47 protein-coding genes (1 of these 47 running past the window's edge) are annotated in these 57,671 nt (G+C 40.0%); all 47 read left to right on the top strand.

What is annotated here, in order from left to right:
• Positions 1 to 653, top strand: the 3' portion of a protein-coding gene (locus JL57_RS23800; protein ID WP_291300492.1) for a sugar-binding protein. Its footprint begins 376 nt before the window's first position; the window shows 653 of its 1,029 coding nt (coding positions 377-1,029); its start codon lies off the left edge, out of view; its stop codon occupies positions 651 to 653.
• A 52-nt stretch (positions 654 to 705) separates the two neighbouring features.
• Positions 706 to 1,731: a substrate-binding domain-containing protein gene (locus JL57_RS23795; RefSeq protein WP_034144434.1), complete on the top strand. Its 1,026-nt coding sequence runs from the start codon at positions 706 to 708 to the stop codon at positions 1,729 to 1,731.
• A gap of 149 nt (positions 1,732 to 1,880) precedes the next feature.
• Positions 1,881 to 2,948: a zinc-binding dehydrogenase gene (locus tag JL57_RS23790; RefSeq protein WP_034144408.1), complete on the top strand. Its 1,068-nt coding sequence runs from the start codon at positions 1,881 to 1,883 to the stop codon at positions 2,946 to 2,948.
• A 708-nt stretch (positions 2,949 to 3,656) separates the two neighbouring features.
• Complete coding sequence (locus JL57_RS23785) at positions 3,657 to 4,235, top strand: Uma2 family endonuclease (RefSeq protein ID WP_034144407.1); 579 nt, start codon at positions 3,657 to 3,659, stop codon at positions 4,233 to 4,235.
• Positions 4,216 to 4,677 carry a 2-oxo acid dehydrogenase subunit E2 gene (locus JL57_RS23780; RefSeq protein ID WP_366557083.1) on the top strand — a complete coding sequence of 154 codons (462 nt, stop codon included), beginning with the start codon at positions 4,216 to 4,218 and terminating at the stop codon, positions 4,675 to 4,677. Before JL57_RS23785 ends, JL57_RS23780 begins: the two co-directional genes overlap by 20 nt.
• 363 nt (positions 4,678 to 5,040) lie before the next feature.
• Positions 5,041 to 5,838: a DeoR/GlpR family DNA-binding transcription regulator gene (locus JL57_RS23775; RefSeq protein ID WP_034144406.1), complete on the top strand. Its 798-nt coding sequence runs from the start codon at positions 5,041 to 5,043 to the stop codon at positions 5,836 to 5,838.
• A gap of 2 nt (positions 5,839 to 5,840) precedes the next feature.
• Positions 5,841 to 7,334: a sugar ABC transporter ATP-binding protein gene (locus JL57_RS23770; protein WP_034144405.1), complete on the top strand. Its 1,494-nt coding sequence runs from the start codon at positions 5,841 to 5,843 to the stop codon at positions 7,332 to 7,334.
• A 385-nt stretch (positions 7,335 to 7,719) separates the two neighbouring features.
• A complete protein-coding gene (locus tag JL57_RS23765; RefSeq protein WP_034144404.1) occupies positions 7,720 to 8,463 on the top strand; it encodes an SDR family NAD(P)-dependent oxidoreductase in 744 nt (247 codons plus the stop codon).
• A gap of 177 nt (positions 8,464 to 8,640) precedes the next feature.
• A complete protein-coding gene (locus tag JL57_RS23760) occupies positions 8,641 to 9,699 on the top strand; it encodes a sugar ABC transporter substrate-binding protein (RefSeq protein WP_034144403.1) in 1,059 nt (352 codons plus the stop codon).
• A gap of 80 nt (positions 9,700 to 9,779) precedes the next feature.
• Positions 9,780 to 11,315 (top strand): sugar ABC transporter ATP-binding protein, encoded by a 1,536-nt coding sequence (locus tag JL57_RS23755; protein ID WP_291300491.1) that lies wholly within the window; start codon positions 9,780 to 9,782, stop codon positions 11,313 to 11,315.
• Positions 11,296 to 12,291 (top strand): ABC transporter permease, encoded by a 996-nt coding sequence (locus tag JL57_RS23750; protein WP_291300490.1) that lies wholly within the window; start codon positions 11,296 to 11,298, stop codon positions 12,289 to 12,291. The genes JL57_RS23755 and JL57_RS23750 overlap by 20 nt, the downstream gene beginning before the upstream one ends.
• Positions 12,292 to 12,349: 58 nt before the next feature.
• Positions 12,350 to 14,260 carry an aldehyde ferredoxin oxidoreductase family protein gene (locus JL57_RS23745; protein ID WP_034144402.1) on the top strand — a complete coding sequence of 637 codons (1,911 nt, stop codon included), beginning with the start codon at positions 12,350 to 12,352 and terminating at the stop codon, positions 14,258 to 14,260.
• Positions 14,253 to 14,522: a hypothetical protein gene (locus JL57_RS23740; protein ID WP_034144401.1), complete on the top strand. Its 270-nt coding sequence runs from the start codon at positions 14,253 to 14,255 to the stop codon at positions 14,520 to 14,522. The genes JL57_RS23745 and JL57_RS23740 overlap by 8 nt, the downstream gene beginning before the upstream one ends.
• 568 nt (positions 14,523 to 15,090) lie before the next feature.
• Entirely contained in the window at positions 15,091 to 17,358 is a 2,268-nt protein-coding gene (locus JL57_RS23735; protein WP_034144400.1) for an extracellular solute-binding protein, read from the top strand.
• A gap of 76 nt (positions 17,359 to 17,434) precedes the next feature.
• Positions 17,435 to 18,178: an SDR family NAD(P)-dependent oxidoreductase gene (locus JL57_RS23730; RefSeq protein ID WP_034144399.1), complete on the top strand. Its 744-nt coding sequence runs from the start codon at positions 17,435 to 17,437 to the stop codon at positions 18,176 to 18,178.
• A 49-nt stretch (positions 18,179 to 18,227) separates the two neighbouring features.
• On the top strand, positions 18,228 to 19,193 hold the full coding sequence (locus JL57_RS23725; protein WP_291300489.1) for an ABC transporter permease: 966 nt from the start codon (positions 18,228 to 18,230) through the stop codon (positions 19,191 to 19,193).
• A gap of 93 nt (positions 19,194 to 19,286) precedes the next feature.
• Positions 19,287 to 20,303 carry an ABC transporter permease gene (locus JL57_RS23720; protein WP_034144398.1) on the top strand — a complete coding sequence of 339 codons (1,017 nt, stop codon included), beginning with the start codon at positions 19,287 to 19,289 and terminating at the stop codon, positions 20,301 to 20,303.
• Positions 20,293 to 21,828 (top strand): sugar ABC transporter ATP-binding protein, encoded by a 1,536-nt coding sequence (locus JL57_RS23715; RefSeq protein WP_291300488.1) that lies wholly within the window; start codon positions 20,293 to 20,295, stop codon positions 21,826 to 21,828. Before JL57_RS23720 ends, JL57_RS23715 begins: the two co-directional genes overlap by 11 nt.
• An 82-nt stretch (positions 21,829 to 21,910) precedes the next feature.
• Positions 21,911 to 22,987, top strand: a complete 1,077-nt coding sequence (locus JL57_RS23710) for a sugar ABC transporter substrate-binding protein (protein ID WP_291300487.1) — start codon at positions 21,911 to 21,913, stop codon at positions 22,985 to 22,987.
• A gap of 150 nt (positions 22,988 to 23,137) precedes the next feature.
• A complete protein-coding gene (locus JL57_RS35355; RefSeq protein WP_291300486.1) occupies positions 23,138 to 23,272 on the top strand; it encodes a hypothetical protein in 135 nt (44 codons plus the stop codon).
• A 210-nt stretch (positions 23,273 to 23,482) separates the two neighbouring features.
• Complete coding sequence (locus JL57_RS23705; protein WP_034144397.1) at positions 23,483 to 25,408, top strand: aldehyde ferredoxin oxidoreductase family protein; 1,926 nt, start codon at positions 23,483 to 23,485, stop codon at positions 25,406 to 25,408.
• A gap of 15 nt (positions 25,409 to 25,423) precedes the next feature.
• Entirely contained in the window at positions 25,424 to 25,678 is a 255-nt protein-coding gene (locus tag JL57_RS23700; protein WP_034144396.1) for a hypothetical protein, read from the top strand.
• 46 nt (positions 25,679 to 25,724) lie between these two features.
• Positions 25,725 to 26,642, top strand: coding sequence for a hypothetical protein (locus JL57_RS23695; RefSeq protein WP_034144395.1), 918 nt, complete (start codon positions 25,725 to 25,727; stop codon positions 26,640 to 26,642).
• A gap of 286 nt (positions 26,643 to 26,928) precedes the next feature.
• Positions 26,929 to 28,203 (top strand): iron-sulfur cluster-binding protein, encoded by a 1,275-nt coding sequence (locus tag JL57_RS23690; protein ID WP_034144394.1) that lies wholly within the window; start codon positions 26,929 to 26,931, stop codon positions 28,201 to 28,203.
• A gap of 465 nt (positions 28,204 to 28,668) precedes the next feature.
• On the top strand, positions 28,669 to 30,570 hold the full coding sequence (locus JL57_RS23685) for a sensor histidine kinase (protein WP_034144393.1): 1,902 nt from the start codon (positions 28,669 to 28,671) through the stop codon (positions 30,568 to 30,570).
• A 1-nt stretch (position 30,571) separates the two neighbouring features.
• A complete protein-coding gene (locus JL57_RS23680; protein ID WP_034144392.1) occupies positions 30,572 to 32,221 on the top strand; it encodes a response regulator in 1,650 nt (549 codons plus the stop codon).
• Between the two features lie 36 nt (positions 32,222 to 32,257).
• Positions 32,258 to 33,256 (top strand): substrate-binding domain-containing protein, encoded by a 999-nt coding sequence (locus JL57_RS23675; RefSeq protein ID WP_034144391.1) that lies wholly within the window; start codon positions 32,258 to 32,260, stop codon positions 33,254 to 33,256.
• 169 nt (positions 33,257 to 33,425) lie between these two features.
• On the top strand, positions 33,426 to 33,779 hold the full coding sequence (locus JL57_RS23670) for a MoaD/ThiS family protein (RefSeq protein WP_034144390.1): 354 nt from the start codon (positions 33,426 to 33,428) through the stop codon (positions 33,777 to 33,779).
• A 34-nt stretch (positions 33,780 to 33,813) separates the two neighbouring features.
• On the top strand, positions 33,814 to 34,872 hold the full coding sequence (locus tag JL57_RS23665) for an aldose 1-epimerase family protein (RefSeq protein ID WP_034144389.1): 1,059 nt from the start codon (positions 33,814 to 33,816) through the stop codon (positions 34,870 to 34,872).
• A 259-nt stretch (positions 34,873 to 35,131) separates the two neighbouring features.
• Positions 35,132 to 36,103, top strand: a complete 972-nt coding sequence (locus JL57_RS23660) for a substrate-binding domain-containing protein (RefSeq protein ID WP_291300485.1) — start codon at positions 35,132 to 35,134, stop codon at positions 36,101 to 36,103.
• A 151-nt stretch (positions 36,104 to 36,254) separates the two neighbouring features.
• Positions 36,255 to 37,751, top strand: coding sequence for a sugar ABC transporter ATP-binding protein (locus JL57_RS23655; protein ID WP_291300484.1), 1,497 nt, complete (start codon positions 36,255 to 36,257; stop codon positions 37,749 to 37,751).
• Between the two features lie 38 nt (positions 37,752 to 37,789).
• Positions 37,790 to 38,776 (top strand): ABC transporter permease, encoded by a 987-nt coding sequence (locus JL57_RS23650; RefSeq protein WP_034144388.1) that lies wholly within the window; start codon positions 37,790 to 37,792, stop codon positions 38,774 to 38,776.
• A 67-nt stretch (positions 38,777 to 38,843) separates the two neighbouring features.
• On the top strand, positions 38,844 to 40,799 hold the full coding sequence (locus JL57_RS23645; protein WP_291300483.1) for an aldehyde ferredoxin oxidoreductase family protein: 1,956 nt from the start codon (positions 38,844 to 38,846) through the stop codon (positions 40,797 to 40,799).
• Between the two features lie 62 nt (positions 40,800 to 40,861).
• On the top strand, positions 40,862 to 42,172 hold the full coding sequence (locus tag JL57_RS23640; protein WP_045690935.1) for a lactate racemase domain-containing protein: 1,311 nt from the start codon (positions 40,862 to 40,864) through the stop codon (positions 42,170 to 42,172).
• A complete protein-coding gene (locus JL57_RS23635; protein ID WP_291300482.1) occupies positions 42,169 to 43,212 on the top strand; it encodes a zinc-binding dehydrogenase in 1,044 nt (347 codons plus the stop codon). The genes JL57_RS23640 and JL57_RS23635 overlap by 4 nt, the downstream gene beginning before the upstream one ends.
• Before the next feature lie 128 nt (positions 43,213 to 43,340).
• The gene (locus tag JL57_RS23630; protein ID WP_034144387.1) at positions 43,341 to 44,036 is read left to right on the top strand and encodes a FadR/GntR family transcriptional regulator; all 696 of its coding nucleotides are present in this window, start codon (positions 43,341 to 43,343) and stop codon (positions 44,034 to 44,036) included.
• A gap of 228 nt (positions 44,037 to 44,264) precedes the next feature.
• Complete coding sequence (locus JL57_RS23625; protein ID WP_034144386.1) at positions 44,265 to 45,437, top strand: NADP-dependent malic enzyme; 1,173 nt, start codon at positions 44,265 to 44,267, stop codon at positions 45,435 to 45,437.
• Positions 45,438 to 45,470: 33 nt separating this feature from the next.
• Positions 45,471 to 46,436 carry a thiamine pyrophosphate-dependent dehydrogenase E1 component subunit alpha gene (locus tag JL57_RS23620; RefSeq protein ID WP_034144385.1) on the top strand — a complete coding sequence of 322 codons (966 nt, stop codon included), beginning with the start codon at positions 45,471 to 45,473 and terminating at the stop codon, positions 46,434 to 46,436.
• A gap of 18 nt (positions 46,437 to 46,454) precedes the next feature.
• Positions 46,455 to 47,444, top strand: a complete 990-nt coding sequence (locus JL57_RS23615) for an alpha-ketoacid dehydrogenase subunit beta (RefSeq protein WP_034144384.1) — start codon at positions 46,455 to 46,457, stop codon at positions 47,442 to 47,444.
• Positions 47,445 to 47,456: 12 nt separating this feature from the next.
• Positions 47,457 to 48,791: a 2-oxo acid dehydrogenase subunit E2 gene (locus JL57_RS23610; RefSeq protein ID WP_034144383.1), complete on the top strand. Its 1,335-nt coding sequence runs from the start codon at positions 47,457 to 47,459 to the stop codon at positions 48,789 to 48,791.
• A gap of 86 nt (positions 48,792 to 48,877) precedes the next feature.
• A complete protein-coding gene (gene lpdA / locus JL57_RS23605; protein WP_034144382.1) occupies positions 48,878 to 50,269 on the top strand; it encodes a dihydrolipoyl dehydrogenase in 1,392 nt (463 codons plus the stop codon).
• A gap of 18 nt (positions 50,270 to 50,287) precedes the next feature.
• Complete coding sequence (gene larA, locus JL57_RS23600) at positions 50,288 to 51,541, top strand: nickel-dependent lactate racemase (RefSeq protein ID WP_034144381.1); 1,254 nt, start codon at positions 50,288 to 50,290, stop codon at positions 51,539 to 51,541.
• Positions 51,542 to 51,626: 85 nt separating this feature from the next.
• On the top strand, positions 51,627 to 52,307 hold the full coding sequence (lipB, locus tag JL57_RS23595; protein ID WP_034144380.1) for a lipoyl(octanoyl) transferase LipB: 681 nt from the start codon (positions 51,627 to 51,629) through the stop codon (positions 52,305 to 52,307).
• A complete protein-coding gene (gene lipA / locus JL57_RS23590) occupies positions 52,280 to 53,128 on the top strand; it encodes a lipoyl synthase (RefSeq protein ID WP_034144379.1) in 849 nt (282 codons plus the stop codon). Before lipB ends, lipA begins: the two co-directional genes overlap by 28 nt.
• A gap of 83 nt (positions 53,129 to 53,211) precedes the next feature.
• On the top strand, positions 53,212 to 54,960 hold the full coding sequence (locus tag JL57_RS23585) for an aldehyde ferredoxin oxidoreductase family protein (protein WP_034144378.1): 1,749 nt from the start codon (positions 53,212 to 53,214) through the stop codon (positions 54,958 to 54,960).
• A gap of 250 nt (positions 54,961 to 55,210) precedes the next feature.
• Entirely contained in the window at positions 55,211 to 55,807 is a 597-nt protein-coding gene (locus JL57_RS23580; protein WP_034144377.1) for a GDSL-type esterase/lipase family protein, read from the top strand.
• 1,355 nt (positions 55,808 to 57,162) lie between these two features.
• Positions 57,163 to 57,459 carry a DUF2922 domain-containing protein gene (locus JL57_RS23575; protein WP_291300499.1) on the top strand — a complete coding sequence of 99 codons (297 nt, stop codon included), beginning with the start codon at positions 57,163 to 57,165 and terminating at the stop codon, positions 57,457 to 57,459.
• Positions 57,460 to 57,671 lie beyond the last annotated feature (212 nt).

The following is a 57,671-nucleotide window of genomic DNA, read 5'->3' as shown; positions in this document are numbered from 1 at the left end:
AGGATGTTATAAACAAGGCTACAGACCGAGGAATAAAGATTGCTACATTTGACTCTGATTCGCCTGACAGTAAAAGGTTATTCTATATAGGTACAAATAATTATAATGCGGGCAAGAAGGCTGCGGAATACATGACAAAGCTGCTTCCTAACGGCGGAAAGGTAGCAATTCTGACAGGAGTATTGGGTGCTCCCAACCTTGAGGAAAGAATCAAAGGTTTCAAGGATGCGGCCAAAGGCTCAAAGTTGCAAGTACTTCCTGTTCAGACAGGTGAGGATGATGTTGCAAAATCAGTTGAGATTGTAAACCAGTTTACTTCAGCAAATCCTGATCTTGCAGGCTGGTGGTTTGATGGAGGATGGCCTTTCTTTGCAGACGAGGATGCTCTTGCAGGACTTAAGAAGTTCCGTGACAAGGGAGGAAAGGTTGTTTCAATCGATACTTTCCATCCTATGCTCAAGTTTATGAAGCTTGGATATGCTGACCAGTTCATCGGCTCTAACTACACTGCAATGGGAGATCAGGGTGTAAAGCTTCTCTTAAAGGCAATACAGGGTGAAAAGCTCACAGAGACAAATGTTGATACAGGCTTTGAGCTCTGTGACAAAGCAAATGTTGAAGAAGTATTGAAGTCAAAAACACCTTGGAAATAAGAATTCAACGCTAATGTTGAAAATTTATAATCGAGAGGCAAGCGTGATTATAATGAAAAAATTTAAAATAATTTTATCAATATTGGTTATTTGCTTTATGTTTGCAACAATAGTTGCCTGTGGAAATATTGAAAAACCGACTTCCGCCGATACAAATAAAGTAGAAGGATCAAAAACGGAAACTGCAAAAGCTGTAAAAGATGACGCTATTTATTACACTATTGGTATGAATATTAATATTCCCTACTGGCAGGATCATAAAAAAGGTCTTGAAGCAGCAGCAGCAGAATTGGGTGTAAAGGCAGTATTTACTGGCGAGAATGGTAACGATGCTGCTAATCAAATCAATATATTTGAACAGGTATTGGCAAAGAAACCAGCGGGAATTCTTGTTAGCCCTATAGACCCAGAAGGAATGATTCCAGCTATTAATAAAGCTATAGAAGCTGGTGTACCTGTAGTTTGTATAGACTCTGACGCACCGAAAAGCAAGAGACTGACATATTTTGGTACAGGAAATTATGAGGCAGGATATGCGGCTGCAGATATTTTAGCAAAAGCTATAGGTGAGAAAGGTGAAGTAGGTTTGCTGACTATTCCTGGCATATTTTGCCTGGATGAAAGACAACGTGGCTTTGAACAGCGTATAAAGGATAAATATTCTAATATAAAGTTGGTTTCTGTGCAGAATGATGAGGGTGACCCAACAAAAGCTGCAAGTGTAACTTCTCAAATGCTTCAGGCAAAGCCCAATCTTGTAGGACTATTTGGTGATGATGCTGCAAGCGGAGTTGGCGCAGCAGCTGCTTTAAGAGAAGGAAATAAGCTTGGAAAAATAAAGGTAGTGGCATTTGACAAGGATTCTGCGGTATTGGACCTGGTAGAACAAGGCTCTATTGAAGCCACCATGGTTCAGAGAACTTTCACAATGTCATACTATGCCCTTAAATTCCTTAATGATTACAATAATAAGAGCGTAAAAATGGCAACTGATATGAAAGGTATAAATCCCCTACCACAATTAGTTGACACTGGAATCATGGTAGTTGATAAGGAAAGTGCAAAGAAATTCAAATAATTTTCAATGTAATATAGCTTGACTTAAATGTAGGAAAAAATATATAAGGTTTTGAAGAATAATGTTCGAAACTTTATATATTTATCCTGCGTTTATCAGACATATACATCGTACTCATATTTTAAAATTAATTAAAAAGAAGGTAGATTATGAAAGCCTTGATGAAGGTAGCCAAAGGTCCTGGGAATATAGAGATTCGGGATATGGAAATACCAAAAATACCACATGATGACTGGGTGCTGATAAAGGTCAAGGCGGCTGGTGTTTGTGGTACAGACCTGCATATCTGGCATGACAAGTTTCCATACTGGCCTCCTGTAGTATTAGGACATGAGTTTTCAGGTGAGATAGTCCAGGTGGGCAGCAAAGTAATAGGATTTAAGCCCGGTGACAGAGTTGTAGCAGAGCCTCATTCACTTGCCTGCGGAGTATGTGAATTGTGCAGACAGGGTAAGGTGCAAATTTGTGCGAGCAAAAGGTCTCCCGGATGGGGGATAAACGGAGCTTTTAGTGACTATCTGGTCATGCCATCAATGCTTCTTCACAAAATACCTGAAGGGGTTTCCTATGAGCTTGCTGCCCTGGCAGAACCCATGGCAATAGCGGTCCATCAGGTAGTGGAAAGAGGAAAAATTGAGTGCCAGGACTTTGTAGTTGTAACGGGGGCAGGGCCGATAGGCATACTTGCAGCCTTTGTTGCCAAGTCTGTTGGCGCGACTAAGGTTGCAATAACAGGTATGAGTGCGTGTGAGCAGGTGAGGTTTAAAGTGGCAGAAGCTCTTGGAGCGGACTACATAATCAATGTAGAAAAGGAAAACGTTGTTGAAAGGGTAATGGAATTGACGAATGGAAGGGGAGCTGACGTAGTAATTGAGACCAGTGGTGCAGGTCCGGCAATAGCTCAGAGTGTGGAAATGGTAAGAAAATGCGGAAGGATATCAGCTATAGGTATCAGCTCCAAAGGCACTGTAAACTTTCCTTGGAATGCGGCAATTTACAAGGTGCTGGACATAGCGTTCAACATGAGTTCAAGCTATACCTCATGGGGTAGGGCATTATCATTGATCGCAAACACAAACAGGGATCTAAACATGCTTATTACGCATAGGACTTCTATAAATGAGTGGGAAACGGTATTCAATGATCTTTTAGCTGAAAAGGGTATAAAGGCATTGTTTATCCCATTTGAGCAACTAGAACATGAAAAGAGGAATTAATGATTTTAGCCATTCGCACAAAGACAATACCCGCTAGTTTAGCGGTTTACATAAAGGCTTTTTCATTTCTTTTCCTCCTATTCCCCCTCCTAGTGAGGGGGCTTTTTCTAATAAAATGCTCTAGGAAGCTCAAAGCAGAACTAACAAACTAAGTTTAAGATCAAATGATAGCAGTAAGGCTTCCCTAGAGAAAGTGTTTGACCCTCTTGACTAACACAATAACTAATTGGAAGTAACTAAAGCTACGCAGTATACAAAAGTAGAAATCATTACGGTCACGTAAAAAACCAGAAGTTAAAAATAGAAGTGCTAATTTGGTTGCTATCGGACAATGCACAGCATTATAAAGATAGTTAACTTTGCCAAATCAAACAATGTTTCAACCATCAGACTAGAAAAAGTATCTGGCATACGTCAGACGGCAAGAACAAGCCGTAAACATTGACCCCGGCACAATTCCCGACGGGACGGAGGGGATTGTGGTCGAGCATTGACCGTTCCTCCGATGGCAGGGATTTAAAATGATATTGGACGAGTATGGGAAAATTGCACAACAGGATTTATTACAAATACCAGAACGATTTTATAATGGCTACCGCAACGGAACGGTCAAGACCGTTCCCTACTAGATTGATTTTATCCTTGATTATGTTATGATATTAGGAAAAAGATGGGATAAGCCATAATGAGGTATTTAGGGGGTTTATGATGGCGATTAATCAGGTTAGATCCGAAGGTTTGTATACGTATGCTGATTACTTAACTTGGCCTGAGGAAGAGCGTTGGGAACTTATTGAGGGGGTTCCCTATGATATGACTCCAGCACCTTCAACTAGGCATCAAGAAATCTTGGGGGAATTGCATCGTATATTTTCTCAATTCTTATATGGTAAGCCATGTAAAGCCTTTCTTTCACCCTTTGATGTTAGACTTCCGAAAGGAGACGACAAAGATGAGGCAGTTATATCTGTTGTTCAACCTGACCTATCCGTTATTTGTGACCGATCCAAAATCGATGAGCGTGGCTGTAAAGGAGCGCCTGACCTGATCATTGAAATACTCTCCCCCTCCACCACGAAAAAAGACCTTGGCGTTAAACTGCGTCTTTATGAAAGAGCTGGGGTTTCTGAATATTGGTTGGTTCATCCCAATGATCAAACAATTCTGGTTTTTTCCTTGAAAGAAGGAATTTATGGAACGCCTATGATTTTTAAAGCCCCGGATGAGGTTCCAGTTCAATTATTTCCTGAACTTTTTATTCCCTTAACTGAGGTGTTCTTGGTCTAAGGAGAACCCTCATTCCTTAGAACGGAGGGTAAGAACGGAGGGGACGGTTCCTTGCGTTCCAAGAGAAGAAGGGAACATAAGGAACCCTCCGTTCACGCCCTCCGTTCACGATAACGGGCTGATCGTACCTGTAATCAAGGACGTGGACCTGATGTCCCTGGAAGAGATTTCAGCTGTAGCAGCAGAGCTTATAGATAAAGCCAAAAAAGGCGGCTTGAAGCCAGATGACTATTCCGGAGGAACGTTCACCATCACCAACCTCGGGATGTTTGAGATTGACGAGTTTACGGCCATCATCAATCCCCCAGAAAGTGCAATCCTGGCTGTAGGAAAGATTGATAGGATACCTGTTGTGGAAGGGGAGAATATCGTGATCAGACCGGTCATGATGCTAAGTCTGACCTATGACCACAGGATCATCGACGGGGCACCTGCCGCCTAGTTCCTGCAAAGAGTCAAGCAAATTATGCTGAATCCATATTCATTGATTTAAGGCATAAAATGATAATGGCACAAATATCAGAGCTGAAGTATAACTTTACATCCTGAATGAAATAAGGGGTGTAAAGTTTTTTATTAGCTTTTTCTCGAAGTAGTGTAGAATAAAAAGTCCAAGCCAGACTAGTCAACTTGAAAAAATACGTAAAAAATGATAATGTTTAAATTAATATTAACAAAATTTAAATATTGTTTTAGCGATAATTTTATGAGTATTGCGTAAATATCTTAAACAAAGATTTTATTAAACAATAAAGCAAAAAATAAAAAGTGAATAATAATGATATGGGGTAGTGAGAGGAAAGTTATGTTTGGAGCTGCTAGACTAAAAAAAATTAAAGATATTATTTATGAAAAAAAACAGGTTAATGTTTCAACTTTAAGTTCAATGCTCTCTGTCACTGAAGTGACAATAAGGAGTGACATTAAGAAGCTTGAACTTGAAGGGTTTATAATAAAGACGCATGGTGGGGCTACATTAAATGAAAAACTTTACCTTGAAATTCAGGAGGAACGTCTACCTAGAGGTACTGAATATGACAGAAATAAAGAAATAATTGGAGAAATTGCAGCTCATATTGTCAAAGAACATGAAGCCATATTTTTGGGGGAAGGCTCAACTTGCTACTTTATTGCCAAGGCACTTAAAAACAAAAGAAATATAACTGTAGTAACTAATAACTTAAATATCGCAAATGTCTTGGCTGAAAACAGCTCAATAAACCTTATTTTGACTGGGGGCAATTTAGTTGGTGATACGATGTCACTGACCGGAGAAATAATACAGAGAGCATTGAAAGGAATATTTGTAGACAAGGCATTTATAAGTGTAAATGGCGTACATATCACAAACGGGTTTACTGTTTCTAATATTGAACAATTAAATGTTTTCAGGACCATTTCAAATATAGCAAAGGAACTGATTGTTGCAGCAGATTGTACAAAGTTTGGAAAGACTACATTTGCCCAGCTGGGATCATTACTAATAGCCAAAAAAATAATAACTAATGAAGACATCCCAAATGAGTATAAGGCATACTTTTTCGAAGAGGGAATCCAAATATTTACATCCTATGAGATTAATGCTTCAATTGGGGTGGAATAGATATGAATGACATAGTATTAGAAATGAAAAACATAAATAAATCGTTTCTGAGCGTTAAAGCACTTATAAACGTTGATTTCTCACTTTTTAAAGGAGAAATTCATGGTGTTATAGGTGAAAATGGTGCGGGGAAGTCTACATTAATGAAGATATTATCAGGTTTATATAAGCCTGATTCAGGAGAAATTTTTGCTGACGGACTGAAAATTGCTTTTAGAAGTCCAAAGCAGGCTTTGGATTGGGGTGTAGGAATGGTATTCCAAGAAACCATTATGGCTCCAGAGCTTTCTGTTTGCGAAAATATTTTTCTAGGAAATGAGATATTGTTTGACAAGCCTTTTCATTATTTGAATGTTAGGAAGATGTATGAAAAATCAAAGTCTTTGTTAGAGGAATTGAACATAAAAATAAACCCAAGCGAAAAAGTTGCCAATTTAAGTCTGGTACAAAAGCAGTTTATACAGTTTGCAAGGATCTTGCTTTACAATCCCAAAGTGATTATTCTGGACGAACCAACTGCTTCACTTACAGAGGTTGAAATAGACCTATTATTCAACTATGTCAGGAAACTGAAAGAAAATGGAGTTTCAATCATATATATAACTCACCGTCTTGAAGAAATAAAAAGGATTAGTGATAGAGTTACGGTATTCAAGGATGGAAAAGTTGTAAATACTGATTATATTGACAAAATGGAAACTTCATCTTTGATCCGGATGATGCTGGGTAAAGACATAAAGGATCATTTCCCCAAATTGCCTGTTGACAAAGGTAGAGAAGTGCTTAGAATATCAAATCTCACAAGCAAAATTCTAAAAGATGTCAACATTGTTCTACATGAGGGAGAAATATTAGGTATAGCAGGATTGGTGGGATCTGGACGCACTAGTCTAGCAAGGTCAATATTTGGTCTGGAAAAGCTTGAAAGTGGAAGGTTTTTTATCAATTCAAAAGAGGTGAAGATTCAGTCTCCTGTTGATGCGATAGCAAACAAGATTGGGTTTTTATCTGAGAACAGGAATGAGCAGGGGTTATTCCTCGTCTTAAATGTAGCTGTTAATATGACAATTGCAGAACTGGATAATTTAATCACATATACAGCCATATCACTAAAAAAAGAAAAAAAAGTAGTAAATTTAATGATAAAAAGGCTGGGCATTAAATCAACAGGTATTGAACAGGAAATGGTAAACTTAAGCGGAGGAAACAAACAAAAGGTTGTCCTCGCCAGGTGGCTTCTTTCAAAAGCAAAAATCTTCATATTTGATGAACCTACAGTAGGTATCGATGTAGGCGGTAAGGTAGAGATATATAATTTGATGAATGAACTGGTGAGAAATGGTGCGGCTGTTATTCTTATATCCTCAGAGCTTTCAGAGTTAGTTGGGATGAGTAACAGGATCATCCTAATGAGAGATGGATGTCTTGTGGGAGAATTAAGTAGGGAAGAAGCAACACAAGAAAAAGTTTTTTGTTTTTCAAATGACGGATATTGATTTATTCAAAACCCTTTGTGCTGAGTAGTCATTGATTTTAAAGAAGCACCAGAAAATATTTTGATATGATGAACATGTAGTTATTGGGAAGACGTCTCTAGTGATACTGTTTAGGCAGTACACGCTAAAACAGAGGCGTCTTTCTCCTTTTTCCAATAATAACGTTATGGTCATTATATTCCTCAACTTATGGACAGGCATGACTGTCTGCCTGCTTTTGGGCATTATAATTTACTATTTCATTTGGAGAAAAAAATAAATATATTAATTAAAAACAAAAAAATAAAAAATTAAAATAAAATAAAGAAGGATTATCGATAAGTTTATAGAATATATTAAATATAAAGAAAAAACAAAAAAATTTAATTGTAGGGAGGGAACAAAGGTGAATGAATTGTACGGTAAATATGCAATTGTAACAGGTGCAGGAGGAGGGATAGGAGCTGCAACTGCCGAGATATTTGCTAAGGAAGGTGCAAAAGGAATTGCAATCGCAGATATAAACATGAAGGCTGCTGAGGATGCCAGTAAAAGGATACAAGAAGAAACAGGTTGTGAATGTATTGCTATAAAAGCCAATGTAGGAGATTACAAGGATATTAAAAATTTGTTTGAAGTAGTCTTAAATAAATTCGGAACTCTTGATATTTTAGTTAATTGTGCTGGTATTTGCCCGGTTGGAAGTATTGAAGAAATTGGAGAAGAAGAATGGGACAAGGTTATGGCTATTAACCTGAAGAGTGTATATCTTTGTTCAAGGGAAGCACTTGCAATAATGAAAGAAAAGAAAAGCGGTAAAATAATAAATGTTTCTTCCATATCAGGAAGAATAGGTGGGATAGCGACCGGAATAAATTATGCTACTTCCAAAGGAGCAATCATTAGCTTGACAATGTCCATGGCAAAAGCTGCTGGGCCATACAACATAAACGTAAACAGCGTTGCACCCGGATTTATAAACACCGATATGACTAAGGATTTTACTCACTTTAATCCTGAAACTGTACCGCTCAGAAGAATCGGAACTGCTGAAGATGTTGCGAACGTAATCAGTTTTCTGTCTTCAGAAAAATCAAGTTATTTAACCGGGTTAACCCTCGATATCAATGGCGGAGTATATATGGGATAAAAGTTATTATTTTTTTGTTTCTTCATAATATATAAAATAATAGTAAAAAAAAGAAGTAATTAATAAATTAAGTTAGAATTTATTAATTCGAAAAGGGGGTGATTAAAAGCGTTAAGGGTAAAGTTCGGGTAAAACTTGTTCTGAATTAATCACAAAAAGTTTGAAAGGGGAATTTTAATGAAAAGGTTTCTAGCATTAATGATTGTTATGGTGTTAGTGTTCTCAGTTGTTGGGTGTTCCACATCTAACCAAAAAGTAGCAGCTGTTGACACAAAGAAACAGGATGTAGTTAAAGCGGATGGTAGTTCTGGTAAAGAACCACCACCAACAAAGAAAAAGGCTCCTATTAAGATTGGTTTTTGTCCTACTGCAATGAATACACACTATCAGGTGATTATAAATGGTGTTCAGCAAGAAATAGATGCTAATGGCGGCAAGAACTTTGCGGAACTCATAATCCAAGCTCCAAGCGGACAATCAGCAGGAGCAGAGCAGGTTAACATAGTAGAAGGTTGGATTCAGCAGGGTATAGATGTAATAGCCATTGCTACTGCAAATGACAACGCAATGGAACCAGTATTTGCAAAAGCTGCAGAAAAAGGAATTCCTATCTTCGAATTCAACATGCCGGTTGTTGCTTCAACAAATCCTTATTACATCAGCAACGTAGGTTATGACCAGAGAGAAGCTGGAAAGGCAATCGGAGAATGGATGGTTAATGCATTTAAAGATCAACCTACAAACATAGCTGTATTAGAAGGTTTACCAGGCGTCCATAACACAGAGCGATACGGCGCGTTCAAAGAAGCAATCAAAGATCATCCAAACCTTAAGATAGTTGCTTCACAGCCAGCTGATTGGGTTCGTGACAAAGGACAGTCTGTAACTGAAAACATGCTTTCTGCTAACCAGAACATAGATGTATTATGGGGAATTTACGACGAAATGGCGTTGGGCGGATTGACTGCTGTGAAAGCTAGAGGACTGCTTAACAAAATTAAAATAGTTGGTTATGACAACACACCTGATGCTTACAAGGCTATCAAACGTAAAGAAATGTCTGCAACAGTTGATACAGCTCCTAAGGAAATGGGCAGAAACATAGTAAAAGCTATAAAGAAATACGTTATAGGTGGCGAAATGGTTCCAAAGGTAATCAATTCAAAAGTTGTAGTTTATGACCAGACTAACATAGACAAATTTGATGTTAGTGAATATGAATATGTAAAGAAATAAGATGATTCTGAAAATGACTTCAAGGAGGCAGCAGAGATCATATGTTGCCTCCTAAGCCTTATAAAGGAGGAATGTAAAAAGTGGAGAAAACGTTTCCTATACTCGAAATGAAAGGAATCTACAAAAGGTTTAGAGGAACAATTGCACTGGATAATGTTAGTCTAAAACTTGAAAAAGGTGAAGTTCTTGGTCTAATAGGTGAGAATGGAGCTGGAAAGTCAACTCTGATGAAGATTTTAGCAGGTGCGTACGTCAAGGATCAAGGTGAAATATTGCTAAATGGTAAAAAGGTTGAAACATTCAGCACTGACTATTTTCAGGAGTTGGGGATCAACATCATATACCAGGAGCTGAGCTTGTTCCTTGACCTCAATTCAACGGAAAATATTTTTATGCACAGGGAGATTACAAGAGGTAAAGGCCTTGCAGCAAAACTTAACGTTAAAACAATGAAAAAGATGGCCACAAAAATTCTTACTGAAGAGTTATCCGTAAATATTGATGTAGAGAAGCCCGTAAGGGAGCTTAGACTTGCTGAGAGGCAGCTAATAGAAATCGCAAGGTCTCTTTCCTCAAAAGCACAGATCATTATTATGGATGAACCGACAGCAGCCCTGGAAGTTGAGGAAAGGGAACAACTTTTCAGCATTATTGACAGGCTTAAAAAGTCCGGGTGCTCCATTATATATGTTTCACATGCCTTGGAAGAGGTGTTGAAGGTTTGTGACAGGATAATGATACTGCGTGATGGCAAGAATGTTGTTGATGTTTTGGTTAAGGAACTTGACGTGAATAGGGTCATCAGTCTCATGATAGGGAAAACATTAACACAACAGTATCCTAAAGTTAGTGTTGAAATTGGGGAACCCGTTCTTAAAGTTAAAAATCTGAGTAAGGGTACACAGTTCCAGGACATCAGTTTTGATCTTCATAAGGGAGAAATCTTAGGCGTTGCTGGACTAGCGGGATGTGGAAAAAGTGAACTTGTCAGATCCATGTTCGGAATAATAAATTATGACAAAGGTAGTATGGAATTATATGGTAATAAAATAAGAATTGCGAATGTTCAAGAGGCTATGAGGAATAAAATTGCTTTTCTTCCGGCTGATAGAAAGACAGAAGGTTTGTTCCTAATGCACGACATAAATTGGAATACTTCAATTGCCAGTTTGAAAAAGATCACTCGCATGTTTATCAATAGGAAAAAAGAAAACAAGTATACCAATAGATATATTTCTGAGCTTTCCATCAAAGCGTCTGGACCGACTCAAATGGCCGGTAACCTTAGTGGCGGGAATCAGCAGAAAATTATGCTGGGAAGATGGCTAATGACAGACCCTGACATAATAATACTTGAAGAACCAACTAGAGGTATTGACGTAAATGCCAAAGCAGAAGTTTATAGGCTCATGATGGATTTTGTCAAGGCAGGGAAAGCTGTTATAGTTGTTTCGTCAGAAGGTCCTGAGCTTGTTGGAATATGTGATAGAATTATAGTAATGTATGAAGGCAAAGTTACCAAAGTGCTTGGAGCAGAAGAGTCTACAGAGGAAATGCTTGCCTATTATTCGGTTCATGATACTGGAGGGTGTAAAAATGAAGAACAATGTAGCTAATCCAAAAATAAATTTAAAAGACATGCTTTCCAAGAGTATAAGTGGATCAGGAGGAGGTATAATAATTGCCTTTTGCTTACTGATTGTCATACTCAGTATAGCTTCGCCACACTTTATGACAGTATCCAACATCACAATAATAATCAGACAGGCAGTATTCGTTGCCATTATAGGTTTTGGTATGACTTTTGTCATAGGAATGGGTGGTATCGACCTGTCTGTTGGAGCCACTATGTCTATATGTGGCCTTGTAGCTGCAGATTTGATTTTAAAGGGCCAGAATATTTTCTTTGCTATATTGGTAGCTCTTATTATTGGAACTTTTATTGGATTTATAAACGGTTTATTGATTTCAAAAGTAGGTATTGCGGATTTTATAACCACGCTGGCAATAATGAGTATTTTAAGAGGAATAATAATGGTTTATTCAAAAGGAATGCCCATTTATGGTCTCAGATTCCCAGAATTGCAGTACCTTGCCCAGGGCTTCATTGGACCGGTTCCAGTACCTGTGTTATTAACTGTTATAAGCATGATTCTATGTTATTATTTAATGTACAGAACCAAGTTTGGAAGATACACTCTTTCAATAGGCAGCAATTCAGAAGCTGCAAGGTTAGTGGGAATTAACATTACAAAGATAAAGATATTGGTTTACTCGTTGACTGGACTGTTGGCCGCAATTGCTGGGGTTCTTCTTACTTCAAGGCTCGAGGCTGCAATGCCTGAGGCTGGAATGGGATATGAACTTGACGTAATAGCAGCTACCGTTATTGGTGGAACAAGCCTTTCAGGTGGTAAAGCAAGTCTAATAGGTACTGCTGTAGGTGCTGTATTGATGGCTGTGGTAAGAAATGGTTTGAACCTTCTTAACATTAATGTTTTCTGGCACCAGGTGGTAATTGGTTCGATCATACTTATTGCAGTAGGTATAGACAGATTTAGTTCAATAAACTTAAAGAACGGGCTAAATTAAACATAAATTATGCGACGACCTAGCTAAGTTATATATTGGTTATTTAGGGGGTAAATTAATGCTTTATGGCTATAATGGAAAGATATTGCGTGTTAATTTAACAACTGGCACGACGAAAATTGAAGAGATGGACGAGCTTTTCTACAGGACATATATGGGTGGCCGATCTATGATTGCTTATTTCCTTCATAAGGAACTTGAACCCGATACTGACCCTTTAGGTTCTGAGAATAAGTTGATTTTTGCTTCAAGTGTAATAACAGGAGTAGCATATCCAGGGCTTGGAAGAAACTCTGTAGGTGCAAAGTCTCCTCTTACGGGCTTATTTGGAGAGTCTGAGGCAGGAGGGTTCTGGGGTGTTGAATTAAAATTCGCAGGTTACGATGCCGTAATTGTTGAAGGTAAATCCGATAGACCCGTATATCTGTTGATACAGGACGGAGTCGCTGAAATCAAAGAAGCTTCATATTTATGGGGTAAAGATACAAAAGACGCGGTTGAAGCAATAAAAGCTGAGATTGGAGACCCAAAACTAAAGTTCGAAGTTATTGGAAAAGCAGGGGAAAACCTTGTCAGGTATGCAGGTATTGCAAACGATTTGAACCATTATCACGGTAGAACCGGTCTTGGTGCCGTAATGGGGTCAAAAATGTTAAAAGCTATCGCTGTGAGGGGTACAAAAAAACCTCCGATGTATGATGCTCAAAAGATTCAGGAATTGGCCAAATGGTTTAGCTTGAATTTTAAAAAGAATGTAGACAATAATACTCAGAACAAATATGGTACAAACCAGTATTACTTTAATGCAAATATCGCAGGGTCACTCCCAACAAGGAATTTTACAACTGGCCAGTTCCCTGAACTGGATTATACGGTTGACGATATGCATGAGGCTCTAAAAATAGGTTCTGAAGGATGTTATGCCTGTCCAATTAGGTGTAAGCAGGTTATGAAGAGCACTTCCCCATATGAAATAGATGAAGCGTACGGGGGACCAGAATACGAATCACTTTCAGGCTTTGGCTCGCTTTGTGGAGTTAAGGATTTTAACGTAGTTTGTAAGGCGAATGAGCTTTGCAACAGGTATGGAATGGACTCCGTATCTGCTTCGGTAACTATAGCTTTTGCAATGGAGTGTCGTGAAAGAGGCATTTTGACAAAAGAACAGATGGATGGTATTGATTTAAAATATGGTAACGGCGAGTTTATGCTACAGATGTTGGAAAAGATTGCGGCACGTGATGGATTTGGTGATTTCCTTGCAGAAGGAAGCAAAAGATGTGCTGAAAAGCTGGGAGGTGATGCAATAAATTATGCCATGCAAGTAAAGGGTCAGGAATTTGCTCTTGCTGAGCCCAGGTCAAAATACGGAATGGGACTTGCGTATGCAGTTTCTCCTACAGGTGCAGACCACCTCCAACATGAGCATGACGGGGCATTTGATCCTAAGCTCACTGGGTACAGCCATGATGCTGATGAACCTTCAGTTTTTGTGAAGGCATGCAACCCGATGGGAATATTGGGACCAGTAGAGAGTTTGTCTCTTTCTGCTGATAAAGTTAGGCTTTTCACTTATCTCCAGCATCTATTCAGCCTTTTCAACTCACTTGGGCTGTGCATATTTGCCTTCGAACCTGTAAGGACAGGTAAGATTAATCATATTCCTGAGATTTTGAAAGCAGCTACAGGTTGGGAAACAAGCCTTTGGGAAATCATGAAACTCGGTGAACGTGGAACAACAATGGCAAGATGCTTTAACCTTAAGCATGGCATGACAAAGGAAGACGACAATCTTCCGGACCGGATGTTTACAGAACTTGAATCGGGTCCGCTGAAGGGATCCAAGCTTGACAAGGCTGAGTTTGAAAAAGCAATTTCGCTTTACTATCAAATGATGGGATGGGATTCTGAAGGCATTCCTACTGAAGGAAAACTTTACGAGCTAGCTATTGGATGGATGTATGAATGATTTGGTAAAAATAAGGATGGAATTTTATGGTCAATTTGTTGGAATCATTGGCAAAAAAGATATGTGCTTTGAAGTTGAACCGGAATTGGAAAAAGCAGTGGGCACAATAGGTCGATGTCTGGAAATGGATTATAACATCAAAATACCCTATGTTTTGTTGTTGAATGATAGACTGGTTTCTTTAATAATAAAAGGTGGAGAAAATCAATCCATAAATAGTGGGGATGTATTTAAATTTGTACCCGTATTATCAGGAGGTTGAATTAACGCATCGCCCCGATCTCGAACAGTTGGAACTCGGAATTCATTCGGGAATTTTAGGAATTTTGACAACACATAATCCAAGTAAACCGTTATAATCAGATTTTGTTGCTTTGCCAGTGCCGTGGGCGCTCACTTTAATTGATATTAAAGGAGCGTTTTTTTCTTTGCCCAATTTGTCGCAAAATGATATTTTCTTACAGTATTCCTTCATTAACTTTACAGTACTGACCCTATCCCGATTTGATGAACACACTAAACGGCTGGCATACAAGTCTTTTCGTGTGCAAAATTTATTTGCGAGGTAATGTCATTAATACGTCATAAGTTGAATTAGAACGGTTTACTAAACTAATTCTAGAATTAGTTATATAAACAGTACATATAATGATTGAATCTTTGTATTTTTCGATATATTATAAAACCATGATAAAACGGCTGTAGAGGTGAATGGATATTAACTAAAGAAAAAAGTTACTATCGACAGAATTAATAATGGCAATGCCATAGCATAGCAATAGCTGCAAGGAGCCGAGAGATATCAAACAAATAAGGGAGGCATAGTATAAATGTCTAATATTAGAGATGTTGCAAAGCTGGCAAATGTTTCAGTATCAACAGTTTCCAATATCATAAACAATAAAAACAACGTGAGCAGTGCAGTTTATAAAAATGTAATGGAAGCCATTGAAACATTAAACTATACTCCCAACCTTCTTGCCAGAAATCTCAAGACGAACAAGATTAAATTCATCGGTGTTATTTTGCCCAATATTTATAGCCACTATAACCAGATCGTGGATGGTATATTGAAGGCTGCGGAAGAAGAACATTATCATTTGATTATTAAGACGGCAAATGATATGAAAAATTATGAAAACATGGTGCTTGAGGAACTTATTGATCTGGGCGTAAAAGGAATATTGATTATAACGTGCAATGCAACGAATACTGGTATATTTGATTCGATTTTATCAAAAAAGATACCAATTGTTTTTTTAGAAAGAATAATCAAGGATAAGGATTATAATTCTATTAGCTTTGACAACTTTAACACCATATACGAAATCACTGAAAATCTGCTAAATGGTTTTATGCTTACTCACTCGGATGAAGAACGTGAGATTGTACTTGTTACAGGTCATACGGAATTCAGTTCAGAAAAGGAATGTGAAAATGGTTTTAAAATGGCGTTTGAGAAGCATAGCGGGAATTGCCGCAACAATATTCTGCATGTAAGCCTGAACAGGGAATACTCATTTAAACAGATTCTTTATTTCATTAGCCAAATGGATAAAATTCCAGACTGCTTTATAACCTCAAATGAAGTTTTAGCGGAAAACCTGATAGAAATACTTGGAGTGTTGAACAAAAAGTCTGAAATCTACAGTCTCTCGGGAGACAGTTGGTATAAATTTGATAATAGACAAGGAACTGTAAAGTTAAAAAGGAATGCAACGAGGCTAGGAATTGAGGGAATGAATTTACTAATTAAAAATCTAAATTCCCCAATACTCTTTGAAAACAAGCAGATACTCTTGAAAAATGAAAGGGAAAATAGCGAGATGGTTTACAAACCAACTACTATTACTGATACAAAAAAAGAGAAGATAAACCTTTTGCTTCTTGATGGGCCAATGTCCGAAGCAATGCTAAAATTAATACCAAACTTTGAAGACCATTTCGGGGTAAGTGTTGATTATCGTAAATGTCATTATATAGATTTATACAACAGTATTATTGAAAGCAACAAAATGGGAAAGAGCGATTTCGATGTATTTTTGATCGATTTGCCATGGATAAAGGAATTTGTAGAAAGTGGTTGTCTTTTAAAAATTGACGATTTTATAAAGAATGATAATGACGAATTTCTGCTGAACTTTAACGAAAATGTAAGAAAAACATTTATTGATTATTCAAGCAGTGTCTATACTTTCCCGCTAATGGTCGGCGTTCAGATGATGTTTTACAGGAGGGACTTGTTGGAGGACACGAAAATACAATGGATGTTTTATAAAGAGTATGGTATTGAACTCAAGCCACCGAAGACTTGGTCTGAATTTAATCTGGTTGCCAAGTTTTTTACCCGAAAGTATAATTCCAATTCTCCTACAGAATACGGTACATGTATTGCGGGCTTAAACCCTACCGGAATTATAGAAGAATTTTTACCTAGGCAATGGTCCTATAATGGAAGAATAATTACGGGAGACGGGGAATTTGTAATAAATAGCATTGAGAACATTAAGGCTTTAAACAGCTTATGTGAGACTTACCGCTATTGTCCTGTAGAATCTATAGACTATTGGTGGGATGATCAGATAGATAAGTTTGTAAAAGGGAATGTAGCCTTTATAAATACGTATAATTCGCATGTTTCAAATATATACGACCGTCAGGTGGCAAATATGTTCAACAACATAAAGTCTGATGCTATACCTGGAAATGCGTCTGTGCTGGGCGGTTGGGTGTTTGGAATCAATAAGTATTCCAAATATCCGAAAGAAAGCTATGAATTTATGAAATGGGCGTGCAGCAATAGTTTATCAGTGCACAACACTTTATTGGGCGGATTTGTCCCTAAAAACAATGTAGTTGATAATTCCCGGTTATCTTTGGCATATCCATGGATGGAAAATATCTCGACCTATCTGGATACCGAAAGGAAAAAGCAGACAATCAGAAACAAAAAGGGGAAAATACTTGATATGAATCTATTTGAGAAAATATTAGCTGACGGAATCTTAGATGCAGTTGCAGGGAGGAAAAGCCCAGAAGAAACTTTAAGTGCAGTGAAAGACAAATTCGAACAAATTGTTTTAGGCAGTACAAGCTGATCTTTTGTCAGGATTGCGGATATAGAGTTTGATATATAAAAGCAAGCTATATTTTTCAATAAATTGGAGGTGCAATATGAATGAATTATTAGGAAAATATGCAGTAATTACAGGTGCGGCAGGAGGGATAGGTGCTGCAACAGCAATGACTTTCGCCAAGGAGGGAGCAAAAGGAATAGTAATAGCAGATCTGAACATTGAAAAAGCAGAGGAAACAAGCGAGCTGATAAGTAATGAAACAGGCTGTATGTGTATAGCTGAGAAGGTCAATGTTGCAGATTATTCAGATATAAAGAAATTATTTGAAGTTGCGGCCAAGAAATTTGAGTCGCTGGATATCCTGGTTAACGGTGCAGGCATTTGTCCTGTAGGCAGTATAGAGGAAATAGGAGATATAGAGTGGGATATGGTGATGAACATAAATCTCAGGAGTGCATATCTCTGCTCAAGAGAAGCCTTTACCAAAATGAAACAGAGAAAATACGGGAAAGTGATTAATATATCTTCCATTTCGGGCAGGATAGGCGGAATAGCCACAGGTGTAAATTATGCTGTATCAAAAGGTGGAATTATAGCCTTAACCATGTCACTTGCCAAAGCTGTAGGACCTTTTAACATCAATGTCAACTGCATAGCACCAGGGTTTATTGACACTCAAATGACTAAGAACTTTAACCATTTTGACCCTGAAACGGTCCCATTAAGAAGAATAGGAACACCGGAAGACGTGGCGGATGTCATACAATTTCTGGCTTCCGAAAGATCAAGGTATATAACGGGTGTGACTATCGACATCAACGGTGGTGTATTTATGGGATAGTTCTTTAGCAGATAAATTAATAATGTATTTGAATTTGGAGGAGTAGAGTATGGGTCGAAAATTAATTAATGATTTGATTAAAAAAGACATAGCAAGTGTTACAATCGCAGTATTTGTGATAAGTATACTGCTTACTATGGTAACTGAAGGATTCACTTCAGCATTTAACCTTGATTCATTAGGAAGAACAATAGCTATAACTGCCATAGTAGGATTTTCACAACTTATGGTTCTTTCCATAGGGCAATTCAATCTCGCACTTGGCTCCATGGCAGGAGTTACAGGCATGTTTACCGCAGCATTAATGGAAAAGTATGCGATTCCAGTGTTATTGGCGCTTATAATTGGGGCATTGATCGGGATGATATTGGGATACATACAGGGCTTGCTAATTGTAAAAACGGGGATAAACCCCTTCATCATAACATTGTCACTGGCAAGCATATATCTTGGAATTGCTACAGTAGCAACCAAAAGTGAGATGTATTCCAACCTGCCTGCTGGATTTAGGGCGATAGGTAAAGCGAGTGTGTTCCATGTGCCTATATTGTTTTTGATAACCTTAGGAGTTGCAGTGATATTAAGCGTGTTCATGTACCGGTTGCCTATAGGGAGGCAGATACTGGCAACAGGTGCGAGCGAGAGAGCTGCATATTTCTCAGGTATAAAAACTTCGGGAATTATACTTACAGCTCATTCAATTAGTGGGCTGCTGGCAGGAATGGCTGGCATACTGCAGGTGGCACGACTAGGTTCTGCACAGCTATCGGTAGGCCAGGACTGGATGCTGGTATCCTTTGCAGCTCCTGTACTTGGAGCCACAATATTGTCGGGTGGTAAGGTTTCAGTGTCGGGAGCGATACTGGGTGCCATGTTGATGAGTATCATGATAAACGGGTTAGTACTTTTGAATATAAACTCCAACTGGTTCCAGGCTTTCCTTGGAGTTATGCTGCTGGCGGCATTTCAAGTTGACAGATTGCGTCTCTCATTTGTTATGCAAAAGAAGATATAAACCGAAGGTGGCTGAGGTCAATCATCTTGAACCAGCAAAGATAACCCTAAACATGACAGAAAACGGTTTATCTTACAAGGAAGATAATGAGAGATGAGCACATTAACGAAAGCTCCATCTAAAAATAAAATGCTTTTAGAAAACATAAAAAGATCAAGCAACTTTAGTGTTGGAGGAGTAATAATACTACTCATGGTAATTCTTTGGGTAATGAAACCAGATTTCTTTTCCCAGGCAAACTTCAATGTAATAGCAAAAATCGTTTCCATAACTGCACTAGTGGGATTATCACAGATGATAATCCTGGCGGGGGGAGGAATGAACGTATCGGTTGGTGCCATAGGAGGACTGGTGGGTATTGTCACCGGTGGCATGATGGATGTGTTGGGGTTCCCGGTAGTAATAGCAATCGTGGTAGGTTTGGCAACCGGAATGCTATGCGGGGTAATAAATGGATTGATAATAGCAAAGTCGGGCTCATCAGGAGTATCTTCATTCCTGACTACACTTGCTACTGCAAGCGTCTTTACGGGATTGAACCTTGGAATAACAAAAGCAACACCATTTTACAACCTGCCTGAAACATTCAAGTACATAGGCAGTGGGAGCATCTTATCAATACCTATACTGTTATGGGTAATGCTGATAGTCATAGTGATATTTGGGATGGGATTCAAGTATACAAGCCTTGGTAGACAGATACTGGCGGTAGGGGGAAACGTCAAGGCGGCAGAATTGAGCGGTATACTGGTAGGGCGGATAACGGTCATATCACACCTTTTATCAGGGTTGGTTGCAGGGATAGCAGCGGTGCTTCTTGTGGCAAGGCTTGGCTCTGCACAACCCGATGTCGGTTCAGATTGGATGCTGTTCTCATTTGCGGCGCCTCTAATAGGTGGAACGCGGCTGGCAGGCGGTAAAATCAACGCAACAGGCACGGTGCTTGGAGCGATTGTGCTGGTACTGATATCCAACGGAATGGTCCATCTTAACATAGATGTCTATTGGATGAATCTTATACAGGGCCTGATAATATTAGCAGCAGTTGCAATAGACCGGATACGTACTATAAATGCTGAACGGATGGGGGTGAGAAAAAGTGAATATTGAAGAAATAAAGATGAATGAAGAAAGGATAGCGCTTGAACTAAAAAATATAACAAAAATCTTCCCGGGAGTAAAAGCATTAAGCAACGTGTCGTTAAAAATGAGAGAGGGCGAAGTCCATGCACTTATGGGAGAAAATGGTGCAGGGAAAAGCACCTTGATAAGGATACTATCGGGTGTACACGCTCAAGATGAAGGAACAGTAAGTGTATTTGGGGAACAGGTTCACTTCAACAACCCGAGGGAAGCGTTTTTCAAAGGAATAAATGTAGTACACCAAGAAAGAAACCTGGTACCAACATTTTCGGTCGCAGAGAACATACTGTTGGAGAAGATATCAGAGAAAGCTATATCCCTCATCGACAGAGAAAAGATATTTCAGGAAGCGCAAGAATTCATGAATATGGTAGGTCTGGACATATCCCCAAGGCAGCGCGTGGAAAACTTAAGTGCCGGACAGAAGCAAATGATAGAAATAGCCAAAGCGCTGTCCTCACGGGCAAAGATAATATTACTTGACGAACCGACAGCTTCACTGTCGCTGAAGGAAGCAGACGCACTGCTGGCGATAATTCGACAATTGAAGAAGCAAGGGGTATCGTTCCTGTATGTAAGCCACAAACTGGAGGAAGTATTCCAAATTGCCGATATGGTAACAGTTCTGAGGGACGGGCAGAATGCAGGTCCGGAAAAGACAATCAAGGAACTGGACCGGAGCAAGTTGATAGAAATGATGGTAGGACGTACACAGAACATCAAGAAGCTTGAGATAAGGAATTTACGCAAAGAAGCAGTGCTGGAGGTAAATGACCTGAGCAGCAAAAAGAGTCCTATGAAAAACTCGTTCAAGCTGTACAAGGGAGAAATACTTGGGTGGTACGGTTTGGTAGGAGCTGGAAGGACAGAACTTGCCAAGGCGTTGATAGGTGCAGAGGCATCCATAGCAGGAGAAGTGCTGTTAAATGGGAAGATGGTAAAAATACGCAGTGTAGCCGAAGCGATCAAGAAAGCAAGAATGGTGTATGTAACTGAGAACCGGCAGGAAGAAGGGCTGTTTTTATCTCACTCCATCACACGGAACGTCGCAGCCTCAATGTGGAAGAAGATATGCAACCGTTTTTTTATGCTAGACCTTGAAGAAGAAAAAAAGGTAGCGGAGTATTACAAACAAAAGCTGGAGATAAGAACACCGAGTATAGAGCAGTTGGTAGCGAACCTGAGCGGGGGTAACAAGCAGAAGGTGTGTATCGCCAAAGGACTTTCTGTCAAACCCGAGATATTGATATTTGATGAACCGACAGTAGGGATAGATATCAAGACAAAATCGGAGATACATGACTTAATATCCAACCTGGCATATGAAGGGATATCCATCATAGTGATAAGTTCGGACATGCCCGAGATAGTACAACTGGTAGACCGGATATTGGTATTCAAGAACGGCCAGATATGCGGAGAACTTCAAAACTGCAAGGATTATGATCCTATGAGTAGGAACATAATGGATCATATTTTCAGCAAAATATAAAAATTTTGAAAGGAGGTAGATTTCTTAAATTATTAAATTGATTTTAATGAAGGGTGAAAAAATTTAAAGGGAGGAAAAGACTATGAAAAAAAATGGTAAGCTGTTATGGGCAATTTCTCTGGTGCTGCTATTGGTCACTGCAATAGTTATGGTTGTAGGGTGCGGCCAAGTTAAGACGACTGATCCTGCAAAAAATTCGGCAGAAGAACAAAAGAAGGAAACGGCCTCACCTGACAAATACAAGTTTGCATTGGTAAAAGGCGCGGTACATCCATATTTTGATCCGTGGGCACAAGGTGCAAAAGACGCTGCAAAAGACTTTGGAATACCAGCAGTGGAAGTACAGGCACCACAGCACTGGAACCAGAACGAACAGAACGTAGTTCTTGACGGTTTGGTAGCAAAAGGATATAAGGGAATTGCACTTATGCCTTCAGACCCTGTTGCTGGAAATGAAGAAATAAGCAAAATGGTTGACAACAATGTGTTTGTTATAGCACTTGCGGGAGCACCTGCACAACCATCCAAGGCAAAATTCACTTTGGCAACCGATGTTTCCGAATCGGCATACCAGGGAGCCAAACGCGCTATAGAGGCAATGGGTAAGAAAGGAAATCTCGTTCATTTGACAGGACAGCTCACCGATACAAACACCAAAAAGCGTATGGATGCAGTTAAGAAAGCGGTTGAAGAAGCCCCTGATGTGAAGCTTCTTCAGACAATAACTGACATTGACGTGGCAGAACCAGCACAGAACGCAGTAAGCAGCTTGCTTGCAGCAAAGAAGTCACAGATTAACGGTATAATTTGTACAGCATACATTCCTTCAGTAACAGTTGCAACACAGCTTCGTCAGCTCAACGAAAAGAATATTAAAGCTGTAGGAATCGATACAGATAAAATAGTAATTGACGCAATAAAAGATGGATTCATGCTCGGAACAATGTCCCAAAATCCTTATGGACAAGCATACATCGGTTTATATTCCTTTAAGCTTCTAGCTGATGGATACAAATGGAAGAGCGATGCTCCAGCCATTATTGACTCTGGTTCCTTCTTTATCAACAAGGATAATAGTGCAAACTATGAACAGGGTATTACTGAAATGACTAAAAAACTAATGGGTGAATGGAAAGATAAATATTTTAGTGCTCCATAAAATATGAGTTTAAATGATTTCAAATATTTTCATTCTTACATTGGAAAGGCACCTCTAGCAGGGGGCCTTTCCAAAAAAAATACTTAAGTATTCGAATTTGAAGGGTTCTGCTTATATCAGTAATGAAAGCTTGAAATAAGTGTAAATAAGATGATACTGAACTTAAAAGGCCTAATTGGCAATGTAGAGGCTGCAGCAAAGGATCTGACGTCAGATTCAAAAACCATGTTGGCATATACAAAACAGTCCGTGCTTGCCAACGAGCAGGTGCCGTTAGCCATCTAGGAAATCAATAGAGCATTTAACGATATTGTGCTATCACTGGAACCAGTTTCGACCAAGCTGTAAAGCACAAATCAAGCGCTTATAAATATTAGGGTATTTAAGGACAGGACTCTTGAGAGGATGCAAAGCATAATGTCAATAACACAGCAAGCAGTTGCATGTTTTGATAAATCGGTGTCCAAATTTTCTAGATAAAGGGGGATAATTTATATGGCGTATGGATATAACGGGAAAATATTGAGGGTTAATCTTACAGAAAAAAATATAACGGTAGAAGAACCAGGTGTAAACTTTTTCAGAAGATATCTAGGTGGTAGGGGTATAGTTGCATACTATCTTTTGAAGGAAATACCCGAAGGTATAGATGCATTTAGTGAGGAAAATAAACTTGTTTTTGCCACAAGTGTGGTAACCGGTGCGCCCGTACCAGGATTCGGAAGACACTCAGTCGGAGCCAAATCGCCGCTCACAAACTTTTTCGGAGAATCTGAGGCGGGAGGATTTTGGGGACCGGAATTAAAGTTTGCAGGCTTTGAAGGAATTATTGTGGAGGGTAAATCGTCTGCTCCAGTATATATCTGGATAAACGACGGTAAGGTTGAATTAAAGGATGCCTCTCATTTGTGGGGCATGGATACTGCTGACACGAAGGATATACTGGTTGAAGAGTTGGGTGATCGGAAGGTTAGAACCTTAATCATCGGTAAGGGAGGAGAAAACCTTGTTAGGTTTGCAGGAATAGCAAGCGATGTAACCCACTATCACGGAAGGACGGGTTTGGGTGCGGTAATGGGTTCCAAGAACCTGAAAGCAGTGGTAGTAAGGGGGACCAATAAGCTTAATTTTAAAGATGAAGAGAAGCTCAAGCAAATATCAAAGGAATTTTCAGAAAAGTTCAGATCAAATGCCGATAACAGTTCTCATACAAGAATTGGCACAAGTGGCTACTATTTTGGAGCGAATGATGCTGGTTCGCTCCCAACAAGGAATTTCAGATCCGGACACTTTGATGAACTTGAATTCACTATAGATGAGCTGCATGATACTCTTAAAATCAAGACGGAAGGCTGTTATGCATGTCCCATAAGGTGCAAACAGGTGTTTAAAGCTGAAAAGCCTTACAACATAGACCCAAGGTATGGCGGACCTGAATATGAGACATTAGCTGCATTTGGTTCTACGTGCGGTGTAAATGATATGTTCTCTCCATCCAAGGCACACGAATTGTGCAACAAATATGGTTTGGATACTGTTTCCGCAGGTGTTGCAATAGCATTTGCCATGGAATGCTTTGAAAACGGATTAATTACCAAGGAAGATACAGGTGGGATAGAACTGAAATTCGGCAATGCTGAAGGCATGCTGAAAATATTGGAAATGATAGCATCGAGGGATGGGTTTGGGGATATACTCGCTGAAGGAAGTAAGAGAGCGGCAGAAAAGATAGGCAAAGGAGCTATCAAATATGCCATGCAGACCAAGGGTCAGGAATTTGCAATGGCTGAACCAAGAGCAAAATACGGACTAGGCTTGGCATACGCAGTATCACCGACAGGTGCAGACCACCTGCAGGCAGAACATGACGGAGCCTTTGATCCGGCTCTAACAGGATACAGCCATGCGGCCGATGACACAAATTACTTTATGAAGGGAATATATCCCCTAGGACTTTTGGAACCTGTTGAAAGCCTTTCCTTAGGACCTGAAAAGGTAAGACTTTTTACATACCTCCAGCATAATTTCAGTTTGCACAACGTGCTTGACTTGTGCATGTTTATAACTGCTCCTGTCAGGACAATGAAATTAACACAGCTGGTTGATATAGTCAATGCCGTTACGGGATGGGAAACCAGCCTTTGGGAATTATTCAAAACTGCAGAAAGGGCAACTACGATGACACGGTGTTTCAATGTCAAACACAGCCTTAAAGTAGAAGATGACACTACAGTGCCTGACAGGTTGTTTGAGGGATTGGAAGGAGGCGCCTTGAAAGGGGCCAGACTGAACAAGGAAGAATTCTTGGAATCTATTTCGTTATATTATGAAATGATGGGATGGGATAGAAACACCGGTATACCTACTGAAGGTAAACTGCATGAGTTGGGGATTGGTTGGACAAACAGCGAAATAAGGTAATTGGGAGAAATGGCTATGGTTAAGGTAAAAGTTGAGTTTCTTGGCACTATTTCCAAGGAGGTTGGTGTCAAGAAAATGGATATGGAATTGGATAACGATATTGACAAGGCAATATCTTCGCTGAAGCAGGTAATTGAAAGCAGGGCTGAAAAACCATTATTGTATACGGTTTTAATAAATGGTGCCAATTACGCTATGCTAAAAAAGAATGGTGAAACTATTAAACAGGGTGATTGTATTTTAATAGTGCCTGTGATCGTCGGAGGTTAAAATTAATTATTGATTTACAATAAGTGAGAAAGAGGTAGTTTAATTTATGTCTACAGTACAAATTAAGGAAATATGCTATAAAAATTACGGAAAATGCGTAGAAATATCCAATGGTAAAGTGGATTTAGTTGTGACCGTGGAAGCCGGGCCCAGAATAATAAGGTACGGTTTTACTGGAGATAAGAATGTTTTCTGTGATGATTCAAAGTTAGAGCTGGAAATTGACGGTGAAAAATGGAGATTAATGGGTGGACACAGACTTTGGAGCAGTCCGGAAGCATTTCCACGCACTTATTACCCGGACAACTCTGCAGTAGACTGGTGTAAAGTTGAAAACGGCATCAGGCTGAAAAGCAAGGTGCAACCATGGGTTCAAATAGAAAAGGAGATTGAGATTGTTCTTTCACCAGAAGAGAGCAAGGTTAAAATTTTACATAGGATAACCAATAGGAATGCTTGGGATGTTGAACTCGCTGCCTGGGCTGCGTCGGTTATGGCGCCCGGAGGAAAGGAAATCCTGCCGTTTGCAACGAAAAAATCACACTTTTCGGATGGGGCAAAAGGAGCCAGATTTATGACTATCTGGGCCTATACAAAGATGGCTGATCCGCGCGTGAACTGGGGCAACAGGTATGTGACCCTGCAACAAGATAGAAATAATAAGGAGGACTTCAAGCTTGGAATATCCAATGAAGATGGCTGGGCTGCCTACCTGAACGAACGCAATCTCTTTATTAAGCGTTATAAGCATTTCAATGATGCCATATACCCAGATAATGGGGTTTCATATGAAACTTATACTATCGATTATATGCTTGAAATGGAATCATTATCACCACTGAAACTTCTTAAACCTGGAGCGACTGTTGAACATACCGAGGAATGGGAATTATATAATGACGTTGAGCTGACCCTGAATAATGAAAATGAAATAGATGCACTTGTTGCAAGATATATAATCTAAAATATATCCATAGGGATAACATAAATAAACTCAACCCAAGAAAAACCAAGTGTTGACTGCGCTTGCAGCTAATCAAGAGGAAGCGGACAACTTATAGCGGGACCGGAGGAATGTCTTTGGGGTTAATGCCCGAAGTTTCACAAACAGCTTCTAGGAAACGATTACAAAGCTGGGCATTTCCTTTTTGGTGGAATCAAGCCTCCCTTTCGACTGCCAACTGAAGAAGAAGTTCGGGAAATGAAACTTTTATTAGAACTTAGGTGTTCTCAAATAAGGGGGAAGAGTGATGGAATCTTTAGATTTGAAACTGTTTGCCGATATTCCTCTGCCAAGGTTCGTCAAGGTTAAACAGCACTTTAAGCAAGAGCGGATTGACAACGTTCCCGAAGAAGTAAAGACTCAACTAGTACCTCACTTGACTGATCTCCAAGGGAAAACCATTGCCATTGGGGTGGGAAGCAGGGGAATAGCTAATATCAAGGAAATAACCAAGACACTTGTGGATGAATTGATCGCAGCAGGAGCTAAACCATTTATTATTCCAACGATGGGGAGCCATGGGGGGGCAACGGCTTCCGGACAAGCGGGGGTTTTAGCATCGTACGGGATTACCCCGGAAAGTATGGGAGTCCCGGTCGACGCCTCCATGGAGGTGGCAAGTATCGGAGAACTTGAACCAGGACTTCCTATCTACGTAGCCCAAAGTGCCCTTCAAGCGGATGGTATCGTCGTGATTACTCGTGTGAAAGCCCATACCGCCTTCAGGGGCCCCATTGAGAGTGGCGTGGCGAAGATGTTAACGATTGGACTGGGTAAACAAATTGGAGCGGACTCCTTACATCACCAAGGCTTTGGGCGTTTTGCTGAATTGATTCCCAAGGGTGCTCAAATGATTGTTGAAAACACTAAGGTATTATTTGCTCTAGGAATTGTTGAAAATGCTTATGAACAAACTTATAAAATTGAGGTACTTTCACGCGCGGATATTCTAGCCATGGAAAAGGAGATGGCCTTGCTGGAAGAAAGTAAAAGGATTATGGGACGGCTGCTGTTTCCCGAGTTTGACGTGTTAGTGATTGAAGAAATTGGAAAAAACATTAGTGGGGAAGGCCAAGATCCTAATGTTACGGGCCTATATATTACCAAGTATTGTAATGACGGTCCAAGGTTTCAAAAAAGCGCCATATTTAGCTTATCTGAAGAAACCCATGGTAATGCTAATGGAGTTGGGGTAGTCGATGTAGTTACACAAAACTTATTTGATAACATAGATTTCATTGCGACTTATACCAATTCTTTTACCAGTACGGAGGTTTTACCAGTCAAGATTCCAATGGTTGCGGGCAATAAAGAGGACGCTCTACGGATTGTAGTCAAAGCCTGTAACGGGGTAGATCGCGGGAAACATCGAATCGTGTGGATTAAAAACACTCTGGAGCTAGAGGAGATCGTAATTAGTGAGACTTTACTCGAAAAGGCACAGGCCCATTCGCAAATCGAAATTTTAACTCAGGCTGGGGAGCTCACATTTAATCAAGGAGAACCCATATTCCCGTGGTAAAAGGGGTGGCGAAGTAACGAAAGTTAAGATAAGTTCATGGGTATTTGGTACCTATATTAGGCATAGAAAAGCGCAGGTGTCTTCGATTAACGAAGTCCTGCGCTTTTTTTACTGTTCTACTACGTGATTTGGTTAAATGTTAAAAGATAGGCAGAATCCTGAAGCTTGTTATTGGTCCTTAGTGCATAGACAAAAGACGGTATTTATGTGTGATATTCAAGTATTCTTATTTTAAATATGAAAGGAGTATATGGTTTGAATCATTTGGTAAATGTATCATATATTGATTGCGATTGCAAGCATTGGAACTCAATCCTATATAGATCCACATTCTTGGATACTTAGTTTCTAAAAACAAAAAATAGAATATTTAATTAGAAGAGCTAATAGGCAGTTTATTTATGATAAAATATGATAAATGATAATTGATTTTTTTGAAATTTTTCATATTTGAAGGGAAAATTAATGAATAGTTTACTAAACAGAATAAAAAAATTCTTAAATATTCAGAGAGCATTGAGGAAAATAAAAATCAGGACAAGGCTGATTATGACCTTTTTGACGCTATCTTTGGTTCCAATTTTAATTGTAGCAGTATTATCATTTATAAATACATACATGGATATGGAAGCGAAGGCAAGAGAATACTCGCATAATATTTCAACTCAGATAGTCAACAATATTAGTTATCGCTTTGACAACTATATTGATAAATTTGAACGTATCGCACTAAATAGTTCAATATTGGCGGATATCTATAATTATAAAGGATTAAAGGATTACAGACAGATAGAGATATCCAATAGGATAAAGTATACACTTGCATCAATTGTTGGGAATGATGAAGGTATAGATTCAATAGAGATTCGTTCAAGGGATGGGGACAGGTTTTATTACACTTTTCCAATTACAAAGGGCAGTGTATTTGAAAGCAACTTGATTACCGAGGCCTATGACAGCCCTAAGATCATATGGAAGGTTTCAAAGAAAGAGATAGATGACGATGAAGAGATATATATAATTCTTGCAAAGAAAATGAAGATACAATTTGAAAAGGATGTAACAGGCTTTACTCTTATGGCAATAAAAAGGGACTATTTGGATCAAATATGTGAGCAAATTACAAAAGGTAAAAACATGTACGTTGTAATTACGGACCAGGATGGAAGGATAATATCACACCCAAACGTAAACAAGGTGTTGCAGACTTTTGATAAAAAAATACTTGACAGAATAAATTATAATGAGGACATTAAAAAATCAGGCCACGATTCTGAAAGTATATTCAAGATAAGCACAGATGAAGGAGTTATGCTAGTTGCTTATGATGTACTGCCTAAGAATAACTGGAGGGTCATCAGTGTAGTCCCTTATTCTTTCTTATTACAAAGCACTGTTAATAATGGCATCATGACCCTTTTTATAGTCATAGTTTGTTTTTTATTTGCTTTCTTCATATCTTTAATTGTAACTAAAAGTATTTCATTGCCTATTAAAAACCTTACGTTGACTATGGAAAAAGTCGGTAAAGGAGACTTGACGGCAATTGTTCAAGCAGAATGGGGAGAGATCCATGATGAGCATGCAATGCTTTCAGCGGGGTTTAATGATATGATTTATAAGCTCAGGAAATTGATTGATGACGTTTATCACTCCCAATTGAAGGAGAAAGAACTGGAATTCCTTAAAAAAGAAGCGGAATTAAATGCATTGCAGCAGCAGATAAATCCCCATTTCCTTTACAATACGCTTGAGTCAATATTCTGGATGGCCCAGTTAAAAGGTGAGAACGAAATAAGCGAAATGATTACAGCGTTAGGTAAGTTTTTCAGGACAAGCATAAATAAAGGTTTGGAATACATGACTATTGAAGACGAAATCAATAATGTAAAAAATTATATATACCTTCAGAAATTAAGGTTCAGTGACCGATTGGCTGTTGAGTGGGAAATTGATGAAGGCATTTTGAAGTATAAAACTATCAAGCTAATACTTCAACCAATTATTGAAAATGCAATTCTTCATGGAATTGAAAGCATGGAAAAGGATGGAATGATAACCATTGAAGCATTTAAACTTGGAAACACTATTGTATTCCAAGTTAGTGACAATGGAGCTGGGATGTCAGTTGAAGAATTGGAAAAATTGAAAATTAATTATTTTAATAATTTTGACAGGTCGCTGTCTAAAAGTGTAGGAGTTAAAAATGTAGACCAGAGGATAAAACTATATTTTGGAAATGAGTATGGAGTAAATATATCCAGTCAATTAGGAAAAGGGACAAGCGTAGTCATAAGTATTCCTGTGATTGTTGATGAAAATGACATTAACAATCATAGAAATACGAACATTGGGGGTAACGATTGAAATGTATAAGTTGTTAGTGGTTGAAGATGAAGTCCTGATAAGAAAGGGCATAGTAAAAAGTATTGACTGGAATAGCTTGGGGTATGAAGTTATCGGTGAAGCTGTTAATGGTAGTGATGCGCTTGAGATGATTGAGAGGAACACCCCAGATGTAGTTTTGACGGACGTCAAGATGCCTGTAATGGATGGGCTTGAACTTTCGAGAATCATTGAAGGAAGATATAAGGGCATTAAGATAATTATATTGAGCGGATATGCTGATTTTGAATATGCTAAGGCTGCCTTAAAGGTTCATGCATTTGATTATTTACTTAAACCAACAGATAAAACAAAATTTATTGATACATTTGTTAGATTGAAAACTGAATTGGATAAAGAAAAAGAAAAGAATCACGACATGGTACTTTTGCTCGGCAAAATGAATGAAGGTTTGATTAATTTAAGGGCTGATTTTATATTCAGCCTATTAAATGGAGACATTCCATCTATTCAAAACACATATGAAAGAATGGAATATCTTGAGCTGGATTTAACAGGAGAAAATTTTACCGTTGCTGTTATAAAAATAGAGGGGTCAATGATAAACCTCTTAAAAAAATGGGGAAACGATGCTAAGCGCATTATGTTTGCTTGTACAAAGATCATACAAGAGTTATTGGATATAGAAAACTGTGGTATTGTTATCGCAAAAGGTTTAGGTGAGCTTATAGTTGTTTTTAATTTTAAAACTTACGAAATAACATCAGAATTATGCAATAAAGCCAAATTAATATTAAATCAATCGTGCTCTAATATCAAAAAAACGATTTTTATAGATGAAAACATTATAATAGCTGCAGGATTGGGATTATCATATCCTGATATTAATCATGTTTCAAAGTCCTATATGCAAGCAAATAAAGCACTTAAGGGGAGGTCCTATGACTACTGCAGGGATTTTTTCATCTTTGATCAGAGCCAGGAAGACACAATCTCTTTTGAAAAACATTGGATTAAAGAATACCCATCTGAAGCCAATTCAATAATTGTAGAGATTACCTGCGGGAATACAGAAAAAGCGAGGGAACTTGTTGAAGCTTTATTTAATAAGTTTTTAAGAGCAAAGCTTAGTTGTACATTAATACAAAATTATGCTTATGTACTTTGCTTTCTGATTGCAGCAAATCTTTCAGAACTACAAAAACAAATAGGTGAATCGGAGATATTTACATCAGATTTTGAAGATTGTATCAAAAAAACTGGAACAATTGAAGAAATAAAAGAGTATTTACTAAATGTTTTATTAAATTTGGCTGAAGATATCAAAAGTTTTAAACAAACAGATCAGAAAACTCACAGAAAAATTATTCAAACTGTTAAGGATTTTATAAACAACAACTACTTTGAGGATATTTCATTAGAAATAATCAGCAAACATGTTTTTGTTTCGTCAGCATATTTAAGCTTTTTATTTAAGAGTATTACAGGAGAAAACTATACTGATTACTTAAGGAAGGTTCGTCTTGAAAAAGCTAAAGAACTTTTAAGTAGAATTGATCTGAAGGTTTATGAAATTGCAAGCAAGGTTGGTTACAATGATTACAAGTATTTTTCCATACAATTCAAAAAGACTTATGGGTTGAGCCCAACTAAATTCCGAGAAAAATTGTAAATTTTATTGCTCCTTTTATATGAAAGGTGGATGTGTATGAAGGTTCGAAAATATGTCGTGATTATCGTTATGCTCGCAATTACGGCGATATTAAGTATATCATGCAGCAATCCAAAGACTAAAACTGAAGATTTGTCCGAACCTAAGAAAAAGGTTATAGGAGTATCAGCATTAACATTTCAATTGGAATACTATTCAGAATATGCCCAATCTATAAAAAAGTCAGCAAATAGAAACGGAATAAAAATCATGGTTACCGACTCCATGTGGAATATTGACAAGCAGATATCAGATATAGAAGGCTTTATCAACAATAAAGTTGATGCCATTATTTGTTCACCGGTAGAACCTAATGAGATTAAGCCATTTCTAATAAAAGCTGAGGAGGCCGGCATCCCGGTTGTGGTAGAAATGACTAAAGTTGACGGGATAAATCCTCTAGTGTGCACTGACCAGGAGGCGGGAGGAGAACTTGCCGGGAAATATGTGGGAGAGTGGATAAACTACAGGTATGGAGGGTATTGCGATGTAGCGATTATTGATTTTCCATATTTTCAGAATACAATTGACCGTGTTAAAGGATTTAAAAAAGGCCTAGCTGAAACTGCACCGCATGCAAGGATAGTGGCATCGATTGATGGTAAGGCCAAGCTGGAGACGGCAATGAAAGCAATGGAAGATATTCTTCAAAAGTATCCACATGTAAGATGTGTTTTCGGTATAAACGATGACTCGGCTAAAGGAGCTAATGCTGCGTATGAAGGCACAATCATACCACCGGAGGATGTTTGTATTATAGGCTTTGATGCAGATTTGGGTACCAAAAAAATGATAAATGCTCACAGATATATTAAAGGAAGTGTATATGCAGATACAGAAAAAATTGCTGAAGCTTGTATAAATGCTGCGCTAAACAAGATAAGGGGTGAAAAAAATACTCAGAACTGGATAAATGTTATCGGTGCTCAGTTTCTTATAACCCAGGAAAATATATCGAAGTATTATAAACCTGAAGACAGTGGTTTAATTAATTAGAAAAACCATTAATATAATAGATAAACAAATTTTGATATTATGAAAAAAATAGATGAAACATAGAAAGCTTCGTATATAAAATAAAATCTAGTCGTTGTATATTTGAATTATACTAATTTTAATGCATACTGATTTTTATCATCATTAGAAGGGGGATAAAAAATGCTATATGGCAGAAACATTGGTATACCTACTGATAAACTGCATGAGTTGGGATAGGGTCAGGAAAACAGGAAAACAGGAAAATAAGATAATAGGAGAAATGGCTATGGTTAATGTAAAAGTGGAATTTCTTGGCACTATTTCCTATGAAGTTGGCGTTAAGAAAATGGATATAGAATTGGATGGCAATATTGACAAGGCAATATCTACGTTGAATCAGGAAATTGGAAGGAGAGCTAGAAAACCGCTATTATATACAGTCATAATAAATGGTGTCAATTATGCTTTGATAAGAAAAGATAATGAGACCATAAAACAGGGTGATTTAATTTTAATTGTGCCTGTAGTCGCGGGGGGGTGAAATTTATTTCATGGGGAAAGGGAGGTGTGCTTCTATGGTGAAATTATTTGGTAAGGAATTTAAAATGGATGAACTCCGACAATATGTCGGGAGCATGAGTCAGCTTGCAGGAGCAAGGGTTTTTGAATACAAAAATGGACGTGCTGATGGGATTAAAGGCATAGATGTAAAAACAGGGTCAGGATTCAGATTTACTGTGCTTCCTGATAGAGGAATGGATATAGCTGATGCGGAATACGGCGGGAAGTCTTTGGGCTGGATGTGCAAGAATAATATAGCAGCACCGCAGTATTTTGAAAATGGAGGATTGGGATTCCTTAGGAGCTTTAATGGAGGGCTTATAACTACGTGCGGATTAACACAGGCGGGGGATCATGGTGTGGAAGGGGATGAGGTACTTGGTATACATGGCAGAATATCACATCTTCCAGCAGAGATAATTAATGTTGAAGAAAACTGGTATGGAGACGACTACGTAATAAAATTGTCAGGAAAAATTCGTGAGTCCTGCCTTTATGCGGAAAATCTTGTCTTGAAGAGAGAAATAATATGTAAAATGGGTGAATCCAAGGTGCTTATTAAAGACATGGTAGAGAACGAAGGGTATAATGAGTCACCTTTCATGATACTGTATCACGTCAATTTCGGATTTCCAATTGTAAGCAAGGATACAAAGCTATACTCATCAGCATTAAAAGTAGAGCCGTTCAATGAGGAGGCAAGGAAAGGGGATGGAGAGTATTCTTTATTTGATAGACCGACCAAAGGCTATCAGTGGCAGGGATTTTTGCATATAATGCCGCAGGATAGAGAAAAGGTTTATGCAGGGCTTGTTAATGAGAGTATTGACTTTGGAGGATATGTGGCATATTCCCCCAAGCAGATGCCGTGCTTTAATGAGTGGAAAATGATGGGCCAACAGGACTATGTTGTGGGGCTTGAACCTGGTATAAACATACCGGAGGGAAGAATTGAAGCAAGGAAAAACGGAAGACTGACCACACTGAAGCCGGGTGAACGGTATGAAATTAATTTTGAAATAGGTGTGTTAGAGGACAGAATTGACATAGAAAGGTTTAAGGCGATGATATAGGCAGGATGTTTTGTTCAGGCATAGGTATTGATGCAGTAAGTCAAGGCGAGTAGAGTCCCCACCTTAATTACAAGGTGGGGATTTTATTTTCGCTTACCTTAAAAGCATAGGAAAGCGATGTACTGACGCAATTTTTTATAATTAATAAACAATTTAAAATATTAAAAAAGTAGATGAAAAATATAAAATACCGTATATTAAACAAAAATCAGCCATTGTATATTTTAAATGTGAATTAAATAAGGAGAGGGGATTGAAAATGAAAAAGGTCATCAGGTTGTTAAGTTTGTGTTTGGTAGCTTCTATGGTATTAGGACTTGCAGGATGCGGGGCTGCAAAGGTTACGGAAGCTCCTAAGGAAGTTGTAAAGAAGTATGTCATTGGCATTTCTCCGTTGACAACACAACATGAGTATTACATTGGTTATTTGGAAGGAATCAAAAAGGCAGCTAAAGAGCTTAATGTTGAGGTAATGATCGTTGATCCACAATGGGATGTTGTAAAACAGACAGCAGACATCGAAGACTTTATTGCTAAGAAAGTAGATGCAATGATAGTTTCGGCAGTTGACCCAAAAGGTATCAAGCCTGCTTTGGAAAAAGCTGAAAAAGCAGGAATTCCAGTGATTTCTGAAATGACAAAAGTTGAGGGAATTGTGCCATTAGTTGGTACTGACCAGATAGAAGGCGCAGAGCTTGCAGGAAGATATGCAGGTGAATGGATAACCAAGAAATACAACGGTACAGCAGACGTTGCAATCTTGAACTTCCCGTATTTCCAGAACGTTTTAGACCGCGTCACAGGATTCAAGAAAGGTCTTGCAGCAACAGCTCCAAACGCTAAGATCGTAGCTGATGTTGACGCAAAAGCCAAGATGGAAACAGCAATGAAAACCATGGAAGATGTACTTCAAGCTAACTCAAACGTTAAGGTTATTTTCGGTATTAACGATGACTCTGCAAAAGGTGCAAATGCAGCATTCCAGGCAACAAAGCTAAAACCTGAAGACATTTGTATATTGGGTTTTGATGCAGACAGTGGTGTCAGAAAGCTTATTAAAGGAAATGAATTCGTTAAAGGCAGCGTTGCAGCCGATACTGACATTATTGGTAAGGCTTGTATTGAAACGGCTATAAAGAAGATTAAAAAAGAAACTCTACCTGATTGGGTTAGGGTTGAAGGTGCACAGTACCTGGTAAACAAAGAGAACATTGATAAGTATTTGAAATAGTAATAGGTTAATAGCTTGTAATTAAGTATGAGGGGATAATATGCTCCTCGTACTTAATTATCAGGCATATGGCGGGTAATTAGAAGAAGATGAAGTCTGTTATAACCCCCAACATATTATAAGTTTGATCCCAAAGGTAGGAGAGATTTGTATGGAAACAATTATACGAATGGAAAACATTACCAAGGTATACCCTGGTGCTGTAGCACTTGAAAATGTCACCTTTGAGGTTGCCAAGGGAGAAGTAAGAGCGTTGTGTGGGGAAAACGGTGCTGGGAAATCAACACTTATGAAAATTTTCGCAGGAGCTATACAAAAAACTTCTGGTAAATTATTTATTAATGATCAAGAAGTAACTATTGATAATCCGCATGTTGCAAAAGGATTCGGTATAAGCATAATTTATCAAGAGTTCTTTTTAAATCCTAATCTAAGTATTGCAGAAAACATTTATCTAGGCAGAGAACCAATGATTAAAAGCCTAGGTATTATTAACTGGAAGAAAATTTATAGCGATGCTGAAGAAATTTGTGATAGGCTTCATTTTAAAATAAATGTAAAAACTCTGGTTAAAAAACTGAGTGTAGCCCAGATGCAAATGGTTGAAATCGCAAAAGCTATTTCATGGAATGCAAGTATTATTATCATGGATGAACCTACTGCTACTCTTACTAATACAGAGATAGATTCATTGTTTGATGTTATAAAAGAATTGAAGAAACATGAAGTGACAATAGTATATATTTCCCACAGACTTGAAGAAATATTTAGAATAGCAGACAGTGTAACGGTTTTAAGAGATGGTAAAACCATAGGGACGGAGTTAACCAAGAGCATAGATAAGTCCTATCTTATAAAAATGATGGTAGGAAGAGAATTAATTGAACTCGCGAGAGTTGAAAGATGTAGGAAGGAATTAACACTAGAAGTAAAAAATCTTAATCAAACAGGTATTCTTTATGATATAAACTTGAAAGCATACAAGGGGGAAATATTAGGAATTTCAGGTCTGGTAGGATCTGGCAGGACGGAGCTTGTAAGGGCTATATTCGGCGCAGATCCGATTAGCTCGGGAGAAATATTTATTGAAGGTAAAAAGGTAAACATCAGAAATATCAGAGATGCTATCAGGGCTGGCATAGGTCTGGTTTCTGAGGATAGGAAGAGACAGGGGCTAGTGCTAGGTCTGGAGATTTATAAGAATATAACCTTAGTAAGTCTGAAAGAAGTTTTAAGAAGACTTATGTTATTTAAAAAATACGAAGAAGATGTTGCTCGAAAATATATGAGCAATCTCAAAATAAAGACTCCGAGTGCTTCACAGAAAGTTATCAACCTGAGTGGTGGAAATCAACAGAAAGTTGTTTTGGCCAAGTGGATGTTCACTAATCCTAAGGTTTTGATTTTTGATGAACCTACCAGAGGAATAGATGTAGGGGCAAAATTTGAAATTTATAATTTGATGAACCAACTTGTCGCTGATGGGATAACGATAATTGTGATTTCCTCGGAGTTGCCGGAAATTTTGGGAATCAGTGACAGGATACTGATTATGAATGAGGGCCATGTTGCTGGTGAACTTTCTAGAGAAGAAGCAACTCAGGAAAAAATTCTTCACTATGCTGCAGGGGTTATGAAAGAAAAATGAGTTTCATTATTTAAATACTTAATTGGAGGTTTATTTAAATGGCAGAAATTAATGGAGCAAATCTAAGTTCTGTAAAAATAAAAAGATATTTTAACAACATTCTATCAAACTACGGCACTGTACTTGTTTTAATAATTTTATGTTTAGGGATAGCATTAGCATCCGATGATTTTTTAACGGGTACAAATTTATCTAACGTTGGACGACAGGTTACAATGATTGCTATTGTTGCAGCAGGTATGACAGTCGTACTTCTAACCGGGGGAATAGACCTCTCTGTAGGATCAATAGCAGGTCTTGTGGGTGTTGTAACAGCGATATTGTTGACAAGTGGTATACCTGTAGGGTTATCAATAGTTTTAGGGTTGTTATTAGGTGCAATAGTTGGGTTGATTAACGGTTTAATAATCACTAGGCTTAATATTCCTTTTTTTATAGTAACACTTGCTATGATGACAATAGTTAGAGGAGTTGGGTTCCTTCTAACAAAGGGGTTACCTGTTGCTAATTTTCCTCAAAGCTTTCAAGCAATAGGAAAAGGTTATGTTGGTCCAATTTCAGTTTCTGTCTTGATTGTGGCAGTAGTTTATATAATATTCCATATAATGCTTAACTATACTAGGATGGGCAGATATATATATGCAATTGGTGGAAATGAAGAAGCAGTGAGGCTTTCTGGTATTAATGTCAAATTTTATACTACAATTGTATACGTTATTTGCGGTTTGACAGCAGCGATGAGCGGAATAATTCTCGCTTCAAGATTAAATTCAGGGCAGCCTACAGCTGGCAGCGGCTATGAACTTGATGCAATAGCTGCAGTTGTAATCGGTGGTACAAAACTGAGTGGTGGAGAAGGGAAAATTTACCAGACGCTAGTTGGTGCTTTAATAATGGGTGTACTGAGTAACGGTTTGAACCTTCTGAATGTATCATCTTACTGGCAGTTTATATTGAAGGGTCTAATAATACTTATAGCAGTTTTTATATCTGCACAGTCCAACACTGAATCTGCAAAAAGCTAGTTTAACAATTCCCTGTGATTAAAAATCATTGGCTATCACCGGGAAGGTTTATATTAGAGGCATATTATTGATCTTGAATAAAAAAGTAGGGGTGAAAAACATGCCATACGGATACAACGGAAAGATTCTAAGAATCAACCTCACAACAAAGGAAATAAAGGTTGAGGAGCCAGGTGTGAAGTTTTTCAGAAGGTATATGGGGGGAAGAGGCATAATAAGCTACTTTCTCCTTAAGGAAGTGCCTAAGGATGCTGATCCTCTGGGTGAGGAAAATAAGCTTATAATTACGACCAGTGTTATTACAGGAGCACCTGTTCCAGGACTTGGAAGGCATTCGGTGGGGGCAAAATCACCCTTGACAGGTTTCTATGGAGAATCCGAATCGGGAGGGTTCTGGGGACCAGAACTTAAATTTGCAGGATATGATGCATTAATAATAGAAGGAAAATCCCAATCACCTGTATACATTTCTATAAATAATGGTGAAGTTGAGATAAGAGATGCGGCACAAATCTGGGGAAAAGAGACTGGAGATGCGGATGAGGCCATAAAGCAGGAACTCGGAGATAGCAGGATAAAAACACTAATAATTGGTCCTGCAGGAGAAAACCTTGTTAAAATAGCTGCTATAGCACACGATCTGAGTCATTATCATGGCAGGACAGGGATGGGTGCTGTAATGGGATCAAAAAAACTTAAGGCAATAGTTGTTAGGGGAACCAATAAGCTAGAATTTGCAGACCCTGAAAAGCTTAAGTCAATAGCTAAGTACTTTGCCGAAAACTACCCCAAAAATGCAGACAACAATGGCCAGCACAAACATGGAACCACTGATTACTATTTCGGAGCACAGGCGGCAGGGTCGCTTCCCACATTAAACTTTACCACAGGAACTTTTGCAGGTCTTGACTATGACGTTGAGAAGTTGCATCAGGAATTGAAAATCAAGACTGAAGGTTGCTATGCATGTCCGATAAGGTGTAAGCAGGTGTTAAAGGCTGAAAAGCCATATAAAATAGATCCCAAATATGGAGGGCCCGAATTTGAAACTCTAGCGGGTTTTGGCTCATTGTGCGGAGTAAGTGACATGTATGCAGGTCCAAAGGCACACGAGGTATGCAACAGGTTGGGACTTGATACTGTATCCGCCAGTGCAACGATCTCCTTTGCGATGGAGTGCTATGAAAAGGGACTCATCACAATAGAAGATACGGAGGGAATAGAACTCAAATTTGGCAATGCAGAGGCCATGCTTAAGATTTTGGAAATGATGGCCTACAGGAAAGGATTCGGAGATGTATTGGCAGAGGGCTCATTGGGTGCCGCCCGTAAGATAGGAAAGGGTTCGGAGAAATATGCCATGCAGGTTAAAGGGCAGGAATTTGCTATGGCAGAGCCCAGAGCAAAATACGGAGTAGGACTTGCCTATGCAGTGTCACCTACAGGCGCGGATCACTTACAGCATGAACATGATGGAGCTTTTGACTCAGCACTGACAGGGTACAGCCACACTGCAGACGATCCGAATGTATTTTTGAAGTCTTTATATCCAATGGGACTGCTTGACCCCGTACCCAGCCTCAGCCTAGGCGGAGAAAAGGTGCAGCTTTTCACATATCTGCAGCACTATTGGAGCATGTTTGAATGTCTTGATATATGTATTTTCGTTGCAGAACCCGTAAGGACTATGAAGGTAAACCAGTTGGTGGAAGTTGTGGCTGCTGCAACGGGATGGGATACAAGTCTTCTAGAGTTAATGAAATTAGGAGAAAGGGCTACCACCATGACAAGGTGCTTTAACTTAAAGCATGGACTGACGAGGGAAGACGACACACTTCCCGATAGGTTGTTTGAAGAACTGAAAGGGGGAGCACTTAAAGGTTCAAAGATGGACAGAGCGGAATTTGAGGAGTCCATTACCTTATACTATGAAATGATGGGATGGGATGGAGTTAATGGAATACCTGTAAAAGGCAAGCTCTATGAACTTGGCATAGGCTGGACCAACGAAGAATTAAGATAATTGAAGGCGAGAGTCGAGTATGGCTTGGAGTAAGCTTATTTATAGATTAAGGAGAATTCAAAATGGGAATACTGCAAGAACTTCTGGCAGATATACAAATACCAGAAATGTTAAAAGTAAAATTCCAGTTTCCCTGCAATCAGTTAAAGGATATAGAAAAGGTAGTAATTAATGAACTGAGCAGAGAAAATACCCTAAGCAGCATCAAGCAGGGAGATACCGTGGCAATAGCCATTGGAAGCAGGGAAATAGCCAATCTGGCACTAATTATTAGAACAATGACAAATTGTATAAAGGAAAAGGGTGGCAAACCTTTCATAGTACCGGCAATGGGCAGCCATGGAGGTGCAACCGGCCAAGGGCAGCAGGAGGTACTAGCAACGTTTGGAGTAACCGAAGAAAACATAGGTGTCCCGATTAAATCATCTATGGAGACAACCCAAATCGGAATAACAGAAACTGGGATTCCTGTGTATATGGACAATTATGCGTTTGAAGCTGATTGCCTTATACCTGTCGGCAGGATAAAGCCGCATACTGACTTCAGGGGGCCATACGAAAGTGGCCTAATGAAGATGATTGCAATAGGACTGGGGAAACAGAAGGGTGCTTCAATATGCCACCAACTGGGACTTCCGAAGATGTCGAAAAATGTTTATGATATGGCAAAGGTATCCTTAGAAAAAACAAATATAATTTTTGGCCTTGGAATTATAGAAAACGCATTTCATGGAACTTATAAAATAGTGGCAATTCCTGCAGAGGAAATTGAAGCAGAGGAGCCAAAGCTTCTCTGCGAAGCAAAAGCGCTAATACCCGCTATTCCCTTTGAAAGGGTTGATGTAATACTGGTTGAAGAAATGGGCAAGGACATAAGCGGCACCGGTATGGATTCCAACGTCATAGGGCGGTCGTCAACCTTGGGATTCTGGAAGCCCAATGCAGAAAGAATCGTTGTACTTGATCTGACCGATAAATCCCATCATAACGCCAATGGTTTTGGACTTGCTGATATAACCTGCAGGAAAATGTTTGATAAAATGGATTTTGATCAGACATATCCAAATGCAATAACAAGCTCGGAAACAAATGCTGTAAAGATTCCAATCGTCATGCCAAGTGACGAAACTGCCATAAAATGCGCCATTAAGACATGTACCCAAATTGAAAAAGGGGGGGTCAAAATGGTTTGGATTAAGAATACGTTGTCTCTGAATGAGTTTTATATCTCTGAAGCATTGAAAGATGAAGCATTGAAGAATGATAAACTAGACCTATGCGGTATTGCAATAAAATTAAATTTTAGTAAGAATGGAGACCTGTTGAATTTGCAAAGAAGCAAAGGAAACCGCATTATGGGGAGGTTAGTATGAAAGCATTGATGAAAGTTGCTAAGGGTAGCGGCAATATGGAAATTAGGGACATTGCGGTACCGAAGTTGCCCAATGATGACTGGGTGCTCATAAAGGTAAAGGCAGCAGGGGTATGCGGGACAGATCTCCATATATGGCATGATCAGTTTCCATACTGGCCTCCTGTAGTAATGGGGCACGAGTTTTCGGGAGAGATCGTTGAGATAGGGAAAAACGTCAAGGGATTCAAGCTCGGAGATAGGGTGGTCGCAGAACCGCATTCCATGGCCTGCGGAGTATGTGAGATGTGCAGGCAGGGAAAAGTCCAGATTTGCGCGAGTAAGAGGTCACCTGGATGGGGAATCAACGGAGCGTTTACCGATTGCTTGGTAATGCCTGCAATGCTTCTGCACAAGATACCCGAAGGGTTGTCCTACGAGCTTGCGGCCCTGGCAGAACCGATGGCGATAACAGTGCACCAGGTAGTAGAAAGAGGCAGAATAGAGTGTCAGGACTTTGTGGTGATAACAGGAGCAGGTCCTATAGGGATTTTGGCGGCGTTCGTTGCTAAATCGATGGGAGCAGCAAAGGTAGCAATCACAGGAATGAGTGCGTGTGAACAGATAAGGTTTGAAGCAGCAGAAGCACTGGGTGCTGATTATATAATAAATGTAGAAAAAGAAAATGCAGTGGAACGGATAATGGAACTGACCAAGGGAAGAGGTGCGGACTTAGTAATAGAGACCAGTGGATCGGGACCAGCCATAGCTCAATGTGTAGAAATGGTAAGGAAATGCGGAAGGATATCAGTAATAGGGATAAGCGCGAGGGAGACAGTCAACTTCCCATGGAATGCAGCGATATATAAGGTTCTTGATATTTCATTTAACATGAGTTCAAGCTACACATCCTGGGACAAGGCACTCTCACTTATTGCCAACACCAATAAGGACCTGAACAAAGTGATCACCCACAAGACAACCATCAATGAATGGAAGAAGGTATTTAATGATCTTGAGGCGGAACGAGGTATAAAAGCACTGTTCATATCTGAAAGCTGAATTGGGCTAGTAAGGTATTAAGATGAATCCCTTTGCGCAGTTGACTCTCGTCTAATGATATCACCATTAGACAAAGAACCAAATATTTGCTATCATTAACCTGAAGTCAACTGATTTGGGAGGTACCTATGTTAGTACCATTGACGAAAACAAGGTTATATGAAGGAATTGTCAAACAGCTTACCAATTTAATTAATAACGGATCGTTAAAGCCTGGTGACCGACTTCCAACAGAAAGAGAACTGGCAGTTGAACTGAATGTGAGCAGGACTGCAATTCGGGAGGCGCTTCGATCATTAGAAATAATGGGGTTTATCGAATCAAAAGTTGGAGACGGAACCTATATTAAAGAAATAACACTAAGTAATGTCATTGATCCTTTTTCCAGCATTTTATTTCAGGATAAGAAGCTTATGGTTGAACTTATTGAGGTGAGACTATTACTCGAAACCGAAATAGCTAAATTGGCAGCACGCAGGATAAATGCTGATAAAGCTGCCGATATAGAGAAGTCTCTTGATTTAATGAAAAAGGAAATTGATGAAGGCGGTATCGGGATTAAGGGGGACAATCAATTTCACAATGCATTAGCCACAGCAGCTGAGAACATTGCTATGTCGAAGATATTAAACATGTGCGGTGATTTGTTAAACTCTACAAGGGAGGCTGCGTTAATAAACATGAAGGATACGAGGATAGGACTTAAACATCACAGAGAGATTTTTGAGGCTGTAAAGGCCGGTGACGAAGAAAAGGCTGCAGAGTTGATGAAAAAACATCTTGAAGAGGCGTTCAAAAATGTTCAGGGAATTGAAGAAGAATAATATTTAATGATACGTTGAAATAGAAATGAGATTGTGATATGTTAATGGTATGACAATACTATAATAGTATAAAAGAGTTGATTAAGGAATATATATGAGTATTCTTTTGTACGAAGTGCAAAATAATTAATATTAAAGGTCATACCATAATACAATTAAACATATCTTCATGAGCTATTAGTGAACTCATCATCAAATTATTAATGAGAAGGAAAGAGGATCAAAACTATGACAATTCAAGAAGAATCACTCAATGCCCATCGAGAATGGAAGGGCAAAATCGAAGTCATCAGCGCTGTCCCGGTAGTTAGCAAAAGGGACCTTTCGCTAGCGTACACGCCAGGAGTTGCAGAACCCTGCTTGGCAATACAAAAGGATGTGGACCTGTCCTATACCTATACCCGGAGATGGAATTTGGTAGCGGTTGTTACTGATGGAACCGCGGTGCTCGGACTGGGAGATATAGGCCCGGAAGCAGGAATGCCTGTGATGGAGGGCAAGTGCGTACTATTCAAGACTTTTGGGAACGTGGATGCTTTCCCGCTGTGCATCCGATCCAAAAACGTGGATGATATTGTAAATACTGTAAGGCTGCTTGCCGGAAGCTTCGGTGGGGTGAATCTGGAGGATATATCGGCACCGAGATGTTTCGAAATAGAGAGGAGGTTAAAAGAGAACTGTGATATTCCCATTTTCCATGATGATCAGCATGGGACAGCAGTTGTCACGGTAGCGGCCATGTTGAATGCCCTCAAACTCCTAAAAAAAGATATTCAAGACGTTGAGGTTGTTGTCAATGGTTCGGGAGCTGCTGGTATAGCGGTTACCAAGCTCTTGATGAGCATGGGGATGAAAAAGGTCATCCTCTGTGATACCAAGGGTGCAATTTACGAGGGCAGGGAAAACTTGAATCCGGAAAAAGCAGAAATGGCTAAGATTTCCAATCTTCAAATGAAAAAAGGCTTATTAAAGGATGTAATGGTTGGTGCGGATGTATTTATCGGTGTGTCTGCTCCGGGGGTCGTAACAAAGGAAATGGTTCAGAGTATGGCAAAAGACCCAATTATTTTCGCAATGGCCAATCCAACCCCGGAAATAATGCCGGATATCGCAAGAGCAGCAGGAGCAAAGGTGATTGGCACAGGACGCTCGGACTTTGCTAACCAGATCAATAATATACTTGCTTTCCCTGGAATATTCAGAGGAGCTTTGGATGTAAGGGCAAGTGACATCAATGATGAGATGAAGATTGCAGCAGCTATGGCGATCGCAGACTTGATTACCGTAACGGAACTGAAGCCGGAGTATGTCATCCCCGATCCATTTGATCCTAGAGTGGGAAAGGCGGTGGCAGCAGCTGTTGCAAAGGCAGCAAGAGATTCCGGTGTCGCAAGGATTTAATTTACACAATGAAAAAGTGATGGAGGTGCAGTAATGCTAGAAAAAGAACGTATGATCTCAATTTTTAAGACCATGAACAATATTAGAAAGTTTGAAGAAAAGGCATATCAATTATTTGAACAAAACAAGCTGAGAGGATCGGTTCATCTTTGCATTGGGCAGGAAGCCATTCCAGCTACAGTTTGTTCCCTGTTGAGGGATGAGGATTATATAACCAGCACACACCGAGGACATGGACATTGTATTGCCAAAGGAGCAGAGCTGGGAAAGGCTATGGCGGAGCTGATGGGGAAAGCCACAGGATATTGTAAAGGCAGAGGGGGTTCCATGCATATTGCGGATCTTACCAAAGGCAATCTTGGGGCAAATGCTATAGTGGGCGGCGGATTGCCCATTGCCGTGGGCGGAGCTTTAGCCGCCAAGCTAAAGGGTACGGATCAGGTTGCTGTGTCATTTTTCGGTGAAGGGGCATCCAATGAAGGCACTTTCCATGAAGCAATCAACCTGGCTTCTGTGTGGAAGCTGCCGGTTATATTTATCTGTGAGAACAATCTCTATGGAATCTCCTGTCATGCAAGTGAGAGTACATCGGTTGTAGATATTGGTACAAGCCGTGCTTCAGGCTATAATATCCCCGGCTATAGTGCTGACGGCAATGATGTGCTGACAATCAATGATCTTGTAGAAAAAGCTATTGCCAGGGCTAAGGCGGGTGAAGGGCCGACCCTGATAGAGCTTAAGACATACCGCTGGCTTGGCCATTGGACCGGCGACCCACAGGTGTACAGGTCAAAGGAAGAAGTGGAAGAATGGAAGCAGAAATGTCCGATCAAGAGGTTCAAAGAATACTTGATCAACAATCAAGTACTGACTAGCGCAGAATGTGATGAAATTGAAACGGATGCTCTTAATCAGGTAGAAGCAGCAACAAAGTTCGCCTTGGAGAGTCCAGAACCGGATCCGGCCACAGTAATGGAAGACGTTTTCTGCGAAAATTAAGGGAAGGGGGATCGTGATATGAGTATTAAAACGTATGCCATGGCAATTAGAGATGTTATCGCTGAAGAAATGAGAAAAGACCAAACAGTTTTTATCATGGGTGAAGATATTGCCAAACAAGGTGGAATTTTCGGTTGTACAAAGGGTCTGCTAGATGAATTCGGAGGAGAAAGAGTTAGAATTACGCCCATATCAGAAGCCGGCTTTGTAGGCGCGGGAATTGGTGCTGCTTGTGCAGGAATGAGACCTATTGTGGAATTGATGTATATGGACTTTACCTATGTTGCCATGGATCAATTATTAAACCAGGCGGCTAAAATCAGATACATGTTTGGCGGAAAAGCCACCATTCCCATGGTGGTAAGAGGACAGCAGGGAGTTGGAAGAGGAAATGCCGGGCAGCATTCCCAATGCGTGGAGCAATTCTTTTTGCACATTCCAGGCATGAAGGTGATTATGCCCTCTAGTCCAGCCGATGCAGCAGGCCTTTTAAGGACAGCCATCAGGGATAATAATCCTGTGATGTTCTTTGAACACAAAGCACTGTATGCAACAAAGGGTGAAGTATCAGACGATCCTGAATTTGCAATTCCCTTTGGTAAGGCCAATGTGTTAAAAGAGGGTAAGGACGTAACCATCATCGGAACACATTTGTATGTTGGCAAGGCGATGAATGTTGCCAAGACGCTCGCTGCAGAAGGAATCGATGTTGAGGTGATTGATCCAAGGACATTGGTGCCCATGGACACTGAAACCATGCTCAATTCAGTGAAGAAGACGGGAAGAGCTGTGGTTGTTCATGAAGCCCATAAAATTGGAGGCGCCGGAGCTGAAATCGCCTCAATGTTGACAGAGGGAGCTTTCAAGTACCTGGATGCTCCAGTAGCAAGGCTTGGAGCTAAGCAGTGTACATTGCCCTTTAATCTTGGCCTTGAAAATGCAGTTGTTCCGCAGGAAGAGGATATAATCAAGGCGGTCAAATCTGTGCTGTATCAATCGCAGAACTAAGGAGAGATTTAGATGGCTACAAGAGTAATTATGCCCAAACAGGGCCTTCAGATGACAGAAGGGACAATCACAAAGTGGCTGATAGCCGAGGGCGAAAAGGTAGAATTGGAGCAACCCCTGTTTGAAATGGAAACAGACAAATTAAATATAGAAATTGTATCGTCCGCATCTGGAACGCTTTTAAAGATTATTAGAGGGGTAGGAGAAACTGTTCCTATTACTGAAATCATTGCAGTCATTGGTGAACCGGGTGAAGAACTAGCGGAGTTTATTTCCCAAGAAGGGCCAGCCGATTCCCCGAAGGTTTCAGAGGCCGTTGAAAGAGAAACTGATACTAAACCGGCGGAAACTGAAGCGCCAAAGGCTCAAAGGAACGAGGGCGAACGAGTATTTATCACGCCGAGAGCAAAAACGTTGGCCGAGGATAAAGTCCTGAATTATCATAATCTTGAGGGCACAGGACCGGAAGGTCTGATCCTTGAAAGAGATGTGTTGGGCTATGTAGAACAGGTGTCTGCTCTGCCAAAGGCAAGCCCGCTGGCTGCTAAAGTCGCAAGGCAGAATGAAGTAGAGCTTTCTGAGGTCAGCGGCAGTGGTGCTAGGGGCAAAATCATGAAGGCGGACGTTGAAGCAGCAGTTGAAGCTAGAAAGAGCAAAGCAGCGGCTGGCAGCAGATCCGGTAAGGTCATTCCCTTTGCCGGTATGAGACAAGTGATATCCGACCGGATGATGCAGAGTCTCCATGGCATGGCACAGGCTAATCACAGGATGAAAGTGGATATGAGCGAGGTAATCCGGTTTAGAGAGAAACTAAAGTCAAGCAGTATCAAGGTTTCTTTTACGGATATACTCGTAAAAGTTGTCTCCAAAGCCTTGCTTGATTTCCCCATCGTGAATTCATCATTAACAGAGCAAGGTATCCTACTGAAGGATTATGTGAATATGGGCTTGGCAGTAGCGGTTAATAACGGGCTGATCGTACCTGTAATCAAAGATGCGGACCTGATGTCCCTGGAAGAGATTTCAGCTGTAGCAGCAGAGCTTATAGATAAAGCCAAAAAAGGCGGCTTGAAGCCAGATGACTATTCCGGAGGAACGTTCACCATCACCAACCTCGGTATGTTTGAGATTGACGAGTTTACGGCCATCATCAATCCCCCAGAAAGTGCAATCCTGGCTGTAGGAAAGATTGATAGGATACCTGTTGTGGAAGGGGAGAATATCGTGATTCGACCGGTCATGATGCTAAGTCTGACCTATGACCACAGGGTCATCGATGGGGCGCCTGCCGCGCAGTTCCTGCAAAGAGTCAAGCAAATTATGCTGAATCCGTATTTACTAATTTAAGGCATATGAAAGTTAAAGGGACATTCCCCTACAAAGAGTAACTCTCTGAGGTTGAGGAATGTCCTTTTTGAAAAAGGGGAGAAAAAATGAACAACAAATTTGATTTAACCATTATCGGAGGCGGGCCTGGTGGGTATGTGGCTGCTATCCGTGCAACCCAATTAGGCTTAAAGGTTGCTGTTGTCGAAGAAAGAGAAATGGGCGGAACCTGTCTCAACCGGGGGTGTATTCCTACAAAATCCTTGTTGCATGCGGCTGAAATCTATCATACTGCAACACACGCTGCTGATTCTGGTATCAATATCGAGCAGGTCAGCTTTGACTATGCAAAAATTGCTGCTAAGAAAGACGCTGTCGTAAAACAACTCAGAGCCGGTGTCGAGTATCTAGTCAAAAGCAATGGCGGCACAATCCTTCCTGGCAGAGGGGTCATTCAAGATAAGAACACAATCGAAGTCACTGGAAAAGAGACCCAAATCATCAAAACCGATCAGATCATCATTGCAACAGGTTCCAGACCCTTTAAGCCCCCAATTCCAGGAATAGACGGAAATAAAGTACTGGATAGTGATGGCGTGTTGAATTTAACCACCTGTCCCGACAAAGTTGTGATTATAGGTGGAGGGGTGATTGGGGTTGAATTTGCAACAATATATAAGTCACTTGGCAAAGAAGTCGTGATTATTGAAATGATGGATAGCATCCTTCCCGGTATTGATCTGGAGGTATCCCAGGCCCTGAGAAAATCACTTGAAAGGAAAGGCATCAAAATATTTACCCAATCCAAAGTCACATCCCTTAAATCAGATACTAAGGCTGTTTGCACGTTTGAGAATCAGGGCAAAGAACTGAGTGCCGAAGGGGATATTGTAATCGTTGCCATAGGAAGAAAACCGAATTCTGAAAACCTTGGTCTGGAAAATGCAGGGATTGAGCTGGAGAGAGGTTTCATCAAAGTCAATGACAGTATGGAAACATCGGTAAAAGGTATCTACGCGATCGGGGATGTAACGGGCAAAGTATTGCTGGCCCACGTTGCGTCTGAACAGGGATTAGTGGCTGCCGCAAATTCTGCGGGGAAACATCAAAAAATGGACTACTCAGTTATCCCTGGATGCATCTATACCAGTCCTGAAGTTGCAACAGTTGGTTTAACAGAAGCAGAGGCTGCAAAAAAAGGGTCTCCATTAAAAATTGGCAGGTTTCCGGTGAGTGCGAATGGGAAATCCATGATCATGGGCGAGAAGGAAGGCTTTATAAAAATTATAACCGATAAAGCTACCGGAGAAATTCTGGGAACGCATATCATGGGGCCTAGGGCTACCGACATGATCTCGGAAATGTGTATTGCAATGAAGCTGGAATCCACCATCGAAGAGGTTGCCAACACAATCCATCCTCATCCGACGGTCAGTGAAATAATAATGGAAGCAGCGCACGATGTTGAAGGGATTTGCATACACAAGCCCAGGAGATAGAGGGAAGAAGTGAGGATCATGGAATTTGAGCTCGGATTCGGTAAAGGTATTTCTACGGTTAATATCAATGAAAATAATTTCCTAGGGCTTCTTGAACCGAATCAAGTCAAGTATGCGTTATCCGGAAAAGAAGAAGTGAAACGTGCTTTAGCTGAGCCCATCGGCACGAAAAGGCTGAAGGATATAGTGAAGCGTGGGGAAAAGATCGTGATCATAACCAGCGATATGACGCGACCTATGCCGAGCAAGTTGGTCTTGCCTGAAATTCTGGAGGAACTTACTCAGGCGAATATAGAAATAAGCGATATTAAAATAGTATTTGGACTGGGTAGTCATCGAAAGCAGACAGAAGAAGAAAAGAGATATCTCGTTGGAGATGCCATTTATTCCATAATTGAGTGCGTAGATAGTGATATTTCCGACTGTGTACACATGGGTACGACCGCCAACGGTACACCCGTAGATATTTTCAGGGTGGTGGCTGAGGCAGACCGCAGAATATGTCTTGGAAATATTGAGTACCATTATTTTGCAGGGTACAGTGGCGGAGCCAAGGCGATTATGCCGGGCGTTTCTACCAGGTCGGCCATTCAGGCCAACCATAGCAAGATGGTTGAAAAAGAGGCAAAAGCGGGAGAGATGGCTCATAATCCCGTGAGAAAAGATATCGAAGAAGCTATCAAGTTTATTCCCATTGATTTTTTATTAAACGTTGTTCTGGATGAGAAAAAAACCATTATTAAAGCGGTTGCTGGCCATCATGTTCAAGCCCATTGGGAAGGATGCCAATTTCTTGATCAACTGTATAAAGTGAAAATCAAGCAACTGGCGGATATCGTTATTGTCTCGGCTGGTGGTTACCCAAAGGATATAAATATGTACCAGGCACAGAAGGCTTTGGATAATGCCAAACATGCGGTAAGAAACGGCGGAATTATCATCCTTGTGGCGTCGTGTCAGGATGGGCTGGGTGAAGAAGTGTTTGAAAAATGGATGTTGAAGGCGGATACACCCCAATGGTTGATTGACGAAATTCAAAAGAACTTTGTACTTGGCGGACATAAAGCTGCGGCCATAGGGATGGTCTTGCTTAATTCAAAAATATTCCTAGTATCAAACCTGAACAGCGCTTTGGTAAAACAATTATTCATGGTACCTTTTGAAAATGTGGAAGCTGCTCTACATAAGGCTTTCGAAGAGCTTGGCAGAGATGCTGGCGTTCTACTGATGCCTTATGGAGGGTCTACATTACCAGTTTTAGGAAGGCGATGAGTGGATAGACAAGATGGCTAGGAGTAATCCTAGCCGTCAAGTGTAGTAAGCAGAGAATATCCCTGAAATGGCAGGTGACCTATTAATGAAACTAAATATCCTTAAGCTTGGTCTTCTGACCTATAAAGCCGCCCTGGATTTACAGGAAAAAATGCTGTTACTGCGGCAACAGAACGAGATCCCTGATACTCTAATTCTCTTGGAGCACCCCCCTGTTTTAACCTTGGGGAGGCGTGGAGAGTATGAAAACATCCTGTTTTCTAAGGAAATATTAGAAGCTCAGGGCGTTAAAATTTATGAGGTCAACCGAGGAGGAGATGTCACCTATCATGGCCCAGGACAAATCGTCGGTTATCCTATCATGGATTTAAGTCAATTGGGAAAAGATATTAAAGAATTTGTTTATAAAATTGAAGAGGTCTTTATCAGGCTCTTATTAAATGAGTTTGAAATAAAAGCAACACGAGATAAAAATAAATATACAGGAGTATGGGTAGGAAATAAAAAGATCACGGCTATAGGGATTGCGGTAAAACGCTGGATAACAATGCACGGCTTCGCATTTAACGTAAATACCGATTTAACTCATTTTGATTGGATAAATCCTTGCGGGATAACGGATAAAGGAGTAAGTTCTGTTAAAAAGCTTTTAGGTAGAGAAATGGACTTCTTCAAAATGAATGAACTAGTTATAAAGTATTTCAGTGAAGTATTTGAAGCTGATAGGATGGATGTCAAATGTATCAGGCCAAGCCGGAATGGCTAAAAATTAAAGCTCATTCTAACCAGAGCAAACTTGAGGTTGAGGAGCTTCTTGGCAAGCTATCTCTTCATACTGTATGTGAGGAAGCTAACTGTCCTAATATGATGGAATGCTTTGGCAATAAAACAGCAACCTTTATGATTTTAGGTAGAGTTTGTACCAGGAATTGTACCTTTTGTAATGTTTCAAAAGGAACTACTGAAGTGGTAGACCCAAGTGAGCCTTGGCATGTTGCGCAAGCAGTAATTAAGCTTGGGCTAAAACATGCCGTCATAACTTCCGTAACTCGCGACGATCTTGAAGATGGTGGCGCCAGTCATTTTGCAGCAGTAATTACCGAAATAAGAAAACTCGATGATAAGGTTGTGATTGAAGTCCTGGTTCCTGATTTCCAAGGGAGCCTGGCTGCTTTGGAAAAAGTCATTAACGCCAAACCGGACATCTTAAATCATAATATCGAGACAGTCCCAAGACTTTATAAAGAAGTAAGGCCCATGGCAATTTATGAAAGATCGCTGAAATTTCTAAACGATTCAAAGCTGCTAGACAACACCATCTTAACAAAATCCGGTATTATGGTGGGTCTTGGCGAAGAAAAACATGAAGTATTGGAAACAATGGAAGACTTGCGAAAAAACCACTGTGATTTACTGACGATTGGCCAGTATCTTCCTCCCTCGAAAAAACACCATCCATTAGTTGAATATGTTCACCCGGATGTATTTGAAGAATATAAACTGGAAGCTCTTGAGATGGGGTTCCGACATGTTGCCTCGGGACCACTGGTCAGAAGCTCATATCAGGCGCATAAAGCTATTGGCTAGTGACAGAAGATTATTTTCTCAGACCTTCTATGATTTTCGGGTATAGATCTAATGCAGAAAGTGAAGAAGATGGAGGGGACAGGATGAAAGGTTTTTTTGGAAAACTTTTGAGGATTAACCTCACGACAAGGTCGTACATTGTTGAGGAGATTCCGGAGGAAATATTTAAAACTTACCTTGGGGGAAAGGGTCTTGGTTCCTACTTGCTTTTAGAAAATGTCAAAAAAGGGATTGATCCGCTCTCAGAGGACAACAAGCTTATTTTTGTGACCGGTCCGGCAACGGGTACGGGAATGTGGGGTTCCAGCCGTTACGGGGTATATAGTAAATCGCCGCAAACAGGATTATATGGCGAATCATATTCCGGGGGCAAGGTCGCACCTCTGATGCGCAAAACAGGCTATGATGCGATTATTTTGGAGGGAGCTGCAGACGTGCCGCTTTATCTGGAAATATCTGATTGTAAGGTCGAGTTCAGAAACGCCAATCATCTCTGGGGTAGAGACACCTTTGAGGCGGAAGATCGGGTCTTAGAAGAGGTTGGAGTTCCTAAAGCCCAGGCCATCGTTATAGGACCGGCCGGGGAAAATTTGGTACGGTTCGCCTGTATCGAAAATAACTATTGGCGTTCAGCTGGCCGCACCGGTATGGGTGCGGTAATGGGCTCGAAAAAGGTTAAAGCTATTGTTTTTCACGGTCAAGCCCAGGCTGAGGTCTCTGATCCTGAACTGCTCAAGGATTTAATTAAATCTCTGACGGCGAAGGCTAAAGGGAATGTTGCCGTTAAAGCGTATCAAACTTATGGCACCACCCAGATGGTTAAAACCATGAATTGTGCAGAAACCTTCCCCACAAAATACTGGTCCGAAGGGGTTTATGAGAATTGGAGAGATCTTAGCGGGGACACCTTAATCGCTGAACATAAGGTCAAACCGAATGCCTGTCCCAATTGTTTCTTAGCTTGCGGAAAGCTTACCACGGTCGCTAAAGGCAAGTACGACGGGCTTAAGATTGAAGGGCCAGAGTATGAAACGATCTATGCCTTTGGGGGGCTTTGTTGTATCGGCGATTTAGCTGAGATCCTCCACTTAAATGACCTGTGTGACCGTTTAGGTATGGACACGATAACAGCGGGAAATTTAGCGGCCTTTACGATAGAAGCGGTTCTGCGTGGTAAAGTCGAAGCCAACTTAAGTTACGGTGACGCCAAGGGGGTGGCTGACTTACTTGAGGATATCGCCAAAGTAAGAGGCCTAGGGGTGATCTTGTCCCAAGGGATTAAACATGCTGCCAAAGTTTGGGAGCTTGAGGATATTGCCATCCACGTCAAAGGCTTGGAACCATCAGGCCATGATCCACGGGTGCTTAAAGGTATGGGGCTGGCCTTTGCTACATCAACCAGAGGTGCCTGCCATCTGCGCGCAACATTTTATAAGGCGGAGTTAAGTGGGATGATCGATCCTGCCATTACCCAAGGTAAAGCCGAAATGTTCATCGATTTTGAAAATAGGTTAACGCTTTTTAACACTCAAATCCTATGTGTCTTTTATAGGGACATGATTCTCTGGCCGGAACTTAGACAATTAGTAAAGGCACTCACTGGTTGGGATTATACCCAGATAGAACTTGAAGAGATTGCCAATAAGATTGTAACTTTAACAAAGATGTTTAATATCCGCGAAGGTGCGACAAGGGAACAGGATACACTGCCGAAACGGATGTTTAGGGAATCGCTGAACGAGGGCAGGGATACTATCACAGTTGGAGAACTAGACTTTATGCTCGACGAATATTACGAATTAAGAGGGTGGGATAGTCAAGGGCGATGTTAAATAGACTATTGCATTTGCTAAGAGAGATTGGCATCAACTAAGATAGCCACCAACTATGGAGTCAGTCCGCAGCTCATGGCTGGAACCGCCAGTAGCTACGTCAGTAACTAAAGCGTCTATGGATACTGGTGTAGTCTTTAAAACTAGATTAGATATCAGTGGCTCAACCTATGCGAGATTTGCAGAAAGATAACAATGGTTACAAAAGTAGAAGTCATTACGGTCATGTAGTAATTAAGGAGCTTGATTCGTGAAATTAGTTTGTTTAGGAGACAGTTTAACTTATGGATACAAAGTTAAGCTGTCTGAAACCTGGCCTTCGTTAGTAAAGCAGAAGTTAAATATTGAAGTTGTAAATAAAGGGATAAATGGCGATACAACTGGGGGCATGTTAGGACGATATAGCTTCGACGTGATGAGTGAAAGCCCTTCCCATGTAATTATAATGGGTGGTGGAAATGATTTGATTTGGGGAGTACCCCTTTCGGTCGTTGAAGCTAATTTGGTTGCTATGGTTCAGCAAGCTCTTCATAATCAAATAGTTCCTATAATCGCTATACCCATTCCTTTTTCTGTTATAAAAACAAAAAAATATTGGCCCTATGTGAGTAATTTTGACGTAATTAATCAAAATATCAAAGAATACCGAGAGTGGATTCTGACTTTCACTAAAAATTTCTCAGTACATGTTTTAGATTTTTACGAACTTTTTATTGATTACCAATGCAATGTTCGGCACGATCTTTATAGTGACGGAATTCATCCGACAGCAAACGGTAACAAAATAATGAGTGATATAGTAGTACAAAAGTTTATTATGGAATTTGGAATTTTAAACAACATCTAATGCAAGCAGGCCAGATATTCGGCTATTTGATGAAGATTAGTTGGCAATATATGCGGTAGTCTTTCTCCTTTAATAAGCCAATTCAGCTATAATTCCTTTGCCGAATATATGTGTAGAGTTCCGCCTCCCTTCTTAGGGTTTTGGGCAATATTTGGTGCAGTAGTCATATCTGCTGGGATTTTGAGAGCCATCGAAATTAGACATAAAAGGAATAAAAGACAGGGCAAATTTTGACTTTTTAGTTCCTGACTGACATTCTTCTAAACCAGACAAGAAACAAATAGTGCAGGTTGTAACTTAACCAAGATTTTAAAACGTTTTCAAGAAGCCTTAGAAAAAGACGGCTCATTAACCAGTGAATTTCCAACACTTAGCCTATAAGAATGTGGTGGGGACGCGTCGGGATTACGTGGGACGCCAGTACGCTAATTAAGCCGGTTGCTTTCAGCGGGGTTCAACCCGTCGGGGAAAGTCCAGCCGCCAGGCAAAATTTTGGCGGCTAAAGTGGATTGAGAGTGGAGACATGAAAAAGACTAAGACGAGCAAGAAGCAATCATTAAAGAAGTGTCAATTTGAATTATCATTCCTATAAAACATCCATAGGGAGTGCTAGGTGCGTGACTGCGCCTGACCACATTTTGACCACGAAATCATGTTAATTTTGTAAAATTACTATCAATATGTGTAAACACTGACATTCAAAAATCCTTTAAAGGTGAGCATTTTATACCATTGTAAAGATTGTTATAGCTTATGACACCATGGGCGGCATGATGTAAGGTTGTCCTGAAACAATTGGTATCAGGGAGCTTACATTGTTACAACCCCTATTCTTTTCTTAAGGCAAAGGGTGTCCATAATGGGTGAAGTTATAGGAGCATTGAATGTTATTTAAGCATTAAGGAATTGAGTAAATATTTACAGATAAATTATGCTAAAGCAAGAAGCCTTGCCGAGGATCCTGCTTTCCCAAAATCATATTTGGAGAAAGAAAAGTTTTTCCTAAGGATCAGGTATTGGCATGGATGGATAAAAGGCCATTGCGCTTAAAGGAGTCTTTAGTGGAAAAAGTTGTGGAAACCTCTGCGATACAGTATTATACGGAAAGTGCATGTGTATAGTTACGTGTATAGCTACGCGATAAAAAACTGTAATGTTCTTTAATAAAAATTAAAAAAGGTACCAGTTGTCATGGTGCCTCAAACCCGCATAGATAACGAGGGTTCTAAGGTGAAAAGTTACGGTTCAACAACGACAACCATGTCCTTAAAGTGGGATTTACAGCTCCCGGTATTGAAGGTCAGGCTGATGCTATCAGTTCTGCCCAGACAAAAGCGGGACTATAGCCAGAAACGATCACTTATATTGAAGCCCATAGAACAGGGACAACTTTGGGTGATCCTATCGAGATTGAAGCTTTAAGGAAGGTCTTTGAAAAGGAAACCAATAAAAAAGGGTTTTGTGCTATCGAGGTCATGGATCTCCTTATCGAAAAGAATATTTTTGATCTTTCCGACGGCGACCTCGTCGCCAAAAGGGATGCAAAAATCATAGAAACAGTGACTGAGGATATTTTCGACGCCTGTCGCCTAAATTGTTTTGATATCGGCGCAAACCCGATAAAAGCCCAGTCCATACCCCGAATTGAATAAGCCAAACCGAAAAATGGCGGCCGGATGAAAGCATCTTCAAACCGGCCGCCATTTTTGTGGTCTGCTGTTTCTTCCGGAGTTTCCGCTGGCAAGCCCGCACCTTCTTAAGCTTGGGCACATATTGTGTAGAAAGTAATAGGAAGGATTGACGCGCGGATGACTACTACGACGGAACGCACCCCGCGGATTATCGCGGATGAAATAAACATAAT

The sequence above is a fragment of the Desulfosporosinus sp. BICA1-9 genome (genome assembly GCF_000802135.1).
Note: the sequence above shows the minus strand (reverse complement) of the source record. Positions and strands in the feature narration are given on the sequence as shown.

Bases quoted from the DNA above. Each gene is read 5' to 3' on its own strand.
- JL57_RS23745 (WP_034144402.1), top strand. From the start codon at position 12,350: ATGCTTTATGGCTATAATGGAAAGATATTGCGTGTTAATTTAACAACT.
- JL57_RS23760 (WP_034144403.1), top strand. From the start codon at position 8,641: ATGAAAAGGTTTCTAGCATTAATGATTGTTATGGTGTTAGTGTTCTCA.
- lipA (WP_034144379.1), top strand. From the start codon at position 52,280: ATGTATCAGGCCAAGCCGGAATGGCTAAAAATTAAAGCTCATTCTAAC.
- JL57_RS23710 (WP_291300487.1), top strand. From the start codon at position 21,911: ATGAAAAAAAATGGTAAGCTGTTATGGGCAATTTCTCTGGTGCTGCTA.
- JL57_RS23675 (WP_034144391.1), top strand. From the start codon at position 32,258: ATGAAGGTTCGAAAATATGTCGTGATTATCGTTATGCTCGCAATTACG.
- lipB (WP_034144380.1), top strand. From the start codon at position 51,627: ATGAAACTAAATATCCTTAAGCTTGGTCTTCTGACCTATAAAGCCGCC.
- JL57_RS23665 (WP_034144389.1), top strand. From the start codon at position 33,814: ATGGTGAAATTATTTGGTAAGGAATTTAAAATGGATGAACTCCGACAA.
- JL57_RS23685 (WP_034144393.1), top strand. From the start codon at position 28,669: ATGAATAGTTTACTAAACAGAATAAAAAAATTCTTAAATATTCAGAGA.
- JL57_RS23640 (WP_045690935.1), top strand. From the start codon at position 40,862: ATGGGAATACTGCAAGAACTTCTGGCAGATATACAAATACCAGAAATG.
- JL57_RS23650 (WP_034144388.1), top strand. From the start codon at position 37,790: ATGGCAGAAATTAATGGAGCAAATCTAAGTTCTGTAAAAATAAAAAGA.
- JL57_RS23735 (WP_034144400.1), top strand. From the start codon at position 15,091: ATGTCTAATATTAGAGATGTTGCAAAGCTGGCAAATGTTTCAGTATCA.
- JL57_RS23655 (WP_291300484.1), top strand. From the start codon at position 36,255: ATGGAAACAATTATACGAATGGAAAACATTACCAAGGTATACCCTGGT.
- JL57_RS23720 (WP_034144398.1), top strand. From the start codon at position 19,287: ATGAGCACATTAACGAAAGCTCCATCTAAAAATAAAATGCTTTTAGAA.
- JL57_RS23770 (WP_034144405.1), top strand. From the start codon at position 5,841: ATGAATGACATAGTATTAGAAATGAAAAACATAAATAAATCGTTTCTG.
- JL57_RS23630 (WP_034144387.1), top strand. From the start codon at position 43,341: ATGTTAGTACCATTGACGAAAACAAGGTTATATGAAGGAATTGTCAAA.
- JL57_RS23585 (WP_034144378.1), top strand. From the start codon at position 53,212: ATGAAAGGTTTTTTTGGAAAACTTTTGAGGATTAACCTCACGACAAGG.
- JL57_RS23625 (WP_034144386.1), top strand. From the start codon at position 44,265: ATGACAATTCAAGAAGAATCACTCAATGCCCATCGAGAATGGAAGGGC.
- JL57_RS23795 (WP_034144434.1), top strand. From the start codon at position 706: ATGAAAAAATTTAAAATAATTTTATCAATATTGGTTATTTGCTTTATG.
- JL57_RS23690 (WP_034144394.1), top strand. From the start codon at position 26,929: ATGGAATCTTTAGATTTGAAACTGTTTGCCGATATTCCTCTGCCAAGG.
- JL57_RS23610 (WP_034144383.1), top strand. From the start codon at position 47,457: ATGGCTACAAGAGTAATTATGCCCAAACAGGGCCTTCAGATGACAGAA.
- lpdA (WP_034144382.1), top strand. From the start codon at position 48,878: ATGAACAACAAATTTGATTTAACCATTATCGGAGGCGGGCCTGGTGGG.
- JL57_RS23790 (WP_034144408.1), top strand. From the start codon at position 1,881: ATGAAAGCCTTGATGAAGGTAGCCAAAGGTCCTGGGAATATAGAGATT.
- larA (WP_034144381.1), top strand. From the start codon at position 50,288: ATGGAATTTGAGCTCGGATTCGGTAAAGGTATTTCTACGGTTAATATC.
- JL57_RS23705 (WP_034144397.1), top strand. From the start codon at position 23,483: ATGGCGTATGGATATAACGGGAAAATATTGAGGGTTAATCTTACAGAA.
- JL57_RS23750 (WP_291300490.1), top strand. From the start codon at position 11,296: ATGAAGAACAATGTAGCTAATCCAAAAATAAATTTAAAAGACATGCTT.
- JL57_RS23725 (WP_291300489.1), top strand. From the start codon at position 18,228: ATGGGTCGAAAATTAATTAATGATTTGATTAAAAAAGACATAGCAAGT.
- JL57_RS23680 (WP_034144392.1), top strand. From the start codon at position 30,572: ATGTATAAGTTGTTAGTGGTTGAAGATGAAGTCCTGATAAGAAAGGGC.
- JL57_RS23635 (WP_291300482.1), top strand. From the start codon at position 42,169: ATGAAAGCATTGATGAAAGTTGCTAAGGGTAGCGGCAATATGGAAATT.
- JL57_RS23695 (WP_034144395.1), top strand. From the start codon at position 25,725: ATGTCTACAGTACAAATTAAGGAAATATGCTATAAAAATTACGGAAAA.
- JL57_RS23615 (WP_034144384.1), top strand. From the start codon at position 46,455: ATGAGTATTAAAACGTATGCCATGGCAATTAGAGATGTTATCGCTGAA.
- JL57_RS23730 (WP_034144399.1), top strand. From the start codon at position 17,435: ATGAATGAATTATTAGGAAAATATGCAGTAATTACAGGTGCGGCAGGA.
- JL57_RS23785 (WP_034144407.1), top strand. From the start codon at position 3,657: ATGGCGATTAATCAGGTTAGATCCGAAGGTTTGTATACGTATGCTGAT.
- JL57_RS23700 (WP_034144396.1), top strand. From the start codon at position 25,424: ATGGTTAAGGTAAAAGTTGAGTTTCTTGGCACTATTTCCAAGGAGGTT.
- JL57_RS23620 (WP_034144385.1), top strand. From the start codon at position 45,471: ATGCTAGAAAAAGAACGTATGATCTCAATTTTTAAGACCATGAACAAT.
- JL57_RS23775 (WP_034144406.1), top strand. From the start codon at position 5,041: ATGTTTGGAGCTGCTAGACTAAAAAAAATTAAAGATATTATTTATGAA.
- JL57_RS23670 (WP_034144390.1), top strand. From the start codon at position 33,426: ATGGCAGAAACATTGGTATACCTACTGATAAACTGCATGAGTTGGGAT.
- JL57_RS23740 (WP_034144401.1), top strand. From the start codon at position 14,253: ATGAATGATTTGGTAAAAATAAGGATGGAATTTTATGGTCAATTTGTT.
- JL57_RS23660 (WP_291300485.1), top strand. From the start codon at position 35,132: ATGAAAAAGGTCATCAGGTTGTTAAGTTTGTGTTTGGTAGCTTCTATG.
- JL57_RS35355 (WP_291300486.1), top strand. From the start codon at position 23,138: ATGATACTGAACTTAAAAGGCCTAATTGGCAATGTAGAGGCTGCAGCA.